The organism is Nostoc sp. UIC 10630, assembly GCF_010747425.1.
Lineage (GTDB): Bacteria > Cyanobacteriota > Cyanobacteriia > Cyanobacteriales > Nostocaceae > Nostoc.
In genome coordinates this window covers 1-47,352 of the sequence record NZ_JAAGOG010000040.1, presented here as the reverse complement: position 1 = coordinate 47,352, position 47,352 = coordinate 1, and the positions used below count along the sequence as shown (strand labels likewise).

General features: G+C 42.3%; 47 protein-coding genes. 27 read left to right on the top strand and 20 right to left on the bottom strand.

Going from position 1 to position 47,352, the window contains the following annotated elements; all coding sequences use genetic code 11:
• From G1O98_RS12655 to G1O98_RS12640, 4 genes are all read left to right on the top strand, one after another.
• On the top strand, window positions 1-624 hold a 624-nt coding region (locus G1O98_RS12655), incomplete at its 5' end, for a hypothetical protein (protein WP_202985792.1).
• Between the two features lie 402 nt (window positions 625-1,026).
• Window positions 1,027-1,269, top strand: a complete 243-nt coding sequence (locus tag G1O98_RS12650) for a hypothetical protein (protein ID WP_163929141.1) — start codon at window positions 1,027-1,029, stop codon at window positions 1,267-1,269.
• Between the two features lie 158 nt (window positions 1,270-1,427).
• Window positions 1,428-2,480 (top strand): tyrosine-type recombinase/integrase, encoded by a 1,053-nt coding sequence (locus G1O98_RS12645; RefSeq protein ID WP_243458423.1) that lies wholly within the window; start codon window positions 1,428-1,430, stop codon window positions 2,478-2,480.
• 209 nt (window positions 2,481-2,689) lie between these two features.
• Window positions 2,690-3,481: a hypothetical protein gene (locus G1O98_RS12640; protein ID WP_163929139.1), complete on the top strand. Its 792-nt coding sequence runs from the start codon at window positions 2,690-2,692 to the stop codon at window positions 3,479-3,481.
• Window positions 3,482-3,490: 9 nt separating this feature from the next.
• Here G1O98_RS12640 and G1O98_RS12635 read toward each other — a convergent pair whose 3' ends face one another.
• Both G1O98_RS12635 and G1O98_RS12630 read right to left on the bottom strand, forming a co-directional pair.
• Window positions 3,491-4,006, bottom strand: coding sequence for a hypothetical protein (locus G1O98_RS12635; protein ID WP_163929138.1), 516 nt, complete (start codon window positions 4,004-4,006; stop codon window positions 3,491-3,493).
• The gene (locus G1O98_RS12630) at window positions 3,993-5,096 is read right to left on the bottom strand and encodes an XRE family transcriptional regulator (RefSeq protein ID WP_163929137.1); all 1,104 of its coding nucleotides are present in this window, start codon (window positions 5,094-5,096) and stop codon (window positions 3,993-3,995) included. The genes G1O98_RS12635 and G1O98_RS12630 overlap by 14 nt, the downstream gene beginning before the upstream one ends.
• A 126-nt stretch (window positions 5,097-5,222) precedes the next feature.
• Here G1O98_RS12630 and G1O98_RS12625 point away from each other — a divergent pair, with 126 nt between their 5' ends.
• The gene (locus G1O98_RS12625; protein WP_163929136.1) at window positions 5,223-5,534 is read left to right on the top strand and encodes a hypothetical protein; all 312 of its coding nucleotides are present in this window, start codon (window positions 5,223-5,225) and stop codon (window positions 5,532-5,534) included.
• Window positions 5,535-5,599: 65 nt separating this feature from the next.
• Here the strand turns inward: G1O98_RS12625 and G1O98_RS12620 are convergent, their stop codons facing one another.
• From G1O98_RS12620 to G1O98_RS12610, 3 genes are all read right to left on the bottom strand, one after another.
• Window positions 5,600-8,476 carry an AAA domain-containing protein gene (locus tag G1O98_RS12620; RefSeq protein WP_163929135.1) on the bottom strand — a complete coding sequence of 959 codons (2,877 nt, stop codon included), beginning with the start codon at window positions 8,474-8,476 and terminating at the stop codon, window positions 5,600-5,602.
• Between the two features lie 91 nt (window positions 8,477-8,567).
• Window positions 8,568-9,680 (bottom strand): ParB/RepB/Spo0J family partition protein, encoded by a 1,113-nt coding sequence (locus G1O98_RS12615; RefSeq protein WP_163929134.1) that lies wholly within the window; start codon window positions 9,678-9,680, stop codon window positions 8,568-8,570.
• Window positions 9,677-10,432, bottom strand: a complete 756-nt coding sequence (locus G1O98_RS12610) for a ParA family protein (protein WP_163929133.1) — start codon at window positions 10,430-10,432, stop codon at window positions 9,677-9,679. Before G1O98_RS12610 ends, G1O98_RS12615 begins: the two co-directional genes overlap by 4 nt.
• Before the next feature lie 208 nt (window positions 10,433-10,640).
• Here G1O98_RS12610 and G1O98_RS12605 point away from each other — a divergent pair, with 208 nt between their 5' ends.
• Window positions 10,641-10,790 (top strand): hypothetical protein, encoded by a 150-nt coding sequence (locus tag G1O98_RS12605; RefSeq protein WP_163929132.1) that lies wholly within the window; start codon window positions 10,641-10,643, stop codon window positions 10,788-10,790.
• Window positions 10,791-10,848: 58 nt separating this feature from the next.
• Complete coding sequence (locus tag G1O98_RS12600; protein ID WP_163929131.1) at window positions 10,849-11,487, top strand: shikimate kinase; 639 nt, start codon at window positions 10,849-10,851, stop codon at window positions 11,485-11,487.
• Window positions 11,488-11,571: 84 nt separating this feature from the next.
• Here the strand turns inward: G1O98_RS12600 and G1O98_RS12595 are convergent, their stop codons facing one another.
• On the bottom strand, window positions 11,572-15,579 hold the full coding sequence (locus G1O98_RS12595) for a WD40 repeat domain-containing protein (protein WP_163929130.1): 4,008 nt from the start codon (window positions 15,577-15,579) through the stop codon (window positions 11,572-11,574).
• A gap of 509 nt (window positions 15,580-16,088) precedes the next feature.
• Between G1O98_RS12595 and G1O98_RS12590 the strand changes: the two genes are divergently transcribed.
• The 4 genes from G1O98_RS12590 (at window position 16,089) to G1O98_RS12575 (ending at window position 18,543) form a co-directional block, all read left to right on the top strand.
• Window positions 16,089-16,433: a hypothetical protein gene (locus G1O98_RS12590; protein ID WP_163929129.1), complete on the top strand. Its 345-nt coding sequence runs from the start codon at window positions 16,089-16,091 to the stop codon at window positions 16,431-16,433.
• 75 nt (window positions 16,434-16,508) lie between these two features.
• Window positions 16,509-17,021: a hypothetical protein gene (locus G1O98_RS12585; RefSeq protein ID WP_163929128.1), complete on the top strand. Its 513-nt coding sequence runs from the start codon at window positions 16,509-16,511 to the stop codon at window positions 17,019-17,021.
• A 299-nt stretch (window positions 17,022-17,320) separates the two neighbouring features.
• On the top strand, window positions 17,321-17,956 hold the full coding sequence (locus tag G1O98_RS12580; RefSeq protein ID WP_163929127.1) for a hypothetical protein: 636 nt from the start codon (window positions 17,321-17,323) through the stop codon (window positions 17,954-17,956).
• A gap of 155 nt (window positions 17,957-18,111) precedes the next feature.
• The gene (locus G1O98_RS12575; protein WP_163929126.1) at window positions 18,112-18,543 is read left to right on the top strand and encodes a DUF2000 domain-containing protein; all 432 of its coding nucleotides are present in this window, start codon (window positions 18,112-18,114) and stop codon (window positions 18,541-18,543) included.
• Between the two features lie 129 nt (window positions 18,544-18,672).
• On the opposite strand, the gene G1O98_RS40690 is transcribed toward G1O98_RS12575, so the two are convergent.
• The 3 genes from G1O98_RS40690 to mobC are packed head-to-tail and all read right to left on the bottom strand — an operon-like array spanning window position 18,673 to window position 20,721.
• On the bottom strand, window positions 18,673-18,795 hold the full coding sequence (locus G1O98_RS40690) for a hypothetical protein (protein ID WP_275941774.1): 123 nt from the start codon (window positions 18,793-18,795) through the stop codon (window positions 18,673-18,675).
• 8 nt (window positions 18,796-18,803) lie between these two features.
• A complete protein-coding gene (locus G1O98_RS12570; RefSeq protein ID WP_163929125.1) occupies window positions 18,804-20,336 on the bottom strand; it encodes a relaxase/mobilization nuclease domain-containing protein in 1,533 nt (510 codons plus the stop codon).
• A complete protein-coding gene (gene mobC / locus G1O98_RS12565; protein ID WP_163929124.1) occupies window positions 20,317-20,721 on the bottom strand; it encodes a plasmid mobilization relaxosome protein MobC in 405 nt (134 codons plus the stop codon). Before mobC ends, G1O98_RS12570 begins: the two co-directional genes overlap by 20 nt.
• A 564-nt stretch (window positions 20,722-21,285) precedes the next feature.
• Here mobC and G1O98_RS38970 point away from each other — a divergent pair.
• From G1O98_RS38970 to G1O98_RS12550, 3 genes are all read left to right on the top strand, one after another.
• The gene (locus tag G1O98_RS38970; RefSeq protein WP_175586652.1) at window positions 21,286-21,822 is read left to right on the top strand and encodes a hypothetical protein; all 537 of its coding nucleotides are present in this window, start codon (window positions 21,286-21,288) and stop codon (window positions 21,820-21,822) included.
• A gap of 13 nt (window positions 21,823-21,835) precedes the next feature.
• A complete protein-coding gene (locus tag G1O98_RS12555; RefSeq protein ID WP_163929123.1) occupies window positions 21,836-22,345 on the top strand; it encodes a hypothetical protein in 510 nt (169 codons plus the stop codon).
• Window positions 22,346-22,516: 171 nt separating this feature from the next.
• Window positions 22,517-23,332: a class I SAM-dependent methyltransferase gene (locus G1O98_RS12550; RefSeq protein ID WP_163929122.1), complete on the top strand. Its 816-nt coding sequence runs from the start codon at window positions 22,517-22,519 to the stop codon at window positions 23,330-23,332.
• A 40-nt stretch (window positions 23,333-23,372) separates the two neighbouring features.
• On the opposite strand, the gene G1O98_RS12545 is transcribed toward G1O98_RS12550, so the two are convergent.
• Together G1O98_RS12545 and G1O98_RS12540 are read right to left on the bottom strand one after the other, a co-directional pair.
• Complete coding sequence (locus tag G1O98_RS12545; protein ID WP_163929121.1) at window positions 23,373-23,678, bottom strand: type II toxin-antitoxin system RelE/ParE family toxin; 306 nt, start codon at window positions 23,676-23,678, stop codon at window positions 23,373-23,375.
• Window positions 23,678-23,944, bottom strand: a complete 267-nt coding sequence (locus G1O98_RS12540) for a type II toxin-antitoxin system ParD family antitoxin (RefSeq protein WP_163929120.1) — start codon at window positions 23,942-23,944, stop codon at window positions 23,678-23,680. The genes G1O98_RS12545 and G1O98_RS12540 overlap by 1 nt, the downstream gene beginning before the upstream one ends.
• 538 nt (window positions 23,945-24,482) lie before the next feature.
• Between G1O98_RS12540 and G1O98_RS12535 the strand changes: the two genes are divergently transcribed.
• Window positions 24,483-24,725: a hypothetical protein gene (locus G1O98_RS12535; RefSeq protein ID WP_163929119.1), complete on the top strand. Its 243-nt coding sequence runs from the start codon at window positions 24,483-24,485 to the stop codon at window positions 24,723-24,725.
• On the opposite strand, the gene G1O98_RS12530 is transcribed toward G1O98_RS12535, so the two are convergent.
• From G1O98_RS12530 to G1O98_RS12520, 3 genes are all read right to left on the bottom strand, one after another.
• Window positions 24,665-28,216 carry a PriCT-2 domain-containing protein gene (locus G1O98_RS12530; RefSeq protein ID WP_163929118.1) on the bottom strand — a complete coding sequence of 1,184 codons (3,552 nt, stop codon included), beginning with the start codon at window positions 28,214-28,216 and terminating at the stop codon, window positions 24,665-24,667. The genes G1O98_RS12535 and G1O98_RS12530 overlap by 61 nt on opposite strands.
• Window positions 28,217-28,487: 271 nt before the next feature.
• Window positions 28,488-29,213 carry a hypothetical protein gene (locus G1O98_RS12525; protein ID WP_163929117.1) on the bottom strand — a complete coding sequence of 242 codons (726 nt, stop codon included), beginning with the start codon at window positions 29,211-29,213 and terminating at the stop codon, window positions 28,488-28,490.
• A 39-nt stretch (window positions 29,214-29,252) separates the two neighbouring features.
• The gene (locus tag G1O98_RS12520; protein ID WP_163929116.1) at window positions 29,253-29,420 is read right to left on the bottom strand and encodes a hypothetical protein; all 168 of its coding nucleotides are present in this window, start codon (window positions 29,418-29,420) and stop codon (window positions 29,253-29,255) included.
• Window positions 29,421-29,736: 316 nt separating this feature from the next.
• On the opposite strand from G1O98_RS12520, the gene G1O98_RS12515 reads away from it, so the two are divergent.
• The 8 genes from G1O98_RS12515 (at window position 29,737) to G1O98_RS12480 (ending at window position 35,071) form a co-directional block, all read left to right on the top strand.
• On the top strand, window positions 29,737-30,306 hold the full coding sequence (locus G1O98_RS12515) for a hypothetical protein (RefSeq protein ID WP_163929115.1): 570 nt from the start codon (window positions 29,737-29,739) through the stop codon (window positions 30,304-30,306).
• A complete protein-coding gene (locus G1O98_RS12510) occupies window positions 30,296-30,568 on the top strand; it encodes a hypothetical protein (protein ID WP_243458421.1) in 273 nt (90 codons plus the stop codon). Before G1O98_RS12515 ends, G1O98_RS12510 begins: the two co-directional genes overlap by 11 nt.
• A gap of 328 nt (window positions 30,569-30,896) precedes the next feature.
• Complete coding sequence (locus tag G1O98_RS12505; protein WP_163929114.1) at window positions 30,897-31,406, top strand: hypothetical protein; 510 nt, start codon at window positions 30,897-30,899, stop codon at window positions 31,404-31,406.
• A 12-nt stretch (window positions 31,407-31,418) separates the two neighbouring features.
• Window positions 31,419-32,087, top strand: coding sequence for a hypothetical protein (locus G1O98_RS12500; protein WP_163929113.1), 669 nt, complete (start codon window positions 31,419-31,421; stop codon window positions 32,085-32,087).
• Window positions 32,088-32,133: 46 nt separating this feature from the next.
• Window positions 32,134-32,409, top strand: coding sequence for a hypothetical protein (locus G1O98_RS12495; RefSeq protein ID WP_163929112.1), 276 nt, complete (start codon window positions 32,134-32,136; stop codon window positions 32,407-32,409).
• The gene (locus G1O98_RS12490) at window positions 32,348-32,989 is read left to right on the top strand and encodes a hypothetical protein (protein ID WP_163929111.1); all 642 of its coding nucleotides are present in this window, start codon (window positions 32,348-32,350) and stop codon (window positions 32,987-32,989) included. Before G1O98_RS12495 ends, G1O98_RS12490 begins: the two co-directional genes overlap by 62 nt.
• Window positions 32,990-33,053: 64 nt before the next feature.
• The gene (locus G1O98_RS12485; RefSeq protein WP_163929110.1) at window positions 33,054-33,623 is read left to right on the top strand and encodes a hypothetical protein; all 570 of its coding nucleotides are present in this window, start codon (window positions 33,054-33,056) and stop codon (window positions 33,621-33,623) included.
• A complete protein-coding gene (locus G1O98_RS12480; RefSeq protein WP_163929109.1) occupies window positions 33,620-35,071 on the top strand; it encodes a hypothetical protein in 1,452 nt (483 codons plus the stop codon). Before G1O98_RS12485 ends, G1O98_RS12480 begins: the two co-directional genes overlap by 4 nt.
• Before the next feature lie 311 nt (window positions 35,072-35,382).
• Here G1O98_RS12480 and G1O98_RS12475 read toward each other — a convergent pair whose 3' ends face one another.
• The 5 genes from G1O98_RS12475 to G1O98_RS12455 form a co-directional block, all read right to left on the bottom strand.
• Window positions 35,383-36,300 (bottom strand): hypothetical protein, encoded by a 918-nt coding sequence (locus G1O98_RS12475; RefSeq protein ID WP_163929108.1) that lies wholly within the window; start codon window positions 36,298-36,300, stop codon window positions 35,383-35,385.
• Between the two features lie 2 nt (window positions 36,301-36,302).
• Entirely contained in the window at window positions 36,303-39,299 is a 2,997-nt protein-coding gene (locus G1O98_RS12470) for a hypothetical protein (RefSeq protein WP_163929107.1), read from the bottom strand.
• A gap of 11 nt (window positions 39,300-39,310) precedes the next feature.
• The gene (locus tag G1O98_RS12465) at window positions 39,311-39,517 is read right to left on the bottom strand and encodes a hypothetical protein (RefSeq protein WP_163929106.1); all 207 of its coding nucleotides are present in this window, start codon (window positions 39,515-39,517) and stop codon (window positions 39,311-39,313) included.
• Window positions 39,518-40,224: 707 nt separating this feature from the next.
• Window positions 40,225-40,551 carry an XRE family transcriptional regulator gene (locus tag G1O98_RS12460; RefSeq protein ID WP_163929105.1) on the bottom strand — a complete coding sequence of 109 codons (327 nt, stop codon included), beginning with the start codon at window positions 40,549-40,551 and terminating at the stop codon, window positions 40,225-40,227.
• Window positions 40,548-40,922, bottom strand: a complete 375-nt coding sequence (locus G1O98_RS12455) for a type II toxin-antitoxin system RelE/ParE family toxin (protein ID WP_100897504.1) — start codon at window positions 40,920-40,922, stop codon at window positions 40,548-40,550. The genes G1O98_RS12460 and G1O98_RS12455 overlap by 4 nt, the downstream gene beginning before the upstream one ends.
• 391 nt (window positions 40,923-41,313) lie before the next feature.
• Between G1O98_RS12455 and G1O98_RS12450 the strand changes: the two genes are divergently transcribed.
• Both G1O98_RS12450 and G1O98_RS12445 read left to right on the top strand, forming a co-directional pair.
• Window positions 41,314-41,565 carry a hypothetical protein gene (locus G1O98_RS12450; RefSeq protein ID WP_163929104.1) on the top strand — a complete coding sequence of 84 codons (252 nt, stop codon included), beginning with the start codon at window positions 41,314-41,316 and terminating at the stop codon, window positions 41,563-41,565.
• Between the two features lie 350 nt (window positions 41,566-41,915).
• On the top strand, window positions 41,916-43,448 hold the full coding sequence (locus G1O98_RS12445; protein ID WP_163929103.1) for a CHAT domain-containing protein: 1,533 nt from the start codon (window positions 41,916-41,918) through the stop codon (window positions 43,446-43,448).
• Here the strand turns inward: G1O98_RS12445 and G1O98_RS12440 are convergent.
• On the bottom strand, window positions 43,377-44,468 hold the full coding sequence (locus G1O98_RS12440) for a helix-turn-helix transcriptional regulator (protein WP_163929102.1): 1,092 nt from the start codon (window positions 44,466-44,468) through the stop codon (window positions 43,377-43,379). The two genes, G1O98_RS12445 and G1O98_RS12440, sit on opposite strands and share 72 nt — an antisense overlap.
• Before the next feature lie 188 nt (window positions 44,469-44,656).
• Here G1O98_RS12440 and G1O98_RS12435 point away from each other — a divergent pair, with 188 nt between their 5' ends.
• Together G1O98_RS12435 and G1O98_RS12430 are read left to right on the top strand one after the other, a co-directional pair.
• Entirely contained in the window at window positions 44,657-44,926 is a 270-nt protein-coding gene (locus tag G1O98_RS12435) for a SpvB/TcaC N-terminal domain-containing protein (RefSeq protein WP_163929101.1), read from the top strand.
• 108 nt (window positions 44,927-45,034) lie between these two features.
• On the top strand, window positions 45,035-47,352 hold a 2,318-nt coding region (locus G1O98_RS12430; protein ID WP_163929100.1), incomplete at its 3' end, for an FAD-binding protein.

Below are 47,352 nucleotides of genomic sequence, written 5' to 3'. Positions count from 1 at the left end.
CTAGCACGCTTCCCAGACGGCAAGGGATTAGACCTCTGGGTCACTGGCAACGATGGCAATGTTTACACCGCTTACTATCACGATGATTTAGGCTCATGGAAGGGCTGGTATCAGATTGCAGGCAACGTACCAAGTGGGTTGCCTGCGGGTGCTCCAGTGACAGCACTAGCACGCTTCCCAGACGGCAAGGGATTAGACCTCTGGGTCACTGGCAACGATGGCAATGTTTACACCGCTTACTATCACGATGATTTAGGCTCATGGAAGGGCTGGTATCAGATTGCAGGCAACGTACCAAGTGGGTTGCCTGCGGGTGCTCCAGTGACAGCACTAGCACGCTTCCCAGACGGCAAGGGATTAGACCTCTGGGTCACTGGCAACGATGGCAATGTTTACACCGCTTACTATCACGATGATTTAGGCTCATGGAAGGGCTGGTATCAGATTGCAGGCAACGTACCAAGTGGGTTGCCTGCGGGTGCTCCAGTGACAGCACTAGCACGCTTCCCAGACGGCAAGGGATTAGACCTCTGGGTCACTGGCAACGATGGCAATGTTTACACCGCTTACTATCACGATGATTTAGGCTCATGGAACGGCTGGTATCAAGTTGTGGAGGTATGATGACGTAGCTTGGCATCAGGAAGACTTGGGTGGCAACATTCCCTGAAAACAAAAACTGGGGATTGATCCGTCAGGGGGTTTGGGAAAAACTAAACCATACACGGCAGGACTGTGCCAAAACGGGAAAAGTCAGATGTCTAACACTCAGCAATCATTAATAGTTAGACTGCACGGGGTTGTGGGAATACTAGGCAAGACAACTGTTGGATATGTTATTTCGATGCTAAGTTCAATTCAGCAGATTCAGAGGTATTAAGTATGCTACGTAATCTTGTTTATTGAACTATTAAGCACTTAAAATTTCTGGCTATTCTTTGTAAGGAGATATGTATGAAAATAGTACGACTAAAATCCTGTGCAGCGAGGGAGAATCCCAATCACCATGAGAATCGGAAAAAGCTAATGGTTGAATTAGGTCTTAATGATATTGGAATTGAAGCAAATTCTTCAAAAATAGGTAAGGATTGGGCTAGTGTCATATTTGAAACTGACACAGGTGATGTGCTTCACGTTGATCTTACTTACCGTGAAAATGGAAATCTTAGTATTTCAGTTATATTAGCTCCTCATAGTGATCAAAGTACTCACTACTCAAAGTACTTAGAAATGGATTGCAGTACAGGATCTGTTGTCAATGAGTCATGAGTAATTAAAAATAGTCTACTCAGGATTGCTAAGTGTGAAAATCTGTTACTGCTGGGTAGCGTTGATATCACTCCCTTGATAGCAACTATTCACAACTAATGGAGAAACCAATTTTTCAATCACCCTGACCCCCAACAGCTGCATAATGAAGAACGGTATTGGAAATTGCCATTCTCAATACCGCAATCCTTGGTGGGGTCATGAGCAAAGATACAGAATCCGTCGAGTTAGTTGTAGTCCAAAAATTAGAAAATGCCCTCAGTGCGAAAATTGAGGCATACTTTGCTGGCTCCATTGACTCTGACCCCGATGTGTTGGAGGAACTGCTTAAATCCAAAAACAGTGAGGGAACCCGTCGGGCTTACCGCAAAGATATCAACGATTTTTTTACTCGCATGACTGGGCTTGCACCTGGGCGCGATTCTATCCTGGAGTTTTTGCATCTGGAGGGACACAAGGCTACCCTGGTAGTTACTAAATACAGATCCATACTCAATGAAGCTGGACTAGCACCTAACACGATAAACCGCCGACTGGCTGCAATTAAATCTCTGGTTGCTTTTGGCCGAAAGCTGGGTGTATGCAACTATGCTGTGGATGTGGACAGTATCCCAGTGCAGTCATACCACGACACTAGCGGTGTAACTGAGCAGGAATTTTTGACAGTCATTAAGGGGTGCGATCGCTCTACGTTAGTGGGGAAGCGGGACTATGCTTTGTTGCTCCTACTGTGGGGCAATGCTTTGAGGAGAAATGAGATTAGCACCTTAGATGTAAGACATTTTGACCCATCTAGAGGGACGCTATCAATTTTTGGGAAGGGCAAGCAAGTACGAGTGACAGTCAATCTGCCAAAAGTCACTGTGATAGCGATTACTGACTGGCTGATTGCCCGTGGTGGTGATATGTCCTCGTCCCGCCCGTTATTTACCTCGGTTGACTTCCAAAATTCTGGACACCGCCTAACCGGGGATGGCATCTATAAAATAGTAAAACGCTTGTTTAAACGGGCTGGTGTTGAAAAGCACATGAGTCCGCACCGTTGCCGCCACAGTGCTATCACTGCTGTACTTGAAAAGACTGATGGCAACGTCCGCAAAGCCCAAAAACTCAGCAGACACGCCAAACTAAATACGCTCCAAATTTACGACGACAACCGCAATCGTGATCAACTGGAGATGTCTGAGCTATTGATGGATGGGTTGGATTGAATGGGTTGCCACACCTGTTAGGCGTAAAACTAGCGGTGCGATGTAGAAAGTCGAATGTTAGAGATTAAATAAATCCTCATACAAGTGAGCAGAGAATTAACTCTCTCATTGTTGAGTGTCATGTCCTAACATACCTGAGCTAACAAAGTGGTCAGTGCCGCTTACTGTGTCCCATAATATATAGTTATATTCCCAAAAATAACTGAGTTGTGAATACAATTATCGATACACAACTACTCTCTTACTGCTTTAAAGGGTTCGGGTACGACATTCACGACCATAACTTAGCGATCTCATCAATCACAGCCAATGAGTTTCTCTTAGCTCAACCAAGAGAAGCAGATTATCCCGACTATTACATTATCCATCCAGCTAGATATCCAAATCTCCTCCAATTAGAAGGAAATTCCTCTAGTATTTCTGATCACTTTGGGAATCCTAAATGGGCTAAGATGGGCGGACGAAGGACAGATCAAGTAATCATTGATTTTGGCAACCAATTCTCACCATATCGTGAGTTCGGGAACGAAGCTATTTCTGTAATTATCAATGACAAAGAACTCGATTTATATAAAATCAGTATTTCTCATTTACCAAAACAGAAACAGAAATATCTGAAAAAACGCTTGAAGTATATTATTGACGGCAATTACTATTGCTATTCTCTTAATAAATTAATAATCGAGCAAGCTTTATATCTATTTTCACAGTTCATTATTGAGCATAACTGTAAAGAGAATATTCGTAATACTATCAATGACATCTTAATCTTGGCAACTGCTATTAATCGTGGAAAGCAATTTTTGACGCATGATAATTTACTCAATCGTTTTGCATCTGAGTACTATAATGCACCAATCCACAAAGAGAGAAATGAGATATTAATAGATTTTTCAAGACAGCAAACACTTGAAAGGAAGAAGAACGAAGAAAGTAAAGGATATATTAATCGAGGTTGGAGCTATTCATTTCGTAACAATCGAATTACGCAAGGAATCTAAATTGATTTTTTAGCTCGTGCTATACTTCTGTAGACTTATTTTCCAATCCGCCAAAACTCTCTTAGAGATGTGTTTACCCCTCTCGTTGATTAAGGTATCAGCCATTGTCGTCACCTCTATCACTGTTTTGTGTCCTGTCTCTACCATCTCAGCTAATAATCGCAGTGTTCTGGTGTAGGCAACACCGTATGCCTTGCAGGTTTCAATAACTAGCCCATCATCACTAGCACAAATCAGCAATTGATGACGGGCAATGGCAATTGTAGATCGATCCGCGACACTCAAAAGGGGCGCTCTAACGTTAAATTCCAGAAAACTGGCAAACATCTTTTCTGTGGAAAGAGCCAGAGGTGTTAAGTATTGGTTAGCAGCTTGACGAGTTTGGGTTTCCAGTTGATCTGAGTCTAGAAGTTCCTGGGCAATGTACAACGGGCTGTAGTGCTGTTGTAGCCACCTCCACTCGTTCAGCCAGCGAAAATCAATGAGTGCTGTTGCGTCAAGAATTGTTCCGTTAAGCGACTGCATAAACCTCATTTTCTTGACGACGCACCCGCAGTTTTTCAACAGTTAAGTTGAGAAGTTCTGCTGCTTTCATCTCTGAAATCTTGCCCAATTTTAAGGACTGCCAAATTAGAAATTCATAACGTTCATTTTCTGGATAATCATCCGCAGGCAGTGCTGGTGGTAATTCCATTGAGTTTTGCAAAGATGCACCATCATGTTGCTTTTTATAAATAGCACATATTTTGGCTTTCTCTTTAGCAAAATCAATAATTCCCATTTCTGTTAAACGATTCAAGATAACTAAGTAACTCACCCGAAAATGCCGTTTGAGTTTGACAATATCTTGGGTAAGTGTATACATTCGCTCAAATTCAGCTTGAGGCACAAGTAGATGACTAGCAAAGTAATTAGCTACTTTTTCTCGTGCTTTTTCTTCTTCTTTGGTTCCTTCTTCAATTAGAGTGTTTTGGTACTCTACACGATGGAAGATAAGGTGTCCAATTTCATGTGCAAGGGTAAATAATTGACGTTCAATGGTGATGTTATGGGTATTGACCAAAACAAAAGCACCTTCAATATCACTACAAGCACTAAGACCAAAGAAATCTTTAATAGGAATGGACTGGCGTAAAACTTTTAAGCCGATTTCTTCTACAGACTGAAACAGGTTGGCAATAGGAGCATCTCCCAAGCCCAAGCGATGGCGAAACAAAGCAGCTATTGTCTGAATGTGCTTTTCGTTGCCTTCTACTTGATGGCAAGGTGTACTTTCTGGGGTGTAGGTCGGTAAGCCAACGGCTTGTTCTAGGGCGTTATAAGTTTGCAGCATTCGTAGCATTTGGGCTGCAAACTGGGCATTTTTGTCGAATGTTACATAAGCGCGGAACCGGAAGTTGGGTAGTCCTTCACCTTGTGAGCGTAGCAAGTCATCGAGTGTAATGCCCAAAGCATTCGCCAGAGCAGAAAGGATTTTGCTGTCTGGTAAAGTTTTGGCGTTCTCGTAGTTATTAATACTCTGGCGAGTAACCCCTGCTTGTTCTGCAAGTTGCTCTTGAGACAAGCCTAGACTTTTACGGTAGCGGATCAGGTTGCCAGCGATGATCTCTTTCATAGTTGAGTTGCCCTTATTCGCTGGAGGACTAAAATTTGTCAAAGTAGCTGTAACTATATTTCCTAATTATAATAGAAAATGTAAAAGATGTTTGACATTAGCGAAAAGACTTATAGGAGTAAATTTATGACTATTGCAATCGGAAGATGGCAGTTTGAAGGCCCATACTCACACACAAGCAACTTAGATAACCGTTCAGGCGTTTACGCCATTCTTGACGGAAGAGTAGATGGTATGTATTGGATGATAGATATAGGTGAATCTGCCACAGTCAGGGCAAGAATTGAAAATCACGACAGAGCAAACTGCTGGGTAAGAAACCAACAGGGGACACTAGCCGTTGCAGTTCTTTACACCCCACGCTTTCAACAAGCAGGAAGACGGACAATTGAACAAGAAATCCGAAGTATGTACCCGTTAGCTTGTGGAATTCGATAGAGGAATAGAAGTTGCATCTCCAAGCAGAATTCTCATTAAATAAGCGCTAAACAACTTGTCAGTACTTATTTAATAGGGCGAATCTCTCCATGTTGCCGAATGTGTTCAACTAACCGCTTGGTTTCACCGCCAGCTAATTCTAGTTCCCTGAGATTGCCCACCAAAACAAACAATTCTCTAGCCCTACTAACGGCTGTATTCAGTAAATTAGGTTTCCGGTTAAGGAACCAAAAACTATGCTCTTGGTGGCACTGGTAAGGAGAGAAGATGATAGCTGCTTTTTCTCCACCTTGGAAGGTGTGAACTGTGCCAATATCATCCCAAGAAAAGTTTCGCCACCGATTAGATAGTCGATACTTGAGCGCGTTAGCTTGCTGCGAAAACGGCGACATCACCCCAATTGTTTTTGAGTTGTCATCCGAGTTAGTAGAGTATCCATGTTTTAGCAAGGACGCAATTATAGTTTCTACAGCATCAATTTCTTCTGGATTGGTATTATGGGTGTGGCTTCCTTCAACGTGGTAAGCCAACAGATGCTTGACCGTTGCAGTCTGCTGATCACCTGAAAGGATTTGCAGACCACCGGGATAGTTGGGGCTGCAAAACTGAATAATGGGTGGGGTGCAACGGTAATGATTAGAGAGGATAATGCCGTTGCCTAAGTCGGATTCTGTGCCATTAGCACCAGCAGCACGATGATAAGCGGTAGCTGTGTATTTGGCAGTGGGGGCATAGCGATAGTAGTCTTCATTCCCCATGCCCCGATCCAGAAAGGCAGTTTTCAGATATTGTTTGATGGTATCGTCGCAAAGGTTAACGATTGGCTCAATTTGCTGGGGGTCGCCAGCCACTACTGCCCTTTGCGATCGCACCAGCAAGGGAAATAATTGATGTATAAGAGTTGTACCTGCCTCATCCACCAGTGCCAGCTTAACGCTATTGGGTTGAAGATTTGGCAGCATATTACGTATTGATTGCAGGCTGGAGCTAATAACGGGGAAAATCAAGCTCAAGTCACGGTAGATAGCATCACTATCAGTTTCTAACTTGAGCAATGCCTCTCCGTCTCCCGTCAAGACGCTACCGTAAGTTGACAATGCCCTCATAACACTCTCCTTGCGTCGGAGAACTTCTTGCAATAGAAACGCCCAAGCACGTTGAAACAGTTCTACCTGTAATTGGTGGTGGTCGCGGTAAAAAAGATTGTAGAAATCCCCTTGTGGGTAACTTTCAAGTTGTTTTTGGAAAAGTTGATGTCTGAAAAGTTTTAACTCTAGTTCTTTATTTAAAGCTGTTAGCTGGGTTTGAATTTCAGTGACTTTTTGGTGAAGATTCTGCCATTGTTGTGAGAAATCTAGTTTTTGGTTAACAGAAGCCTGGGCTGCGGTTAAACTAGGGTGGTCAAGGGGGGTCTGAAAAGGATGCCCTGTCGCCAAGGTGTTTAACACAGCAGCGTTGATCCGCAAAGCCAACCTGCGGAAAATTCGCTGATCGGTAGTAGCATTAAGCCAGTTCAAGGCGCGTTTGGTGATGGAGTCAGACTCTTTTGGTAGCTCTCGTTCTGCCTGGGATAACTCTTCTCGTATCTGCTGGTAGGCATCAAAGGGAAAATTTGCGTAAGGAGCCAAATTTGATAGCTGTTCAGTTAGGGCTTGTAACTCGGAATCAGTAACAGCAATCTCGTTATTGAGTGATTGGATTTCTACATCCAGTTGCGATCGCCGTTCAAAGTCAGTGACTTTTTGAGCAGTATTTAAGCGATCTTGCTCTATGAGTTGTTGAATTTGACTTTCTGCTTGCAGTAGTTCGAGTTTGGCTTGCTCCCAAGCAGATTGATTAAATTCAGTCTGACGCAGCCAATCTTGGGTTGATTGCAGTTTGGGTAGAGTTGACTTACGGATATTAGCTTGGTTCCCGCCTGGAAGATAAAACTGTTGAGCAGGAGAATTTATAGTCAGTCGTTGTTGGAATTTTTTAACGGTGCTGTTATTAGCGCCGACAAAGAATATTAAATTATTTACATCATCAAGACCCTGAACAAGTCGTAACGCTCGATTTACTACTTGCTGGGCTATGAGGTGCAGAAACACCTCCGTTTTTCCAGTTCCGGGTGGCCCACAAACAGCAGTTAGTAAGTTCTCTTGGGCGTGTTTCAGGACAGACGCTTGAAATTCATCAGGTGCATGAGAGGGAAAAGCACCCCAGAACATCACCTCATCTCTGGGTAATTGTGGCTGACCCCAAAGGTACTGCATTGCTGGGTGAGTTTCCGTTAGCCATTCAGCCTTAGAGTCAGGTTGTTGCAGTTCCTTGAATATTTCTTGTATGTCTTGCTTAAGTAGAGCGTTATAGGGCGTAAAATCACAGCGTAGCAAATAAGGTTGTCGAGAGGTTTTGTACTTGACTTCGGGTAAATCTACCAGTTCAAGAAAGTCTCGAAGCGTTGGGAATCTCCCTTTAAATGTGTCTTCTAAAAATTTTCCAATTCCTGACGCAACAATCAGTGATTCGGTTTGCTCCTCCTCTAGCCCGTACAGCCGCATCAAATTAACAACCACTGGCTGAAACTCGTACTCGGTCAAGTCCCAGCCAGTTTTGCGGTAATTACCTTTAAAGATGAGCGAAATATCGATTGTGAAAAGAGGCAGGTATTTCAGCTTTTGCTCTTTGCCCTTGCCGTTGATTATATAGATTTGTGGGAAAGCAACAGCCATCTGAACATCATTTTTGTTCCCTCTTTTGGCTACTTGTTGCTGTTGCTGGAATTGTGTAAATACTTCGCTATCTAACAGTAGCTTGTTGCCAACAAGCTGCACTCCCTTATCTACTACTTTTGAATAGATATCTGAAGAACGCTCGACCTCAGCTTGAGTCAGTTCTTCTAACCTGATGTAGCCTAGCCAGGATTGTACTATCTGGATAAGTTTTTCTGACTCTAGCATGGTCACTTAAACATGAATCTTAGGCACTAAAGCTTAGTATAAAAAATATTTGAGCATTTTGCCTTCTACGTCCTGGTTTTGGTATGTCAGGTTACTCAACATTTGTCAGCGTCTCCAGTTGTGCAAGTAGTTTCTCTATTTGCTTGCGCTTCTTGGGGTCTGACCAAATACGCGACTTTCTTAGTTTGGTAGTCGCAGCAGTAAAGCGCTCTCTATAATCGTTCGACTCGGTGTTTGCGGTAGAGGCTGGGGTTTTCTTCTCACTAATGCGCTGTCTTATTTCACTTAAAGACCAGTTTAGGGCAATAGCTTGTTCTAAAAACTCAACACGCTCATCTAATTTCTGAATCTGGGCGATGGCTTTGGCTTTGGTGTACTCAAGTGAGCCTTCCCTTAGCGCATCAAGGATATCTTCTGGGAGGTTGAGCAAGGGTAAACGATTCTTAACGAAAGATTCCCAGGTCATTAACCCTAAACCATCAAACACTCCTTCAACGATTTTTAGGTCTGGGTTTAATGGCTGCTCCTGGTTGAGGCCGGAATTATCTGTTTCGGTTTCGCCCATAACGTTATGGGTAGATAATTCAATATCGCCTTCCTCGTCGCTGATAGCGTTGTTGGTAGAATCATTTTCAACTTCACCCATAACGTTATGGGTAGGTTCATCACCTTCGCTCTTGTGTGCGCCCATAACGTTATGGGTAACTGTAGATGCTTTGTTATGTTGGCGTTGTAGACGATACAGGAATGGGGGTATCTCCTCAACACTTCGACCTAGTTTGAGAGACAGCAGTTGCAGGATACCTTCAGTTTCTTCAACTGGGTTGAGGTCTTCTCGAAGTAAGTTTTCTATAAGTGCAAATTGAAAAGCTGCATTGTCGTCTAATTCTCTGATGACGACGGGGACAACTTTCAGCCCAATTTCTTTAGCAGCACGATAGCGTCGCTCTCCTGCTACTAATTCGTGTTTTTCTCTATCAAGGGGGCGGACTAAAATGGGTTGGAGAATGCCATGCTGTTTGATGGATTCAGTTAACTGCTTTAATGCTTCGGAATCAAAGTAACGGCGCGGTTGTGTGGCTGGCAGAACAATCTGGTCTAACGGCATGGATTGAGGAGAACCAGCATTCGCTACGCCTGTCGTGTCCCAAGGTACTTCAATTTTGCTTTTGAGGGGTTGGCTGGTTTTAGTAGTGCGTCTCATTTTAAGGATTCTAAACTAACGGCTATTTTTTTCAAGATGGCGACAGATGGGTGCTTTGGTTCGTAAACTGCAAGGGGCATTCGTTCCTCTGAAGCATCAACAAAAGCAGTGGAGCGAGGAATGGGGGCAAAGACAGTTCCGGCGCTGGCTAGTTGTTCAGTGATGGCTGCTAGGGTACGAGTGTCCTGGGAGTTACGGGCATCGTATTTTGTCGGCACAAATCCGGCTATTTGCAATTTGCGGTTTGGTTTATTACGTACTGTAGCAACCGTTTTTAAGAGTTCGCCTGTTCCCTCAAAGGCTTTGAAATGGGTTTCTAGGGGAACGAGAACATGGGTAGCAGCTACAAGGGAGATGTAAGAGAGTAGCCCTAAGCTGGGAGGGCAATCTATTAAGATAAAATCGTAATCGGATTCAATTGGTTCGATGGCTTCTTTCAGGCGGAAATCGCGCATAGAAGCACTAACCAATTGCATTTCTGCCGTAGAAAGAGAGATGTTAGCAGGGGCTAAATCCATGCCGTGAATTCCCTCAATAATTGGCAGGGGTTGTTCATCCACAATGGCATTGTTGACAGTTTGCTCTATGTCTCTTGGAACCAAGCCCATAAAAATGGTTAAGCTGGCTTGAGGGTCTATGTCAATGAGCAGGACGCGATGACCCAATTGCGCTATTTGGTAGCCCAGGTTTTGGGTAAGGGTGGTTTTGGCAACACCTCCCGCCTGATTAAATACTGCGATGATTCGGCTCATAAGTAAGTTGGTTTACCTGCACCATTACAACCTAAGATAACGGTAATCTGCCAATTGCCAATGTTTATTTTTGTTCGTGGCTGCTATTTTATTTAAAAATGCGATCATATAGGTTATAGCCGATTTAATTAGGCAAGGACGCTGGCATCAGGGAGGATGGTGTGCGTGATGATTTCGTTCCCTAAAGCTGTTCTAGTCTCCTTGAGTTATGGCACGTGTCAGTCGAGTTCTTCCCCATCTCTCCAAAGCTGAGATTGAAGAAAAAATGCGTACCGCTAACAATTTCAGACGACAGCAAAAATGGCGCATTGTCTACAATGTCTTAAATGTCTTAGTTGATCCAAGACCCGCCGCTTAGTTATCCTAATTCTGATAATAAGCCTGAATATGGCTAACTACACAGGTCAGGAAAAAACATGAGCTTACCCGAAAAGACTATCATTTATTTAATCGGAATGATGGGAGCAGGAAAAACTACAACTGCTCCTCTAATTTCTCAACATCTCGGATATGGTTTTACTGATACAGATCGAGAAGTCGAAAAAGCCAAGGGTAAATCATGTCACGAAATTGTTGACCAAATAGGTGTTGATGGTTTCAGGATCTTGGAAACCCAAGTCTTAGCAGAAATAGCTAAACGTAAGCGTCTAGTAGTTGCCTGTGGGGGTGGCATTATCTTGCGAGATGAAAATTGGCGCTATCTTCGCCAAGATAACGCTGTTGTCGTTTGGCTCAATTTACCCTTAGAAGAAATCCATAAGCGAATTAAAAACGAACTCCGACCTAATTTAAGAGGTCTAAATTCTGAACAGTTGACAATTAAACTAGAGGAAATATTTGAAAACCGGAAAACTTTATATGCTAAATTATCAGATATCTGTATTAAGGCTGCTCCAGCAGAAACTCCTGAAAAATTAGCCACTAAAATCATCGATGAACTCAACAATTTTTACAGTTTTTCTGAGGAGATGACGGGGGAGCAACAAACTGGGTACCAGTTATGGTGTAGTAAGCAAATGACCCTTTTTCCGACACCATTAGGGGTAAAGGAATAAGTAATCGAGGCTGCTGAGGTTGAGTAAGCGAAAAATTTTCTTGTTTAATCACGCAGATGCCCATTTCAACTGTCGAGTTTCATTCTACTCCCTCGCCCCTAATGCTTTCAGCGTGTTTTTCTCAGCATTTCTAACGCCTGTGATTTTCATGTTTTCATAAGGACCTTGAGCTTCCAGAGTTTTGAAGCATTTACCTGTCTCAACACTCCAAAGCTTAATCTTCTGGTCGTCGCTGCCACTAGCTAAAATTTGACCATCAGGACTAAAGGCAATGGTTCTTACCCAATTAGTGTGTCCATCTGATTCTGACCCAGCTTCTGGTAGAGTTTTTATACAACCAGCAGTTTCAATATTCTTGACATCCCACAACTTAATAGTCCTGTCCGCGCTACCACTAGCTAGCAAGTAGTTTTCCCCCTTTGGACTGAAAGCTACTGACCATACCCATCCATTGTGTCCTGATAAAATTTTGAGGCAGTTACCTGTGCTGACATCCCACAACCTCACGTTCTGGTCTCCGCTTCCACTAGCCAGAATTTGACTATCAGGACTGAAAGCAACGGAGTAAATCATCCCTTCGTGAGCTTCAAGAGGCTGAGCAAGTTTCGGTTGATCCATAGCCACATCCCACAGCCAAATAGTTCTGTCTTCACTCCCACTAGCAAGGATTTGGCTATCAGGGGTAAACGCAACTGACCAGATCCAATCGGAATGTTTTTGGAGTTTTCGGTCTTGTTCCCATTGATTGTTACGACTGTTTCGTTTCCATAACCAAACGATGCCGTCATTACACCCACAAGCTAGAATTTGAGCGTTAGGACTAACAGCGAGCGCTCGGACTCGACTAGAATGATTCAATTCCTGATAATCACCACTGTTGGTATCCCAAACCCTCACTGTTGTATCGTCACTGCTACTAACTAGAGTTGAACCAGTTGGATCATCGGGACTAAAAGCAACAGACCACACCCAGTTATTATGTCCCTTTAGTTCCTTGCGCTCTTTACAGTTTTCTGGAGAAAGATCGACATTCCACAACCTAACAATTTTGTCACCACTGCAACTAGCAAGGGTTTTCCCATCACCACTGAAGGCGATTCCTCTAACCTGACTAGCTAATCCCTGCCATGTTTTTAGACACTGACTCTTTTTTTTATCATCATCCCATTCCCAAAGCTTGACAGTTTGGTCATAACTACCACTGGCTAAAGTTTTCCCATCAGAATGAAACGCTATGCAACGTACAGCATGGGCGTGTTCTAGAGTATCGCGGTATTTGCCAGTTTCCACATCCCATAGTTGTATTGTTGCATCTTCACTGGTACTAGCTAGAGTTTTTCCACTAATACTGAAAGCAACAGCCCATATCCAATGTCTGTCTCCTTTCTGTTCGCTGGCTTGCTTTCTTCGGTGTTCCCCTAAAATTTTATTTTCACCCGTGTTAATGTTCCAGATCCTTACTGTCGAGTCTTGACTTCCACTAGCTAGACATGAATCATGTATTGGAGAAAAAGCAACTGCTCTGACTGGCTTTTCATGTCCACGTAGTAGTGGCACTGTTTGCCATTTGCCCTCTTGATTTTTTTGCCATAATCTAATTTTACAATCATCTCCTCCACTGGCGATAATATTACCATCACGGCTGAAAGCAACAGTCCAGATAGGCTGCCCTTTATGCCCAGTTAATTCTTGATGCCCAGTTAATTCTTGAACTTGTTGCCATTTGCCCTCTTGATTTCGCCACAATCTAATTTTCCCGTCATCCCCTCCGCTAGCAAGAGTGCTACTATTCTTATCCCAGACAACAGTTCTTACAGAGCCATTATGTTCTCCTAAAACTTTATGAATACAATTGGTAATATCCCAGATTCTGATGGCATGGTCATCACTGCCAGCAACTAAAGTATTATCATCAATATAAGTAAGCGACCAAATCCAACCAATCTTTTCTCCACCCAAAAGAGCTTCTTTTGTCTTGGTCTTAACATTCCAAATGTGAATCTTACCGTTAGCATCGCCTGCTGCTAGTAACTGTCCATTAGGGCTAAAAGCTACTGAAAACACGCTTTCGATAATATCAGCAAAAACTGATTCAGCTAAATCCGAGTGAGAAAAGTTAAAGTTTTGTAAGTTAACTTCTTGTAGGTAAGCTCTCCAAACTGGTAGATCAGAAAAATTCCAAGGTTCGAGATTGCTTTTTGGATTACTATTTAATTGAATCAAAAGATTGAGAATATTGCCAGCCGCATAAGCTCCTTTTTGAGGTAAGTCTTTCAATTTCTCCAAAATTATACTTAACTTATTTTTTATACTATTTTCAGTTAGGTTGTTTTTTAGCTTTTCTAGGATACGAATAATTATATTGTCAATCTGAGCCTTGATGATATAATCACTGGCTTGAGTATTGAGCAAGCTATACTTATTTAAATACTTTATATTCTCAATATTCTCCATATTTAGCTCGTTATAAATTCCCTCGATCAATTCCAAGGTTAGATAGGTTCTCAGTGCAGGAATAAGATTGTACTTTATTTCATTATTTGATGATTCAAATCGAATTATTTTAACTAATGAAAAATCTTCTGTCAAAACGTCTAAAGCGTCCCTTACCTGAGCGATTGGAATTTTTGACAAATGAGCTAGATCATGAGCTAGAGCGACAAGACTAAGCGGTTCACGATGAATTGCCAACCAATACATAATCTGTTCTTCTATTGAGTTTGACTTCAAACGTTGAAGCTGACGTTCATAAAAATTTTCTATTCTTTGATAAACATATTGTTCTTTATTTTGCCCGAATTCCTTCAAAAAAACCTGTAAATTACTCTCATGTAAATTAGTAATATATTTTTGACAAATCTGGATTAAAGCATCAGGATTACCATCATAATGCTTAACAAATTCTTCAGTCTTATTTTTTAAATTAGATGGAATTGATAAGTGGAATTTCTCTTCTAACAATTTAATACTATCATCAGTTGCTAATCCTAAAATTTGCTTATCTTTAACTGAATTTTGTTGATTTGTTAGATATAAAAATTCTTTAGGCTCCACTTGACTGGTTAATACCAAGCAGCTTTTATGTGTACGTTTGATTACTGCATGGAGTAAATTGTTATAGTCTTCGTATCCCTGACGATAGTAACCTTCTTCATTGAGAATTGATTCAAAATTATCTAGTATTAAAAGACATTTTACTGTTTGAAAGTAATCATTTGTTAATCGAGATATTTGTTCAGGAAGAGTTTTCGGCAGATCGGTTGTCTGAGAAAAATTTTGTAGTTTTGGATGCTGGGATAAAAATTTGATTAGCTTTTTTAAAAGTTCTGTTAAATTTATAGAATTCTCAAGACTGAACCCAATAATACAATCAAACTCATCCTGAATTTCCTGAGCTAACCTTACAGCTAAAGTAGTCTTTCCATTTGCAGGTAAGCCTTTCAACAGAACTAAGCGATAATTTTCGTGGAGAATCCATTTTTTTAACTCAGTCAGTTCATCTTTACGTCCATAGAAATCTAAGGGATTTAGTATATCAGGAATGATTTCCCAAAGCAGTTGCTCGGTAGTATCTATAGGCTTAATTTTATTCAAAAAATTTTTTAACTTTTCTGCATTTATATCGTCTGCATTTATATCAAGACTTGAATTTACATAATCAATTTTTTCTATGAGTTTTTTCTTGTCTTTAGGAAATGTTAATGTTAATGAATACAGTCCAAGTGTAGATATCTCATAAGGTAATTTTCTAGCAGTGAATAATTCTTCTAGTCCTTCTTTTAGGGTTGAAATGACATCACTGTTTATTCGTTTCTTACTCTCTTTTTTCTCATCTGTTTTAAAATCTAATAACATATCTTGGTAACCCAATTGATTAATTAACTGAAATAAGACCTCAACAGTAACCCCCTCTTTAGGATCTCGGCTTTGTCTCCCTCCAGTGGCTGGGTTTTTTCCTGTTATTTCAATAATAATTTTATTATTTTCTTCTTTTTCTATTGCTGTAAGAGCATCTTTCCATCGTCGAATTCTTTCGTTATTTTCCTTGTCAGAATATACAAAACTGTCTTTATCAATTTTTGTAGTATACATGTATTGTAAAAGTGAAATAATAAGAATTAGCCCATTGATTTTCGCACCAATAGTATGCTTAGATCCTTTTCTTTTTGACATATATCCTTTTCTTTTTGTTTTTAATCTCTCTGGGTCAAATTCCCCGTCTGCTTGCAGCGGGGATAGGAATTTTAGCGCCCCGCACCTTTTACTATCAACTTGGCTAATTAGCCCCTAAAAAAAGCAATTATTAAGAAAAATTACAATAATACCGATCTGAACAACTCTAAGCTCCCCATAGTTACCCATAGTGAAAGTATAAGCAATTGTAGTAATTACTTACAATTATTCCCCATAGCTAGAACCTTTTACCTATAAGAGTTTTACTGCGATATTCCGTAACTAATTTCACACCGCCCCAAAGAGAGAATTTTCTTAGAAAACCAAATACAAGGTTTATCAAGCCTGAAGTTGATCGTCAGGGGATGACGTAATTCAGCACGCCCACGTGGAGTCTGGAAGCCCCGAAAAAAGTCTGGAGGTATCCCATGACAAATCTTTCAAGCGTTCATTTAGCGATCGTCGGCGGACATCCAAGGACTCGTCAGACAGTAATTCAAGCTCTTAAAAGAGAGCATGGATTGAAAAAGTGCCTCGAAGTGCCTCCTTCGTCTGAAACACGAACCAGTACAAAGAAGCTGAAGGCGAAACTCAGCCACTGTGACTTAATTTTGATAATTCCCGGTTATCTAAGCCACGCGACTACTGAGATTATTTTTCACCTCAAGCGTTCTAAGGCACTTAAAGGCAAACTTTTGATGCTCCCTTCCTGCCGAGGGATAAGCGGAGTTTTACGAGAAATTCTAAAACACGCTGCTCAAGCCTATTGCTAGAAGGTGTTCTAACGATAAAACCCTGCCCTAAATCGGATAACGATTTAGGGCAGGACAATTAAAAGGATTGTTCTTATGGTATCAAATGTAGACGTAAGAGAAGAACTAGCCAAATTAGGCAAATCTTTGCCAAAACCTCTCTACGTCTTTCTTCAGTTTTTCCTGACATGGATGACGGGGAAACCTTACCGAGGCCAACAACCGCTGTTTGAGCCAACCCGTCTTTATCAACTCTTGACAGCGCTGGGATCTCTGTTCGGCGGAGCCATAGCGAGTGCTTTGATCTGGAACTCCTCGCCGTTATGTTATCCACTACTACTTGTATCGTGGGCATTTACGGTTGGAGGCGCTCGGAAGATCCAAACGTGCATCAACCATCGCTGCGTCCACAAGCAGTTTTTTGAAGATGGACAAGATCGCTGGTTGGCAGAAATTTTGTCAACAATCCTGCTAACTCAGGATCGTGAAGGTTATTGGTACGACCACGTGAAATTACACCATCACGTGGATAAGTTTGCCACCTTCTCTCACGACCCCGACGCGCAATTCTTGTGGCAGTTAGGCTTTCGTCCTGGTCTAACTAAATAAGACCGATGAAAAGGTTAATCCCAATACTGTTCGGTTAACAAAGTTATCTGTTGAGGTGAGCAGGGGGAGCTGGGGAAGCGGGGGTAGCAGGGGGAGAGAAGAGCCATTGAACAGTAATTTTTTCCCCCCAGCCTCCCCAGCCTCCCCAGCCTAAAGAGCTTATCCGAACCGTATTGAGGTTAATCCCGTCTTCACTTAAGCAAACTAGCTGACGGGATTTAGCCTAGACCGCGCTCTGAGCAGATTTAATACCGAGTCTGCCTCAGAGCACATACTTAACCCCCTAAAGAATAAATCAAATGGTCAACACTAAACCATACTGGGAAAAGTTAAAACAGACTTTACTGTCTCCTGAGTTTCATTGGCTGTTTCTCAAAGCCCGCCTCAAAGTCAATTTTCTGACCTCTCCCCTATACCGCCGCTTAATGGCAGTGGGATTCACCGTTGTCGTAGTGGTGCTGGTATCAGTAAATCACTCTTGGCTGACATTTATCGTGGCATGGGCATTTCCTCTAACTGTTCTCTACCACATGGGCGCTTTATTACAGTTCCTTTCCGAACACGATTGGGCTGGTAGTGGAACTAACGAAAGCAAGAGCCACGGCCGCTTTTGCGGGGATACTCCGCCTTTCGGTCAATCCACTTTGGCTTGGCTGCGCTGGGGAATGCGGATGGTTTATCACTTGTTTGTTCGCATCGCCATCCTTCCAGGGGAGATGCCAGAACATGATTGGCATCATCATTCGCCCAAAGACCAAAAAGACTGGGCGAATGGAACTTATGCCCGGCAACGCCAAGTAGAAGGGGGTGGAGAATACACGGAGTTCTGGGGCTTAGAAAACGCCATTGACCATGTGTTTCAAGGCTTCGCTCAAGCGTCTGCTCCCTTGGAAGAACCCGAATCGAATTCTTTGGATGAGCTTCCGCGTAATTAACACCATCTAGTGGAACTGTATTGAACAACCTGGGAGTTGACAACCATTGCTCCCAGGATAATTTCGTTTGGCAGCACATCAACTACTTGTCGCCTGCCTAATTCCTAAAGTTTTTCTCAAACAAACGCAAAGATAGCAAGGAGTAAACCCAACCTATGTATGCAGATAATCAATGCAAGTTGATTGCTGTTGTTAACCCCCAGATTGAAAGCCCTAAGCTAATGAATGCTTTGGCGCATATAACGGCGGGTTTAGTAGCTAAAACCAATAACCTTGATGAGATGCAGTTTCTAAAATATGAGTTTCAAGCAGATTGGACTACTCCATCTCTGATTAGCCTTTACCCCTTTATTATTCTGAAGGCTAAAAACAACAACCAGCTAAAAACTCTACATCAAGCCGCTAACGAAGTCGGAATTTTACATAACGTTTTCACTGACTCTATGCTAGGAGCTTCAGCTATTGAGCAGATGGACAACACCAAAAACATCAATACAGGTGACCTAACTTACTTTTGTGTAGTCCTATTTGGAGCTTCTGACCAGTTAGCGGCATTAACCCGCAAATTCTCACTCTTCAAAGGTTGAGTTAACTAAATGGCGTTGCTAGGGCGATCACCATAGCTTTGAGTAGCTGGGGCTATCGGCTTTGTCTACTATGGCACACCTCGGCTCAATATCATATAGATAGACAATTTTTTAAGAACTCGTTGCGAATCATGCGGCAACGCGGAGTGGTAGGGGCAGGCTTGCGGGACTTGTCGGCCCCACTACTGATCCGGCTTGCCCGTCCCGAAGACCGCCTAATTGAGCGATAGCGGCAACGAGTTCGGTCTGCACAGCGCGGATCACAAGCTAAAACCACGATCCTGCTGTCTGAGCTTTTGTTGCTCCTCCCTGAGATGAGCTTCTAGCTCCTGACTCCAATCAGGATTATGGGTTTTGAGCCTTTTACCCTGTGGCAACAATTCTAATACTGCACTAGCGGCAAGATTCCCTTGCTCATCATTATTGAATGCTACGATCACCCTATTGAAACTCTTGAGAAATTCCATAGGTAGGTTATTCGGGTCATCAGCCACTATCAACATGGTTCTAGTTGGCGGTAGCCCTTTGCAACTTGAGATCAGGTAGGTGGCTGCTGACATCGCATCAATTGGTGTAGAACACAAAAAGACGTTTTCTACCTTGTCCGTTGGTTGCCCTCCCAATCTCAGATAAAACCAACCATTTGCTGTAGAGGTGTTTTGGTCGCACTCCACAGTGCGATGATTTTCTCTAGGCTTTGACCAAACTAATGCGCCAGTTTTTTCACCATCTAAATTACGCTTGATAAACAAAATATTTCGTTGCTCATCCATGTAAAGCAATTGATTATTATGTAATCCTTGCGAAATATAATCTGGTATGTAGCGTTTCTCGTTCAAATACTTGTGTAATACTTGCCAAACAACTTTATCCTCTGGTGGTGGAGTGAACTGAGGCTGTCGCTGTTTGTGTTCAATCTCTTGAAAGAGTTTTTCTAACTGCTCAACTGGGAGTGGTTTAACAGGTTTGAGCAGCAATTTATGAATAGGTTCATCATCACGTTCTGGTTGGTAGTCAACGCCAAGATGTTTTTGCAAACCGGGGAAGGTATAAGCTGCACCTAACTGTGTACCACTAAAAGCTTGCCCATCTTTCTCATAAGAAATGCCTTTAGACTTACCATTTCTAGTCCATCCAGTTCTTACACTAATGCCAGCTTGCTGCAACCGCATGAGCAGCGTTGGCATTTGGGGATTATCAACTCTGGCCCGATCAATTGTCTGCTGAAGTTCCTCTTTAATAGTGCGTCCTGGTGGCCGCTCAAGTTTACCTAGTTCATATTCTTCTTGCTCTCGCCTTATGCGCCTGATTTGTCCGGTGCTGGGTGTGCGTTGTAGTTTCTCTCTACTGCCCTGGACTTGCACCAAATTATAGTCAATTTCAATCTGTCGCAGCACTTTCTCCGAGCGCACATAATCCCAGGAATCATGGACTACTAGCCCTGTATCCATCCTGATTCTGCTGGCTGCAATGTGGATGTGGTCGTCGTCGGTGTTATGGTGGCGAAAGATAACAAACTGATTGGCATCAAAGCCCATTTCCTTCATGTAGCGATCGCCAATTTCGCTCCACTTCTCATCATCTAATTTATCGTCTTTAGCTGCTGACAACGAGACATGGTAAACAACACGTTCTGCATCAGAATTTAGTTGTCTCGACAGCTTAAATTCCCGCGCTAATTCACGGGCATTTCTCCCACTCATGTTGCCGCCGATTAGTTTAGCATCTTCGCGTGATTCTAGATAATCCAACAGCTTGCGAAAACCTCTGCCCTTAGTCTGCTTCCCAATCATCCTCTTCGTCTTCCTCTTCCGAATCTTCCGAATCAATATCAGGTGAGGCAATGTCTCGTCTGCACTGATGCAGCAGTTCTAAAAGTTCTCTTAGCAGTTCTGGATCAGCAGGTAAAGTTCGCCCCATTAATATAGCTATGTTGGTGGCTTTGACAAGCTGGTTGAGGTTGTTCCCGATTTGTCCTAATTCCCAATATGTTTGTAAGCTAATTTTGCTCAGTCGTTTGGGTAATGGACGCATCAACGCATTACGTCTCATCAGTTCACTTGCTGACATCCCCGCATCAAGTGATTTTATTCGCAGCAAGTCCAGTTCGATATCGCTCAAACGAACTGGAAAAATATGCTTTCGGATTAGAGCTTTTGACTGCTTGCGGTTCGCCATAATTCGAGAAGATATCGGGACATTGCGAGGGGGTTTTTCAAGGGGGGTTTCCCCACTTGAACCAGTCTGCCGTTCGAGCGCAGCGAGACAAAGCGTAAGCTTTGAGGCATGGCTGGCTTCTAGCCCAAATACGGGGGTGTGCGATGTGTCGAGTGCTACGTATGTACGGAGGACACAGCAGGAGGCTGGGGGCGAGAGTACAAAGGCGTAGCCGTGCTGCTGACTATCCTACAACCTACAGAGGGATATATCAACGGCGCAGCCGCAATTTGAATCAAATCAAGCAGTCGATAAATTCTGGTTCAGCGTAGCCGCTACAGAGTCGGTACAAACGGCGTAGCCGCTATATGAAAATTCTCTGATTCAGCGAAGCTGGCACACAAAATAATAGTCCGGCGTAGCTGTAATACGAAACGATAATTCAGCGTAACTGTAATAGTCAGATTTTTTAGCATTAGCTTGAATAAGAAGACCAGCGAAGCTGCCACGCTAAAAAGTATAAGGCGTAGCCGTGATGCGAAGAGGTAATTCGGCGTAGCCGCAATAGCCGATTTTTTTAGCATTTTGAAAACCAATTGGTACAAATTATTTCAAATAGCCGATAATTATCAGTTAATCGGGATTCACGAGATAACCATGAGTGAGCATCAGAATTCAGAAGTGATTACGAAAGAGAAGATTGATAAGGCCATCAATCTGCTAAAGAAACAGAAGCCGAAAGAGCGAGAAGATGTATCGGATAGAGAGGCCATCAGGAAAATGAGACGGTATATTGAGAAGCTGACCTCTGATAAGTATGGCTACAGTTATGATGAAGTGTCAGAGATGCTGAAAGGTCTGGGCATCAATTTGAGCGGCAGCAGAATCAAATATTTAATAGGCGAGTTAAAGAAAAGCAGCCGTCGCCAGAAAAAAACATCTTCAAGCGATGATAATAATTCGTCATCAAATCTGGCTACTGAAACTCAGCTAGCAGTTGTAAATACTGCATCAGATAAAGCTAGTAGTGAGCCAGAGGAATCAACAGTAAATAGTGCAAAGGGCAAGAGAAAAAGTAAACAGCCTGCACCGCAGCAGCAACAGCCTGAATCAAACCTGTAATTAGAAAAATCCTATGAATATAGAATTATTAATTGGAACATGGCTGTTAACTGGAAGCATTTCTCTAAACGCCCAAATTAAATTTATCGGTGATGAACCAGATCCGAATGGTGTCGAAAATTGGTTGAATGGTAACAGCAATAATTTAATTGCTCAGGTAGAAGCAACCGAAGGACTTACTCTAACTATCTCGTCAGATGGTAAATTCTTTGAAGAAAGAACAGGCGAACCAAAAGTTTATTGGTATGACAGAGAAGGAGTATTGGAGTCTGAAGTTATACCGTTTAACGGTCATCTAAGTTTCTATGACTCTAAAGCCTTCTTATTGCTTGATGAGCCGATATCGTGGGCTGTACCTAGCGATGAAGTTAATAAAAAAAAGCTCAGATACGATGATGGTGACACGAAAATAGCTGATAGCATTGAAGTTCAAGGCGAACAGCTTATACGAACCATCTCAGTAGTAACGGATGAACTTTACTTAGATAGAGTGATTATCGTATACAAAAAAGCAAATAAGTGAAGTCTGATAACAGTGCGCTCACGGTTAGCCAAAACCGCAGCCAGCAGCACAGGAGCAAGAAGAGGAACCGGGACTAACTAGGAAGCAAACAGGTTAGCTTTTGTGCCAAAAATTTACAATGATGACGAAATATAAACACTAACTATTGATGATTTGGAGTAGTTGCAATCAATGATTAACAGGGAAGAGGCAATAGCAAAGACAAAAACAATTTTTAATACTGCTTCTGATTATTTTGATGCTCCAGCTTTATCTTTCTGGAATCGGTTTGGACAACAAACCATTGAAAGGCTCTCACTAAGTTCTGGTGAACAAGTTTTAGATGTTTGTTGTGGAACTGGTGCTTCTGCGATTCCAGCAGCAGTACGTGTAGGGTCTAATGGTAAGGTTCTAGGGATAGATATTGCCGAATCCCTGCTGGAACTAGCGCGTCATAAGTCACAGCAACAAGGTCTGGAAAATATAGAGTTTCGATATGGGGATTTTGAAAATCTCGGTTTAAAGGACGAAAGCTTTGACACAGTTGTTTGTGTTTTCGGGATTTTCTTTGTTCCAGATATGGTTGCAGCAGTTCGAGAGCTTTGGCGTATGGTTCGTCCTGGGGGGAAACTAGCAATTACGTCTTGGGGAAAGAAGGTGTTTGAACCTGCTAATCAAATATTTTGGGATGCGATTAAGGCTGAACGCCCAGATTTGTATAAGAATTTTACGCCGTGGGATAGGATTGCAGATCCAGCTTCACTGCAAGCACTACTAGAAGCAGGTGGCGCGACACAGGTAGAAGTTTTCACAGAAGTAGGCACTCATGAACTGGCTTGTCCTGAAGATTGGTGGACAATGGTCTTAGGTGGGGGACTCAGAGGTACAATCGACCAACTAGATCCAATAACAAAAGAACGTATCCGAAAAGCAAATATAGAATTTTTGCGGAGTAATCAGATTAATTCACTATTCGTAGATGTCTTATACGCTATAGGACAGAAATAATTGTAGATAGCGAACTACAGATAGCAACCTAATACATTGCTCATTCGCCAGCAAGTTCTCGCGCAATATCCATATTGGCCGCCAGTACTCGCACGATTTCAACAGGGTTTTCCCCTCGATAGATCAGGAAATAGCGGGGATGCACCAACCAGAAACGAACGGGTAACGGTGTCAGGTCAGAACGATACTGCCCTATCCTGGGATTATCTGTCAGCAACTCACAAGCAGAAAGCAGTTTATCCAGCATCCGTTCGGCAGCATCTAGATTATCTCGCGCAATATAAGCGTAAATCAAAGCCAAGTCTTCTTCTGCTTGCTCAGAGAGAACATAAGGTTTTGGGTTCATCACTCGGATTTTTTCATCAACTTTTGCGCTTTGTTACGAATGCGTAAGCGTGCGCCTTCAGCAGTCAGACTTTGGCCATTGTCAAGTTGGCTTAGACCAATGGCAATCTGTTCATTGAGCCACAGTTTATATTCCTCGGAATGGTCGTTAAAGCGTTTCAACAGACGCAATCCTTCCCGAATCACTTCACTTTGAGAATGGTACAAACCAGACTCAACCTGTTTCTGCACAAACGCTTCTAGCTCAGGAGTCAGGGAAATATTCATTTATGCCTCACCTTATAACCAGAATAGCTATTATAATAACAGTTTTTGTTATTACTGGCTTTGCAGTTGTCTTTGTAACCTTGCGATGACAAACCAGTTTTCATCATCGGTTAAATTCGTAACGTTTTTATTACTACCGCTATTAAGACTATCTAATAGCAGGAATAATATTTTTTCAAACGTAGCCCAGCCCTAGAAGCATTACAATTCTCAAAGCTTTAGTTTAATTAGACTGATGACGTTCACCTATTCTCTATACCCAGATAATTGGTCAGAAATTGCCACGGACGTTAAGCAACAAGCTCAGTGGCGTTGTCAAAAGTGCGGGTTACACTGCATACCGCCTGGTGAAAAAACATCACATCTAACACGCTCAAAACGCAGGGTGTACACCCTACAGGTTCATCATTGGGACAGAAATCCAGCAAATAACCACAGAGGCAACCTTATAGCTCTTTGCAGTGGTTGTCACCTTTTATACCATAGAGGTGGGAAATCAAATGTTTCACCGGGGCAGCTATCTTTGTGGTAAATAAGTATGGATGATGATACTCAAGAACTAATCGCAATTCAGCAAGAACTTTCAGGAATCAGCTCACGCCTGAGAAAGATTTTTCCGTCAACTCATCCCCAATTTGACAGCGTGTTTGAAGATTTGGGTGCAGCTGGATATTACATCCGCGAAGCTGGTTATCGTCTGGAATCAGTTCTTATGACTGTTCAAGGTGATAGCGCAGGTTCTGCGAGTGATGCAGAGATTTCAGAAACTGAAATTGAGTAAACTTCAGTAGGCAAACAACGAAAGAAAGTCATCAGCAGTGAAGCCCTAACTTGAGGGCTACAGAAGTGTAAAACTCGCCGCATCGCCCTAGTACTACCAATAACTTCGGCAACTTCCGCCACCCCCTCTAACAGGTGATCTGGTGATGACTCCGATTCAGCAATCAACATCGGGAAGTATGTACGGGCTAGCCACTTTTCATCATCGTCTAAGTCAGCCAAATTTTTATTACTACCGCTATTAAGACTATCTAATAGTAGGAGTAATAATTTTTTAAAGTGCTGCCAGCCCCCCCATCTCTGGGTAAATCGGCTCACCCAAGCTTGGGAGATTTCAGCAATATTCGCGATCGCTGGTTGAGTAATTTTCTGTTTTGACTGCCAAAGTTGGGTTAGGGCATTGACTATAGCGTGACCTGTCTGCTCACTAGCTTTACCCGCTTCGGGGCAGAGTTGGAAAGCATCAACGCTTTCTAATTTAACTCCTGGTAATTCACGATCAAGGAAACCCAAATCATAGTCAGCGCAGAAGTAGAATGTTAGCTCCACATTGGAGCGACGATGAGCGCGTAATCGCCCAATCTCTTGGATGATTTCTGCACGGATCAGGTCTGTGAGATACTTTTGGAAAGCGCTATTTTTATCTTCCAGGTTGACTGGTTCACCAGTCATCACCTGATATTGTGCTGCTAAAACACCGATGTTTTGATAAGGAATGCCGAAACTTGCGATCGCATCACACTCACTAAACCTGTTAACACCACGCCCATCGACAAAGTGACCGTATTCTGTGCGGCCCTCGGTTTGGGTTGCAATTTGTTTCCAATCGATAATGCCAAGGGTGGGGCAGAGTTTTTTCAAGGTTTCTTTGAGGGCATTAACGCGGTTGCTGAGTGGAAGAGAGCGATTTTTAGGCAGTTTACCCAGCCCAGTAACGTTGACGACTTTTAAATTGCCGTAGTCTGGGCGTTGTTGCTCAATGACTAACACAGGATCATTGATGCCCAGTTTCAATTTCAACTGTTGAGATTTGAAAGTGGCATCAAGGTAAATATTAAATTGGGCAGATTTAGCCAATTCAGTATGTTTGGGGTTTCGGCGGTAAATGCTGAGTACACCCCATTGAGACTGAAAACTACCGTCACCTTTCCAAGCTTCGAGAAAGTCAGGCAACCAGTAATTAGGCAAGTCAAGAAACTCCCTGCCTGCCGTTCGTGCGCTGTCTTTAACTACCTTTTTGGCAGCATAACGAGCCGCAGAGCTTTTTTTGAGTTGTTTATCTTGGGTAATATCAATTGAGTCCAAGTCTTCTAAGAAAGTCAAATCAGGTTCTGAGGCTTGGCGAATGGCTTCGATATCTAAGCCTGTGGGGAAAGGGGGCAGCAGCGCTCGGATGCTGGCATCATCAAACCCGTAGCGGTCAGTGGGCTTAAGTTGTTGAGTTAACAGTTGGTGTAAAACTTTTAGTGCAGGTTGCAGCTGTGACATTATATTTGGTTCTAACAGTAGCAGCTTGCCTACAGTGGTTTCAAAATCGTTGCGGTTCACATCAAGCGAACGCACGGGCTTGATGAGTGTGCCAGCTTCTTCCCATAACCGCCCAACGGTGAAAGTTTGTTCAGCAGCATTAGTTAAGGTGACAGGGGTAGAGTCGGGGTGCGCTCTAAGTTCAGAATAATTTTGAATAACTGTGCGTTTTTGAAAGCGGAATCCAAAACCGTCACCACTGGCAAAACGGCACTGATTTTTAAGGGAACAACCGCCACAGATGGGGCTGATGCCGCTCTCTTCAAAATCTAAACTGCTAAAATTCTTGTTACGAAATGCGTTAAATAAATAAGTTCTGTGACAATTGCCGTCAGTGTCGGCAGTCTCACCCGCTTTAGTCCACAGTTTAAAGTCCTCACCTGTAGGAGTTTTGCGGGTGGGATCTAGTTTAAAGCCGTTGTGACGCACTGGTAAGTCAACAAAATTCGTCTCAATGGGCAGTGTGGATGGGTTTCTGTGGTTGGCATCCTGGTAAATTAGTTTATCAACGCCGAATAAGGTCGCTGTCAATTGCCCCGCGTTGTAAGACTTGCCCAATCCTGGATGGGAATTATCTAAGATTTGTGTCCAGCCCTTAGAAACAGCTTCCACCCAAGCGGCAATGTGTTCATCCGGCTGGCAGGAGATAGAGATATTGCCTGTAACTTCAGTTATGTACGGGATATTGCCGGGCTTGTAAATAATTACATTGGGCGAAGGCGTGTCAATTTCGGGTAAGAGCTTTGGTGTTGGTGGCGCTTTAAATCCTTTAAATATCGAACTAAATGGAGCGATCGCTTGCTTTAATAAATTTTGGAAGCTGCTCAAGTCCTCTCTAACTCGCCCAAGCTCCCACTGTTCACGGCTAATTACTCCTTGGTCGCCGAGGTTATATTCATACTGCCGTTTAGGGAACCGAAAGCCATACTGTTTGGCAATGTGAAACAGTGTACCGATTGAGATTCCCCCACGTCTAAAACTGCGAATCTTAGCGTGGATGTTCCAAGTTGAACCTTTGATGCTGGGCGACCACTGTTCGGCGATGATTTCCGCTTCAGATGCCCCATAATGGTTAACCAGTGCCATCAATACCTGACGGCATTCGTCATAGTTACCGCTTCCTGGGGTGCGCGGTGGGATGAATGAAAGCGCGTTTTGGATTAGCTGGTCAATGTCCCAGCCTTCAGTGAGGGAAATCTCACGCCACTCTTTACGCCGTGACTCAATTTCTTGAATTCGTAGCTGATACTCAATACGCTCAATTTGCGCGATCGCGATCGCTTCACTTATCCATTCTGCTGGTAAAGTGGCTTCAGGGTTGACTAGTGGGAATTCGGCCTCTGTGCTGCCGTAAAATACACGGGAAGCGTCTTTACAAGCTGGGTCATGGGGCAACTGCTGCATGAGGAAGCGTGTACAAGCTTCTACAGTATCAGCACCCTGAACATATTCGGGCAGAAGGAAAACCAAACGAAATTTATGCCATTCTGGTCTGTGACTGGCAGTAGTGTAAATTAAAGCACAGTGTTTTTTAATGAAGGGATGGGCTAGGGCTTCTTCTATGGTTAATTGGTGATCGTAAACTTTGATGTAATTCCCGTTTTCGTCTTTAATCGGCTTATCATAAGCATCACGGGCGATATTGGAATTATCAATGTCGAGTAGTAGCCACTGAGAACCGATAATATTGGCCTTACTGCGCCATTTGCCGTTTAACAGTCCGGCACAGATAGCGTGACCTGCTTTAATATGTTCCTGGACATCGGCTAGAGTGCCCTCTACATCAATGAAGTTACCGGCCAGCTTCTTAAAGTCCCAGTCTTTGTTTCTGCCAGTGGCGTTAAACGCAAACTTGATTATCCGACTCTCAATCAACTCAAGTTTTGTCTTTACAGCAGAAAAAGTTTCTGATTCAGCTGCTGACTGTGCTGATACTGAGTGATTAAAATGTTGTAATGGTGACATGAGAGCTATTCCTCCTGAAGTGTGTTGGAGGAATTGGAGCTATCCCGAAAGTAATCTTTTAGTACAAACGTTCAGAATATAAGAACAAAATTACATAAAATTCCTAAAACGCTGTTTACATCTGGTGAGCCAGTGTTACATTGGCTTTACACCGAATCATGTACGATAAAATTACTGTTAGGGATATTAATTAGGCTTCGACACCCGATAACCCCAATTCCCTTTGAAAACCCTGCTGTCCTACCGGGACGCGGGGTTTTCGTTGTTTTGCCTATGAGTACTTGGCTAAAGTCGCCTTGACAAACTCGATTACTTCCTCCTGTTGAATAATAAATGCAGTGCCTTTTCTTCTAAGAGCCAGAATTTTCATACTTCCAACTTCAGAATAAAGGTGTGAATTGTGATCAATAGCCGCCTTGGTGGGAGGCCATAAGACCAAAACTTTTGCTGAGGGCGTTTTTGTAGCTTCACGGGAAGACATTGCAAACAAGTCTCTGTTCTTGCTTAACCACTTCTCGTAATCTGCTAACTCAAGCAGTGGGCAAGGGTTCCACACTTTTAGTCCATGTTTCTCTTTCCTCTTGATCTGCAAAACCTCTCTGGCTTCGTTGTAGACAATCTCCTTATCTCCTATTGAGCGAATGGAGATAAACAGGTGAATTTTTCGCTCAAATCTCACAAACAAGTCGATAGGGTTCTTATCTTCTATCTTCAGCACTGGAAAGACTTGTATTCCCTCACTTTTAAACTCATCCAAAAGTAGGGCTGTTAATTTTTCCAACCGCGCAAGTTTTTGAGTTACCACCAATGGCTTGTAAGCCAATCCAAAAAGTAACCAGCCAAATGGATGAACTATGCCTCCTGTAGCCAGCGCAGCACCACCAGCCGCTAGAGCTTGAGTGGAAGCATAGTCTTTCGCCTCCCTAAGCATCTCTAATGCCGGTTCGTTGTGCGGCGGGAGTTGAAAATCGCTTGGTGGGTCTTTCAGGGTCAACATTATACGCGATCGCCTTTTGTTTGCTCTGAGTCGATAATTTTATTTGTTCTCTTTTTTTCGTTCTTTATATTGAGCTATCCAATCCGCAAGTGCGATGCTAGCAAGATTGGAAACTGATCGTTGTTGCTCATCGGCAATTGCTTGTAGGTCGTCTAATAATTCCTGTGATGCCATATAAATTGTTAATCGTGGTTTTTTTGTAGCCATTACGCATAGAAAGTATGCTTTATGGAGCTATTAAATACCACTTCTAAGCTATTTGCAATTGTTGTAAGAGAAGTGTTGACACTTTGCTTAACTTCACTTACTATATTAGTGTCAAGGTTATCGATACGTCAATAACTTAAGGCAGACGCAAGTAAGACCCAAGCACAAAACGCTAAGGCGATTTCCTCTTGAAGGTTGCAAGGGTTGCAAGCGCTGTTTTGAGAGCATTCAACTATTCACAGCAATATCTGCATTGCGTCCGTTCATTTTCAACGGTCGAGGTAATTGTGCGTGTCTGCATTAGGACAGAGGATTCATGCATATCAATTTACGCAACTTAGAAGCAATCAACGAACTACCCTTTGAGAGAACAATGCTTAATCAAAATCAATTACGAAGGTTAGAAGCAATAGATCGCTGGCTCAGAGAAATTCGAGATTCAAAGGAATTCAGACAACTGGAATACTCTCCAGATGTGATGCTGGGAGATGCAATTCAAGCAGTAGGCGAACTATTGGACGAACACGAATCCTATGATTACAAGCCCACGAATTTTACTGATGACCAGTGGCATTCATATCTAAAACAGAAGCCAGTAATGCACATTCGCCGTGTAATTCCAAGGCGTGAAAAGATTAACTCATTCATACTAAATGGAGCGTCATCAGTAGCAATTGTGAGCTTGGTAACTACTAGTTTTATGGTAGTTGGTTCTATCTTTTGTCACGGCTTTGACCGGATTGAAGAAAGCAGAGGTGAGGAATATCAACCCACATGGATTTACAACGCCAAAATTTTTGAAGGAAGCGCGATCGCATCTATCGCCGTCTTCCTGGGTGCAAGCTTGACGGGCGCGTGTGTCGCGGGAGACAAGAATGATGATTGATAAAGAGCTTGTAGGATGCGTCACGCTATTGAGCCAGAGCAAAACTTACTGGATTAATGGAACGCTGTACAGATATTTAACAAGCAGTGACAGTATCAACCACACACAATATTATTTCCGTCCTTTACCGCGTCAGTCTAAGAGTGCTGACTTAAAGCTCAATCGTGACAAGGTGTTAAGGCGCTGCTACGAAGTGCCGAGCTTATATAAACAGCACACAGCAGAGATAAATCACAACTCAATACAGTTGAGTTTGTTCTAACCATTGGTAACATCTATTACCGCGCGTCGCGGACAAAGGCTTTGGTACAAGCGCGTCAACTAGTCCAAAAGGGGCGTATTCGCGGGGGTAAATGAGAAAGTGTCAGTAAGTCTTAAAAGCTGACAAACCTTGTTATTACGTGGTTATAGCCTCGGAAAAGTAAGTTCTTCGTGATTTGTCAGATTTATTTTCCAAGGTTATTGATAGTCGTCAGCTAACTGCTCATATCAAATAACTGGATTCAGCTAATTACATACATCAAATACCTTGGACTTGTCTGGAATGGCAGTTAATTTTATACACACTTAAGCATTAACCAGGAGAAAAAGTGGCGACGAAAGAGTATATAGCTAAGTATCGCCAGTTGAAACAGATTTACGAGCGCGAGTTAAACAAACAGATTGCTGATATCACTTGGTATCGAGTGGTAGCAACCTTAAAGCAACACTTCAGTTTTGAAGTACAGGCAGTTGATGCTCAAAAGATAGTTGAAGGTTTCGCTGGACTAAAACGGCGCTACGGCAGTTTTACGGGTCGTGGTGAGGGGTTTAGCGAACGCTGGCAAGCATTTAGACATTTCTATGAGTTAGATGCTCACTACGACGGCAGACAGTTTTTAGAAATTCTTGCAGACTATCTCAAAATCAATCTTTCTGACGTACCGCGCAGTACTCGTTATTACTGGTTTGAGAAAGCCGGACTATCTTTTAAAGCTGAAAATACCTACCACAGCAAAGATTTAGCACTTGTTGCGTTTGTTGCTGCTAAATGGGCAATCAACAGACGACCGCAAACGATGAAATCCGCAACCATCGAAGTTTTAACACTAGCCCTCTAAGGAGCAATCATCATGTCTGACAAATTTACTAATAACGTCCGCGCTCGTTTGTACAAACAGGGTTATCAAGGATTTACTAAAGATGATTACACAACGGCTGCCCTTGCTGTCGAGTGCGATGACCTTGACAATCCCACCAAAGACCAATTGAGCCAAGCCGTTGACTATCTCAAAGTCAAATCGACAAGCCAATTATCTGTAATTGATGAACCCGTTGAAGAAACGTTTCTAGTAGGGGCAGAAGATGCACAACCTGACGCTGAACTTGATAATAGTCAGCTTACGGTCGCTTCCCAAGAGATTAACAGCATCACTGTAACTAGTGAAGATAAGCGTCAAATTGTAACAGCCCAATCATCGGCGCTGGGGTTTGAGTTAACCGAACAAGAAACATTGAGCATTGCTCTTAACGTTGACGACACTTTTACCGACTACAGCCAATTCATCAGTACTGTAACGGCTGCAATCAAGAACTACGTTGATCAGAAATTTGATGTCATTGAGCAATCATTTGAGACTAACGCCCAAGACTTGCGAGAACACGTAACCAACAGAGCTTCTAGATTGAACCAAAAGGTTAACAACTTTTCAGGAGACATCAAAGCGGATATGGGAGTCATCCGCCAAAACATTAAAAGCACCCAATTCTCAATCCTCGCAAGGTTCAAAGCAGCTCAATAGTAATGAATTGACGCTTTTAGAGTGCTTGGGGATTCGGTGGGTGAGAATGAGCTACTTCTCAAGAATTGCTGTTAGCTTATGTGCGCTCGGTGCTGTTATTTTACCCTTGTATAGCTGCTTGTATCTGCCAATGCTAGAGCAATCAAGCTATCAGCAATATCTCAAACGGAAGTCAGCTATTGAACAGTATGTAAGGCGAATGGAGTATCACTGCAACCAAATATTTACCCCATCAAAGGAGTATCGCTGTGAAAAGTTCAATGAAGCTAAAAAATCTGGTAACTTCCAAATCACGCCACCTAGAGCGCCAATTAAAAACTAAATTTAACGCATCTACTAACTTAGTAGTTAGAGCGCTAAGAGGTGATAAATCAGCCCTGAAGCTGATAGGTCAAATGGGTAATGACGGGGCAAAGATTAGTGAATTCGCCCCACAGGTTAGAGAGCAGATGTTAGCTGCTATTAAGGGGACTGAGGACTTAAACATAGTCCTTAGCGACATCTACAAACAAGCAGGTGTTAGCGGTGAAAAAATTGAAAGAGCAGTACAGTCAGCAATTTTAGCTGATACTCACCTAGCGAATATCTTAGAAGAGATGAAGCTTGATTTTGCTTCATCCAAGGAGAAAGAAGCGCTACGCCATCAACAAGCAACAGACCATCTATTGCTGAAAGCATGGGTGGATAAACACATGATGCAAGTTGACGGTGAATACAAGATGTTGCAGACAGAATTGCAGACAGATATTAGACAACAAACAATTGACCTGCAACATGATAGAGAATTGGGCAAGTATTACTTAGAAATGGGTGATAACGCTCGTGACGATTTCAAACCTAAAAAGCAATATGCAGGGCGCTCCATTGTACAAAAAATCAAGGATGCCCTAATAGGTTTCTAATAACTAAACCCGTCACTAACTTTAGCCGTTTGCTGACGGGTTCGAGAAATACTCTGATGCTGATATGACATACGACATTGATGATAGTCAAGAAGAAGTAGTAAGCGAAATCGCCCCAGATACGCCGTTACCAAAAGACTTAATAGAACACTTGGAGTCCCGTAAGCAGCACCGTAAAGATGTTATCAATACAACTGAAAAATTGACCCGATTCTTTGTTGGCTGGTCGCTAAATTCTACGGGATTCTTTATAGCTAAATATCTCTTAATAACTGGCGGTGGCGTTAATCTCTGGTTGGCAATTTCGCTCTCATTTTCTATATGCAGCGTTGGCTCTCTCGCTGGGTTAACGGGCTTGAGAGTTAATTACAACAGTGACGGACTAGAGGTAGATAATATGCAAAATCTTATAAAAACTGCTGGGGGCTTGGTGTTTGCAGGTATCACAACTTGGTTAGCAGTCAAAGACCATCAATATTTTGAGAATTTGACTAAAGAAACAGTCACGCAGATTAGCCAAGATATCCAAACCATTGAAAAACAGAACCCGCAATCAGACCCTTGGGTAAGTATTGCAGTCGCGTTGGCTTTATTCATTGGCTCTATTGCAATTATTTTTAAGGGGCGCTCATGAAACAAGGTGTTTTCGAGTTAGCGCTGGCAGGTGTGTGTGGTGTAGCCGCAATCATCGGGCTGGCAACATCGCAAACACGCCAGCCCTACGATTTGACACAAATTCAATTTTGTCCAAGGTCAGCGAATGGTATAGAGAGTCAAGCAACCCTAGATAAGCGTTTTTGCAACCAGCCGCGTTTTGTCCTCACTGAAGAATGGCAACGCTATGGATTGTATGGCAGCATCATTCCCTACAAGGGCGATGCTATTCAATGGGTGCGTGATTTGCCCACAGATAACCCTAATCAGTTGCTTGGATATGGGATTGCAGTTATTGGGCTATGGGGTGTCGTGGGTTGCTTGCTCGTGCGTTCGCAACGCCTCAAGCGCACCGATTATGAACTGGGCGAACTCGAAAAGACTGGCGACTATGCAACTTGGCAGCATAATAAGTACAAACGTGAAATTAAGCAGCATTCAACCCAGCTTTACACTGAACGCTTGAAAGATGGATTAACTGACCTAGACGTTCATTCTCGTAAAGAGTTGGGGCTAACCGATGAGGAAAATGAACGCGCTAAGGCTCGAATTCAGCTAGAGGATTTTATGAAAGCCCGTGCTGTTAATCATTCTGTGATGGATAAAACCATTGCTGAGAACTTGAGAGACAGGGCGAAAGCTGACCAGGAACGCGGCAAGATTGAGGGCAAAACCAAGGGAGCGATCGCAGACAGTGACAATCAGCAATCAGTTGATCAACAACGAGCAAACCAACTGATAGAAGCGCTCAAAGCTCATGAGGATGGCTGGCTGTGGAAGATTATCGACAATCAAAAACCCGTTTGGGTGCTAGGAGAAGCCGGAAGCGGTAAATCAACCCTAGCAGCGTCGATTGTGATGCTTAGAGAAAATCTGTTTGATATGCCCTTGTATCAGCTTATAGACGCGCACTCCGGGGAAAATCTCAGAAACGCATGGAGATACTTAAGCCCTCAGTTGATAGCGCAAACAGAAGAAGAGATTGGACTTGCTTTTGATGATGCCCGTTCACGCTGGCTAGACAGAATTAATAATCAACCATCCAAGCGACCGCAACAGTTACTAGTTGATGAATTCACTAACTATTCTGAGTCAGACATCACAAAGGAGCCTGCCAAAAAGTTTGTTAAAGCATCTCTTAGTGACCCTAGAAAAGCTGAAGAAAGATTAGTCTGTATTGCCCATTTCTTCACTAATACCGCCGTTGGTGGAAGTGATGGAACTGCCAAAGGTAGAGCCAGAGGAACTATTCAAATTGACCGCAAAACCGCCGATGGTAAGACACCTTTAAAAGTTGCAACAATTAACGGGTTAAATAATTCAGATGGGGATGCAGAAGTAGATAAAAAGGTGACAATTCCAGCTTGGTTGACTCCCGAAAGCATTCACAAGCATTTTAACGGTCAGCCAATTGATTTTGATGATTAATCGCTGAGAAACATTTCCTTAGTTTGCTGAGGGTGCGTGAGCATATCGCCTCATAGTCTGGCTTCCTGCCCTTTGAGATTCGCCCTCTGCTAGAGAAGCGGCGAATTCCCCCAATCACTGCTGCAATACCTCTAGCGCACCGGAAGAACATCGGCAGTCATACAGGAGATACAGCCCAACTTTAAGGTAAAAGGTCAACGGTTCAGTTTAGAGGAGTTGAAGCGATTGTTTAACGAACTGGTAGAAGCAAGTCAGTTATAGAAATTGGCTAGAGGTTAACTCGAAATTATAGTTGGTATTTAGTTTTAAATTTAAACTTCTGCCCGAAGCTTCTCAATCAGGTCATCCTTTGATAAAGCCGGGTTATTTTTATAAAAACATTTAGCTTTTTTAAGAAGTTCATACACTTTTTGAGAACCTGCCTCAATTCCAAAATAAATTATAATATCTTCTGGTAAAAGTGGGAAGGTAGTTAGTTGTTCTTCTAATATAGAGCTTAAAATAAGTTGTTTAGCTTGGGTTTTAAAATCAGAGTCAATTGGAAGAGTTTTTAAAAAAGAAGACCATTTGTTTTGATATTTGTTTCTAATACTTACAACATCTTTTGAAATGCCTAAGTCACCAGTGATTTCACGAATTAAGTTATCAAATTCCCAAGGAGAGAAGTAACGCTTACGGCGTACACTCCATTGATGTATAATTTCATCTCTAGATTCATCATTTTCTATAGCTTCAATACATTTTAAAAGTGCTTTTAAAAAAAATTCAGCATCTTGAATTAGGCTAATTAAGCAACTATCCCAAGTTTGCTCATCTATAGGTAGAGAAGTTTCACATTGCTCCTTAAACCATTCATTACATGTTCTTTGTACCTTATTATTATGATTATCTTCAGTAGCAATATTATGTTGAAAATAAGTACGAAGAGAACGCACTAATTCAAAGTGCTTACCTAATTTTCCATCTATATCTAAGCTATACTCGGTTACACTGAAGCGTTCAATTAAAAATTTAATATCTGATTTTTTACCTGCTTCCCAGTATAAAGTGTAGAGCCAAGAAACTACACGTTGAAAATTTAACTCTGATATAGAACTATTAGTTAGTTGGATACTTATACTTCCAAAAACGGTTTCTCCACTATTAATTTTGACAGCTAAAAAATCAATTTCTTCTTTATAATTATAAAGTTTTTTATATAATATCAGAACCTCCGTAGAAAAACTCATGTTTACTTTCTCTTATCCTGATATTTTTCGTAATATGCGATTGGATCTGCAATGGGCCCTAGAAAGTTGAAAGCTAAATGAAATTCTCCCAGAGATTCTCCTTTTCTGATATCCGGTCTTTGAAAAATATTAGGCATAAAATTTATGAGACTACGTTGTAACTCCGATACATATACTTTACCTATTTCGTTAGAATTATTATGTATCCAAGCGACTTCTCCTGTATATTTTTTGGGTTGACCCTCAGAGTTGCTGGCAATATAGCTACGAATTATACGTCTACGTCCTTTGATATCTACCAGATTTTCTAGTTCCTTAAAGATAGTCAAAGATTGTTGAACTTGATCGAGATGAAAAGTAGATAAACCCTTGAGATAGGTTAATGATGGATTTTCATAAAAATCACTTGTTTTCATTAGAGACTCTACAATTTCTAAACATTCAAGCCAATCCTCACGATTAAACGGAAGAGTTTCTCGCTCTCCACAAAAAAGTCTTTTTCCAGTCTTGCTTAACCACCAAACTTTAAGGAGTAAAAATAGTGTACGAGCATCATAATTAATTGCTTTACGATGTTCTTGTAAATATTGAACTGCATTTTTAGCTAATTTAATTTCATTTAAATCTAAAGCAGTTTCCTTAAATAATATTTCTCTGACAATTTCGTAAGCTTTTAAATAATAGCCAGCACTGGAACCTAGTTTGATTAATCTTTGGAATGCATCTTCGGAAATTTTATCATCTTTAGTAAGTTTTCCGATGGACATTCTATGACGTTGAAATCTTTCGGAATCTTTAGCAGATAAATCTCCAGCTTCTGCAAGGGTGAAGGCATGATATATATTAGCTTCTATCTCATATCGTGATTTTAAATCAAGGTCTAATGTACGTAGAATAAAATCACTCGTCCAGCCAATAACATCAATGGAATAATAGCTATCTGGCACTAGAGCAAAAGCTTCAAAGGCAGTTTTTTGTGCTTCATGCAAAAATATAATTGAACGACTAATATCATTTTGTGATTCTAATAAATATCTAGATTTTGTTCCTAATACTGATGCTAACTCGACCATTAAACGACTACGCTTGCCTTTATTTCGACTATTAATTTCTAACAAATCTATGGCTTGGCGTAGTATATTTTCTGATTTATCTAAAATTTGTTCTGCATCATGTGTTGCCAAAGGTATTTGTCTTTGAATACGATTTATTATTGTTTCTCGTAGCAGAAATGCTTCCTGGAGCATTAAACTAGTATTCTGTATGCTCTGCTCCTCTCGTAATTTTGTGAGAATTTCGGAAATTTTTTGAAAATAATTAGCGAAGTAGTTTGCATCTATCCCATTGGGACCCATACTGACAACTAATTTGATAGCAAACTCAATTTCTGCATCACTATTGAAATTGCCATTTTCTCTGATATTTAGTAAAAGCTCTTCCGCATATTCAACTTCTGCCTTTGCATCACCCAAAAGTGACTGTGTAATCTGTTGTGCTTCTAATTGGTGACGTGCCCCTATTTCAATACTACCATTTTCATCTTCATACCACTGAATTATATCTGTATTAACTTTATCAAGGAGATTTGCAAAATTACTTACTCCTTCTTTACCAATAGTTCGCATCAAAATTTCTAGAGGGACTTTGAGTCCAAAACGCCCTGGCACTATTACTAACCTAATTAGCTTGCTGAGTTGGTTAATATTTTCACCTGCTATTTCCTCTTGAGTTTCTAATGAGAAAAGATGCTCTTCAGTAATCATTCCAGCCCGAAGAAATGCATTGGCAAAAGCAGTTTTTCGTACAACAGTTTTACCTTGAGAAGCTGCACCAATTTCTTGCTCGGCAAAATTAACCTCATCAGTAAGACCCAAGCGAATCTGACTACGTGTTGACGGTAAAAGTCTATAAAGAGCAACTAAAAACCTATTGCTACCTTGTCTAATCCATTCTTTTGCACACTTGCCAAGAGATTGATCAAAACGACTAATAAAATTAGAAAATCTGGATACTTCGTCCTGTTTATCTTTTGTTGGAGAACTTTCGTTAAGAGTTGCAGGAGCTTCTACAAAGTTTTTATTACTACGATATAGTCTTGCAGTTCCGTAACAACTTCCTATCAAAACAACTTTACGACCAAGACCAGCTAATCTTTTGGAAAGTTCATAATATTGCTCTTGTTCAACCATTCCATCCCAAACAATAAGGGTTGCAGATGCTCCAGACTTCTCTGCCCATTTGCAAAAAGTATCTAAGTCAGAAGGCAGAGGCTGTCTAGAGCGTCTTTCGATATAGAGAACAGGATACTTTCCTTCTTTACGTATTGTGTATGCAAGTCCGCTAAGGGCAACACTTTTTCCTGTTCCCGTCTGTCCATAAAGTATTACAGGTTTATCTTGCAACTCATTGGAAGCCAGTTTGTTATTAACTAGCTCTTGAAGAGAGTCCTCAAAGTCACGTTTAAATGCAAATCCTCTACCATAGCCTGACCAAACAGGTCGAAAACTGGATTGAGCCAAAAAATTTCTAAATTCGCTGTAAAGTTTGTCTTGTGAAACATGCGTTGGTTGGATTAGTGCTGCTTCATCTAAAATAATTGCTGAACGAGAAACTTGGTTCCAAAGACTCAGTGGAACAGTTAAAGATTTTTCTGCTAAATTGATTTGACGACCATATTCTTCTCTTTCCGCAGGCAACCCAAGCTGAAGTAATCCAGCTTCCTGAACTTTTAATAAGTAAAATGCTAGGCTTTCAGAGTGAAGAACAAGCTTGCCTTCTTGTGTAAGTTTGGAAATTCGACGATTCTTCCTTAGCTCCTCCGTAGCACTGAAGATATGAGTTTGACCTGAATTAAGACGGTTAATAACAGGGACTAATAGTTTAGGAGAAAACCAATCTTGTTCGCCTGCATGACCTTCAATTACTAAAACTCCTAAAGGAGTTATAAGTTCAGGTAATTTGTCTGCCAGCTTACGCGCCTCAGCTTCCCGATCATCCATATCGTCTTCGCTTAGAGGCGGTCTTTTGTCCCTTTCTGTTTGGTTAACACAGCCAAACAAAAACGTGCAGTGAAGTCGAGAACGATTTCTTGGGTCAAGCGGATTAAGAGTTTCCGCATCATACAAAGGTTGAAGTTCGCGCCAATCTGAGCGAAATGCTGTTTGCCATATTGTGTCAATTGCTGAAGTATAAACACCATTCCAGGGAAAACTGGCAACAGTCTCCAACCATTCTGGACTTGAGAAGCGTTCGCAGCGCTGCTGCATCCATGCTAATGCTGAGTCAGGATTTCCTTGAGCTTCTCCCTCCAGAATTTGTCCATAATTAGGAAGGTCTTCGCCAGCCCTGCCATATTTACGAAGAACTTCAGCCAAAAAAGGGTCTCTACCTGAGTCCAGCCTCAAATAATCTTGACCTAGCAGCAAAAACGCTGGTCTGCTTTTGAGTTGGGTGTAAAGTTCCTTTGGCTGGTCGCTCATATACCTTGATTGCTAGGTCAGAAAAACTTATCGGGTGAGTATTTCTTGTTGAATACCAACAATGATCACCACTGTACTGTAAATAATATATGAAAAATTATACACGTTTTTACAAAAACTTTTTCTGTGTGGTGAAGTGACTCCGTGATCACTTTCCTACAACACAAAACACTAGGGAAAATTGTTTCTACGGCGTATTTTGCTTAGGAGGTGTACTGGGTGCAGAAGTTAATACAGACGCTTGTGTTTCGGGCGTGGCAGCAACTAATTCATCGATGAAAGCATCAAGTGCTTGTGGCAAAGGCAGTTGATTTATCGGTTGAGGAAGTCACAACAGAGGTAGTAAATTATCAAACCCACACAGAACAACGTATACGGACAGAGTAAGTATCTCGGCGGCCACCTAAATAGAGTTACCTGCAAGCTGCTTGCTTTCCATCCTGCCCTATAGCGATATCACAGTTTCAGCAGATTGGCCCGGCGCGTGACGAGGGCGAAGATGTAAGGTGATTTCCGTATCGAGTCGCTTGAGGAAAATGAGGAGTTTGCCCTCGCTGAACCGTTGAAACTCTCCTTTCATCAAACGAGATACTTCTGGCTGGGGAATGCCAAGAAGTTCGCTGATTTCCCGTTGTTTCAGGTTGCGTTGTTTCAAAAGGCGAAGTACCTGAATCCCTATCTTTCCCCTAGTAAAAAGTTCATCTGCATTAGATAAACCGAGGTCAGCGAATACATTGCCACTGCTTTCTTCAAAAACTGGTTCCTGTGTCATTGTTGTTTCTCCCTGGCTACCGCGTCCTTATAGCGTTGTTTAATCAGATCAACATCAGCCTGTGGAGTTTTAATCCCCTGCTTTGATTTCTTCTGAAAAGCGTGCAGGACATAAATTCTCTCTGCAATCTTTACCGCATAGACGGCCCTGTAAGTATCCGTATCGTAGCGTTTGACGATTTCATACACCCCACTCCCAACCCCCTTAAAAGGCTTGGCATCCATTGGTGTTTCCCCTGCTTGCACCAATTGCAGCGCATAGCCTACTGATGCACGTACCTCTTCAGGAAATGAGCGGATATTTTTGAGAGAGTCTCCCATCCAAACCAGAGGTCGTAAAGGAATTTCTATAATATCCTCATCATCTTCCATATTATATGAAATTTCCTATAAAACCAGTCAGACATTAGCATGAAATGTCCCCCGCACCACAAGAGAGGTAAATTTTATTTACATTTGATTTCCGTCTAGACATAGTGTGGACGCTGGTGGAGAGAAAATTGATATCGGTTTTGATAGCAGCGATTCAACCAGGGGTATAGAAGCAGTATAGACAGTTGAGACAGCCGCAACATGAGCCAATCCTATTGATGCGGATCATACCTGTAAGTGGTAATCGCGTTGCAAACATAAGCTAATTTTATCAGCCAACGTGAGAATGCGGGTTGTAGCGGTCGTGCTTTCGGGCTGATTGATAAGTCTGGGTTAATCGGGTGTCATCGCTCACGAAAAATTAGGCTTTCCAGCCGTTTACATTGTTTTATTGGGCGTTGTTCGTCGTCAATTGTTACATCAGAATGAATCTTTGGCTGGTCTGTATGATGGTAATCCCAAGCGCCGCACAAACAGACCAACAGCAGAAAGATTGCTGAACGTTTTCAGCGGCATAACCATGTATTTTCATCGAGACGGCAGTTACGAAATGACTCCACTCGGTGAGCTTCAACAACAAATCTTAACCCTAATGGGAATACCGCAGTCGCTTTACTCTTTCCCTCACCTTGTACCGGGATAAGTGCTTACAAGAATCCTATCTAATTTAAGCTGCATCAGCTTTACAGCACATTAATTCCTCGGATAGTTTTTTAAATGGGCGAACCTACCCTTCAGAGTAACTGCTGTTAAAATTCCTGAATTAACCCCAGAAGAACAAAGCGATAAGCCTGACAGCATGGCTACGCCTACCGCTTGCTTTTGGAACGCAAAGGCGGGTAAGGCATTGGCAGAATTACGCGATCGCCGACTCTATCCGATATTGAGGTAGAAAAACTGTGGAAGAAGGTTTGGCAATGGGCTTGTCGTGAAGACAATGAACCACTATTTTACTTGTAAAATTAAATACAACCACTGCTCTCTTCCGCTCCCATGAACAATAATATCCCTGTCAAAACTATATTGATTTTGGCAGCCAACCCTACAAGTACTGCAAGGCTGAGGTTGGATGAAGAGGTGCGTGAGATTGAAGAAGGATTGCGGCGAGCTAATAAGCGGGAGCAGTTTAAGCTAGAGCAGAAATGGGCAGTTCGTCCTCGTGACTTCTACCGCGCCATTTTGGATTATCAACCCCACATTGTTCACTTTTGCGGTCATGGTGCTGGAGTGGATGGCATTGTTCTAGAAGATGAAGTGGGACAGGCAGCACTGGTATCAGCAGATGCTTTAGCTGGGATGTTTGAGGTATTTGCTCAAAATGGTGTTGAGTGTGCGGTGCTGAATGCTTGTTTTTCCAAAGTGCAGGCTGAGGTAATTAGCCAGCATATTAATTATGTGATTGGTATGAGCCAAGCAATTGGGGATAGAGCAGCTATTAATTTTGCGGTGGCTTTTTATGATGCGATCGCAGCTGGGCAAGATGTAGAGTTAGCTTTTAAACTGGGTTGTTCTCAACTCATTGGATTAGGGGAAAATTTAACTCCAGAGTTGAAAAAAAGAGCAGTGATTGTTCCCACTCAATTCAATTTTATTCCTCCCAATCCATACCAAGGTTTGTTTGCATTTGGAGAAAAGGATGCTGAATTCTTTTTTGGCAGAGAAAAGTTTGTTGAGAGTTTAGTAGAGATAGTTCATCAGCAACCATTAATTATGGTGATTGGTTCTAGCGGTAGTGGTAAATCCTCTGCGGTGTTTGCTGGATTAATTCCCCATCTACGGATAGAAGATACTTGGCTGATTGAATCATTTCGTCCTAGTGACAAACCATTTTATCAACTGGCTTCTGCTTTAGTGCGTCAGCTAGACTCAGAAATCAGCGAAACTAAAAAATTGATAGAAGCAGCTGAACTTGCAGACAAAATTCAAGAAGGTAAAATAACCTTACTGCAAGTCTTATCTCCTATTCTCCAAAAGCATCCAAACAAAGATTTTATATTAGTTATAGACCAGTTTGAAGAACTCTATACACTTTGTCAGGGCAAAGAAATACAAAAGCGATTTGTTGATACATTTCTCGAAGCAGTTAACCAAAAAAAAATAACGTTAGTTTTGACATTACGAGCAGATTTTTGCGATTATATTCTCTCATATCTAACTTTTGGCAATGCATTGCAACAGTATCCTCCACAATTTATAGTAGCCATGAGTCGGGAGGAATTAATTGCTGCAATTGAGAAGCCTGCTGAAAAATTAAAAGTGCAATTACAAGTACATCTTACAGAGCGAATCTTGGATGATGTTGGTCATGAACCTGGTAATTTACCATTGCGGAAGGCAACAGTTGCAAATTTGCCAGAAGCGACAAAGCTGGTTAAGACTTATAGTAAACGATTACAAATTATTACCAAGCTTCTGAAAGTACTGTTAAGTTTCGTAGAATACTTGACATCATTTCTATCGACAATTAAGTATTCCCAATTTCTGCAAAGCGGTTACAACAGCCGCAGAACGTGTTTTAACATTTAATTTCTGATAAGTATGCTCCAAATGCTTTCTGATAGTCACGGTGCTAACACCTAAAATTTTGGCGATCTCTGAATTCTCTTTACCCATTGCAACCCAAAATAGTACCTCAGCTTCTCGTTTACTTAGCCCTAAGTATTCTAAAGATTCAATAGTTAGGGATGGAGATTTTTGCTCTTCTAAAATCAGAATATGCTGGTTGTTTATTGGGTCAGCAATAAACCGTACAACAAGCTGCTTACCATCTTGTTCTATCTTCATTGGTAAGTGAGGTTCTGGCACTGAACTGTTGCTGTTATGCACCGATCGCTGATATTTCACCCACTGTTGCAAATGTTCTGGTAAAGATTGTCCTGAATAGTTGCAGAAAAAATACTGCTGAAGGTAGTTTTCAGCTTTTTGCGTCATTAACTGAACATCTCCGTTATCAGAGATTACTATAGTTCCAGCAGCATTGAGAGAATTATGTAACTGCTGATTTTCTTGCTGTATTTGAGTTAGTATGTGCCCAGTTTTTTGAGCCTGCATTAAGTGAGGTAGCAGCAGATTGAGAATCAGGCGATCGCGTTCTGTAAAGCTTCTTTGACTACTAAAAAGCGTCACCCCATCAACTGTCATCGAGTTTACACGAGGAATAACCAGTGTCATTTGGTCTTCCATATTCATCGGTCGGAGAAACTTTTGATATAGTCCTTCTCTACGATGAAGCTGCTTTTCAGTCAAAAAATCTGATATTTTGTAGGCGCGACAGTCACGAGTTTTTAAGTAATTAACTTGATGTGGATGTTCATAAAAATATTGGTTCATAACTTCCGCAGATACAGGAACAGCAGGAAACAATACTCCACCTACAAATTGATGTTGCATAAAGTCGATTGTGCAGTAGCCAGAGATGTCTGCTTGAATCAGATTAGAAATAGCAGTGGAAATGTACGATGAGAAATTTTGTAACCTATCGGTGCTGTAAAGTCCTTGCACAAAGTTAAGAATTTTTGAGAAATCTTGCTGGCTTAAAATTTCCATTGGGGTCACTCTGGGGGCGAGAAAAACCGAAAATGCTAGCTATTAAAGCAATTTTCACTTTCAAGAACTCTGATTCCAGATTTGTACTCTGTTTCTTAACAATTAATTTCGTCAAATGACTAATAGGCATTTTCTGACACTCAAGGTACCCTCTAATCATTAGTAGAACTAACAGGTTACTTCTAACCATGCTTGCCAGCACCCCCAGTAACAATAACAAGCAGTCCCAGTCCACAGAGGAAGATGAAAGTTACTACTCTCCCCTACCTGTAGTATCCTTGCCAAAAGGGGGTGGAGCAATTCAAAGCATCGGTGAGAAATTTGCAGCTAATCCAATGACGGGTACGGATTTTATGTCTATTCCTATTGCTACCAGTCCAGGGCGATCTGACTTTGCTCCGCAGCTATCACTTTCCCAAGACTCTGGGTCAGGCAACGAACCTTTCGGTTTCGCTTGAATCTTTTGTTACCGCCGATTACCTGCAAGATTGACAAAAGCTTGCCCGTTACTGGGATAGCGAAGAATCGGATGTTTTCATTTATCCTAATGTGAGGCTGGAGGACTTATGCCTTGTCCAAGCTCTAGTTATACCGGTGGTCAACAAACGAATCAACATTGGCAGAACTATATTCAGTCAGTTGATATTACTGTCAACAGGTATTGGACACCGAACAGTCTTCCAGAGTTGGTTTATATTGTGCAGCGCGCTGGGGCCGAAGGACGTCATGTTCGTGCCGTCGGAGCAGGGTACTCGTTCGAGGATATTGCTGGGACATCAGATTGGATGGTAGACCTTCGTAATCTCAATGGGTTTATCTCACGTTTGGTTAATGATACTCCCGGCTCAGGAGCACTAACTGAGCAGTGGCGTATGTACCAGTTTAGTGATAGTTCCCGAAAACTTGTTCACGTTGAAGCTGGTACTCGTCTTTTCGACCTGTGCCAGTATCTGACAGAAAGAAACCTTGCTTTGCCAACGATGGGCGGTGCATTAGGGCAGCACATTGCTGGTGCTTTCTCCACCTCAACTCATGGCAGCGATGTTAATTTGCCACCGCTATGCGATCTTGTTCAGGCAGTACATCTCGTAACTGAAAATGGACAGGAGATTTGGATTGAAGCTGCATCGCAATCTCTTACTAACAATGATGCTTTGCTGCGAGAGGCTTTGCAGGCCTGCCCTGATCTTCAAATTATGCGAGATAATGACCTGCTCAATTCCGTTGTAGTTAGCATGGGAAGGTTTGGAATTATCTATGCAGTTGTGCTTGAAGTCACTACTCTACTTCACATTGCAGAGTTCGCTCAGAAAATGGCATGGACTGAAATTGCTAATGCTCTTGTCCAAGGGGTAGGTCGAGGTTCATCGGAGGTATTTGGAGCACTCCATGAATTGCTACGTGATCCACCATCAGACCTGCAAATATTGGGCACTGCATTGGATTACCGTTATTTAGAGTTAGTATTCAGTAGTAGGAATGCCTCTGAATGCTGGGTTCGCCGACGTTGGGTTACTCAAAACACAGCTGATTATAATGTTGAACCCTCTAGCGATTTTTTGTGCCATCGGGGAGTCGGCAATGGTGTGCTGATTGCTGCAGGAGCAGCATTGTATGGTTATGCTGGGTTAGTAGCTGCCGTTCCTGTTGTTGGAGCATTTAAATCAATCGAAATTATTGCCCGTGCTAATGAGCTTACGGCAAGAGCATCTGATTCTCACCTAACGGGTGGTGCAGCCCTTGCTGCTGCACTCAATGCGATGTGGGCATCAGAGTTTGCCGGAATCGGAATGTCAGACCTAATCAATGAGGTAGTTCATAAGGCAGTTGCAGACACAATGAATATCCCTGAAACCGTTGGACGACGCGGATTGAACTGGGTCATCTCAGCAGGGATTGAAGATCCAGTGACTATTGGGAGTTGCTATAGAGGCAACTCGATCGAGATTATCTTCGGACTCGATACTCGAGCCTACATTGACTTTATCAATGCTGTGCTTGCCCATGCTAGCGACTATAGACAAGCTGGATATATTGCAGTTCGTTTTACCCACAGAAGCCGAGCGCTACTGTCCATGCACAATGTGGATCATGAAATTGCGTGCTCCATTGAAATCACATCCATTCGGGGGCTTTCAGGCAACGATGATTGGATGCGTTGGATTGAACAGACTGCTATTAGCATGGGGGGGCGACCGCACTGGGGACAGCAGAATAAACTTGACCGCAACCAAGTTGAGCACCTTTACCCTGCAAACCAACTCCTACGCTGGCGGACACAACTTCAGCGTATTGTGGGATTTAGTGTAACATTCTCGAACAACTACACTACTCAACGCGGCTTAGAACCAATACGTCACTCTTTTGCACAAGCTGCTCCAGTGACAGCGCTAGCACGCTTCCCAGACGGCAAGGGATTAGACCTCTGGGTCACTGGCAACGATGGCAATGTTTACACCGCTTACTATCACGATGATTTAGGCTCATGGAAGGGCTGGTATCAGATTGCAGGCAACGTACCAAGTGGGTTGCCTGCGGGTGCTCCAGTGACAGCGCTAGCACGCTTCCCAGACGGCAAGGGATTAGACCTCTGGGTCACTGGCAACGATGGCAATGTTTACACCGCTTACTATCACGATGATTTAGGCTCATGGAAGGGCTGGTATCAGATTGCAGGCAACGTACCAAGTGGGTTGCCTGCGGGTGCTCCAGTGACAGCGCTAGCACGCTTCCCAGACGGCAAGGGATTAGACCTCTGGGTCACTGGCAACGATGGCAATGTTTACACCGCTTACTATCACGATGATTTAGGCTCATGGAAGGGCTGGTATCAGATTGCAGGCAACGTACCAAGTGGGTTGCCTGCGGGTGCTCCAGTGACAGC

What these genes read in the sequence shown, in the direction of transcription:
- G1O98_RS12550 (WP_163929122.1), top strand. Translation starts at nt 22,517, where the DNA reads ATGATTAACAGGGAAGAGGCAATAGCAAAGACAAAAACAATTTTTAAT.
- G1O98_RS12435 (WP_163929101.1), top strand. Translation starts at nt 44,657, where the DNA reads ATGCTTGCCAGCACCCCCAGTAACAATAACAAGCAGTCCCAGTCCACA.
- mobC (WP_163929124.1), bottom strand. Translation starts at nt 20,721, where the DNA reads ATGGCGAACCGCAAGCAGTCAAAAGCTCTAATCCGAAAGCATATTTTT.
- G1O98_RS12495 (WP_163929112.1), top strand. Translation starts at nt 32,134, where the DNA reads ATGAGCTACTTCTCAAGAATTGCTGTTAGCTTATGTGCGCTCGGTGCT.
- G1O98_RS12525 (WP_163929117.1), bottom strand. Translation starts at nt 29,213, where the DNA reads ATGTTGACCCTGAAAGACCCACCAAGCGATTTTCAACTCCCGCCGCAC.
- G1O98_RS12440 (WP_163929102.1), bottom strand. Translation starts at nt 44,468, where the DNA reads ATGGAAATTTTAAGCCAGCAAGATTTCTCAAAAATTCTTAACTTTGTG.
- G1O98_RS12570 (WP_163929125.1), bottom strand. Translation starts at nt 20,336, where the DNA reads ATGATTGGGAAGCAGACTAAGGGCAGAGGTTTTCGCAAGCTGTTGGAT.
- G1O98_RS12650 (WP_163929141.1), top strand. Translation starts at nt 1,027, where the DNA reads ATGGTTGAATTAGGTCTTAATGATATTGGAATTGAAGCAAATTCTTCA.
- G1O98_RS12515 (WP_163929115.1), top strand. Translation starts at nt 29,737, where the DNA reads ATGCATATCAATTTACGCAACTTAGAAGCAATCAACGAACTACCCTTT.
- G1O98_RS12575 (WP_163929126.1), top strand. Translation starts at nt 18,112, where the DNA reads ATGTATGCAGATAATCAATGCAAGTTGATTGCTGTTGTTAACCCCCAG.
- G1O98_RS12580 (WP_163929127.1), top strand. Translation starts at nt 17,321, where the DNA reads ATGGTCAACACTAAACCATACTGGGAAAAGTTAAAACAGACTTTACTG.
- G1O98_RS12485 (WP_163929110.1), top strand. Translation starts at nt 33,054, where the DNA reads ATGACATACGACATTGATGATAGTCAAGAAGAAGTAGTAAGCGAAATC.
- G1O98_RS12630 (WP_163929137.1), bottom strand. Translation starts at nt 5,096, where the DNA reads ATGAAAGAGATCATCGCTGGCAACCTGATCCGCTACCGTAAAAGTCTA.
- G1O98_RS12625 (WP_163929136.1), top strand. Translation starts at nt 5,223, where the DNA reads ATGACTATTGCAATCGGAAGATGGCAGTTTGAAGGCCCATACTCACAC.
- G1O98_RS12530 (WP_163929118.1), bottom strand. Translation starts at nt 28,216, where the DNA reads ATGTCACCATTACAACATTTTAATCACTCAGTATCAGCACAGTCAGCA.
- G1O98_RS12545 (WP_163929121.1), bottom strand. Translation starts at nt 23,678, where the DNA reads ATGAACCCAAAACCTTATGTTCTCTCTGAGCAAGCAGAAGAAGACTTG.
- G1O98_RS12600 (WP_163929131.1), top strand. Translation starts at nt 10,849, where the DNA reads ATGAGCTTACCCGAAAAGACTATCATTTATTTAATCGGAATGATGGGA.
- G1O98_RS12445 (WP_163929103.1), top strand. Translation starts at nt 41,916, where the DNA reads ATGAACAATAATATCCCTGTCAAAACTATATTGATTTTGGCAGCCAAC.
- G1O98_RS12590 (WP_163929129.1), top strand. Translation starts at nt 16,089, where the DNA reads ATGACAAATCTTTCAAGCGTTCATTTAGCGATCGTCGGCGGACATCCA.
- G1O98_RS12490 (WP_163929111.1), top strand. Translation starts at nt 32,348, where the DNA reads ATGAAGCTAAAAAATCTGGTAACTTCCAAATCACGCCACCTAGAGCGC.
- G1O98_RS12470 (WP_163929107.1), bottom strand. Translation starts at nt 39,299, where the DNA reads ATGGATGATCGGGAAGCTGAGGCGCGTAAGCTGGCAGACAAATTACCT.
- G1O98_RS12510 (WP_243458421.1), top strand. Translation starts at nt 30,296, where the DNA reads ATGATGATTGATAAAGAGCTTGTAGGATGCGTCACGCTATTGAGCCAG.
- G1O98_RS12595 (WP_163929130.1), bottom strand. Translation starts at nt 15,579, where the DNA reads ATGTATACTACAAAAATTGATAAAGACAGTTTTGTATATTCTGACAAG.
- G1O98_RS12555 (WP_163929123.1), top strand. Translation starts at nt 21,836, where the DNA reads ATGAATATAGAATTATTAATTGGAACATGGCTGTTAACTGGAAGCATT.
- G1O98_RS12615 (WP_163929134.1), bottom strand. Translation starts at nt 9,680, where the DNA reads ATGAGACGCACTACTAAAACCAGCCAACCCCTCAAAAGCAAAATTGAA.
- G1O98_RS12605 (WP_163929132.1), top strand. Translation starts at nt 10,641, where the DNA reads ATGGCACGTGTCAGTCGAGTTCTTCCCCATCTCTCCAAAGCTGAGATT.
- G1O98_RS12535 (WP_163929119.1), top strand. Translation starts at nt 24,483, where the DNA reads ATGGATGATGATACTCAAGAACTAATCGCAATTCAGCAAGAACTTTCA.
- G1O98_RS12480 (WP_163929109.1), top strand. Translation starts at nt 33,620, where the DNA reads ATGAAACAAGGTGTTTTCGAGTTAGCGCTGGCAGGTGTGTGTGGTGTA.
- G1O98_RS12610 (WP_163929133.1), bottom strand. Translation starts at nt 10,432, where the DNA reads ATGAGCCGAATCATCGCAGTATTTAATCAGGCGGGAGGTGTTGCCAAA.
- G1O98_RS12585 (WP_163929128.1), top strand. Translation starts at nt 16,509, where the DNA reads ATGGTATCAAATGTAGACGTAAGAGAAGAACTAGCCAAATTAGGCAAA.
- G1O98_RS12500 (WP_163929113.1), top strand. Translation starts at nt 31,419, where the DNA reads ATGTCTGACAAATTTACTAATAACGTCCGCGCTCGTTTGTACAAACAG.
- G1O98_RS12540 (WP_163929120.1), bottom strand. Translation starts at nt 23,944, where the DNA reads ATGAATATTTCCCTGACTCCTGAGCTAGAAGCGTTTGTGCAGAAACAG.
- G1O98_RS12620 (WP_163929135.1), bottom strand. Translation starts at nt 8,476, where the DNA reads ATGCTAGAGTCAGAAAAACTTATCCAGATAGTACAATCCTGGCTAGGC.
- G1O98_RS12520 (WP_163929116.1), bottom strand. Translation starts at nt 29,420, where the DNA reads ATGGCTACAAAAAAACCACGATTAACAATTTATATGGCATCACAGGAA.
- G1O98_RS12460 (WP_163929105.1), bottom strand. Translation starts at nt 40,551, where the DNA reads ATGACACAGGAACCAGTTTTTGAAGAAAGCAGTGGCAATGTATTCGCT.
- G1O98_RS12455 (WP_100897504.1), bottom strand. Translation starts at nt 40,922, where the DNA reads ATGGAAGATGATGAGGATATTATAGAAATTCCTTTACGACCTCTGGTT.
- G1O98_RS12475 (WP_163929108.1), bottom strand. Translation starts at nt 36,300, where the DNA reads ATGAGTTTTTCTACGGAGGTTCTGATATTATATAAAAAACTTTATAAT.
- G1O98_RS12635 (WP_163929138.1), bottom strand. Translation starts at nt 4,006, where the DNA reads ATGCAGTCGCTTAACGGAACAATTCTTGACGCAACAGCACTCATTGAT.